This is a genomic window from Psychroflexus tropicus DSM 15496 (assembly GCF_000378765.1).
Taxonomy (GTDB): domain Bacteria; phylum Bacteroidota; class Bacteroidia; order Flavobacteriales; family Flavobacteriaceae; genus Psychroflexus; species Psychroflexus tropicus.
In genome coordinates this window covers 1-57,671 of the sequence record NZ_KB905342.1, presented here as the reverse complement: position 1 = coordinate 57,671, position 57,671 = coordinate 1, and the positions used below count along the sequence as shown (strand labels likewise).

Genomic DNA, 57,671 nt, shown 5'->3' with positions numbered 1-57,671 from the left:
TTTTCTTTTTGATGATCAATGGGCTCCGGCTAAAAATTGAGTTTTGATTTACAGATGTAAATATACTTTTAAGCATAGAAACTTCGCCAATAGACAACAAAGGGACCAATAGGCTACCGGTAGATGTCCCTAAAAACAAATCATATTTATTTTGGCACTCTTCTATGAGGTATTCTGCAATACCACCAGCAAAAGCACCCTTACTTCCTCCACCAGATATGACTAAGGCTCTCATCAATTTTTAATTTGAAATAATTTACAACAAATATGAATATGAAAAAAGCTTGTAATCAATCGACTACAAGCTTTTCACCTTATAACAAAAAACTAAAAATTTTACATTTGGTCACTAAAAAAGACTGAATTCAAAAATAATTTGAATGTCCCTAACCAAAAGGCTCTAAAGTTAGTATTGTCTGTAAAGATCATAACATTACCTCTTCCGTAGCCGTTGTGTTTAAAAGGAACTGTTCCTTTGATCAGCTTCAGGTTATCCTCATTGATATATCCACTTAATAATGGAGATTGGGTGTATTGGATTGGATTGTTGAAGCTTAACTCATCCGCTTTCATCATCATATTAGAGTTTCTAAAAACAGCTAATTCAGTATCATTATAACCGTATAATAGGGGGTGAGAAAGATCTACTTTTGTATTGAAAATGGTTCCTCCAATTCGCTTGGCTCCATAAAAAGCACTTCGCTCACCAAAACTTACATCCTCTGCGACAACAGTATCCTTAACGGTTTCAAAATCGATCATTTTCTCTGCTTTTAGCCAGTTAGCAGTGCCTTTATAAGCAATAATATTACCACCTTTTCTAACCCAGTCTTTCAACTTACTTTTTCCAGATGAATTTATCGCATTACTGCTCGAACTTGGAATGACAAGATGCGTATATTTCTCTAAGCTCACTCGATTGAAATCCTTGGTATCCAGCTTGGTTACAGGAATTTCAAATCTGTAATCCAGCATATGCCAGATCTCTCCAGCATCATAAGACCGAACGCCTTCACCAACGAGCATCGCTATTTTTGGCAGTTCCAAATGGCTCATGTTCGGGCTTCCCAAATTGATGCCTTGAGTCAATCCTGTTGCTAACGAAGAAATCTTCACGTGATTGTCTTTCTGTAATGTATTGAGTAATTCATAGATCTCATCACCAGATTTGTTTTGATTCTGAACAGGAATCATAATTGTTCCATAATCAAATTCTTCAGTAGCAGACTGGAAAGGTTTTTCAGCGACCTTTACTCTTATACCTGCCTCCATGATTTCATGTAATACCTTAGGAGAATAAAAATCACTCCATCTTAGCGCATAAGCATAGTTAGACTTTTCAAGATTTTCTTCAGAAGAAAGTTCAGGCTGATTAACCTTATCTCCTCTTTTTATAGATTTAACTTCTGCAAAGTCAACGTCAAATGCATGTTTAAAACTCCAGGCAGACACATCGTAGAAGATACTGTCCTTGAATGTAGTTCTCTCTTCAAACATGGCTTCAACGAGCCTGTGCTGTAATTGATTTTTAGGTATGATGTAAGAAGAGTTTTTGTCAAACTCCTTACCATCAACGCGTTCATCCTGATTTAGTCTGTAAAGTTCAACCTGATGCTGCTTTAAAACTTTTGCAAGTTCATTAGCAAGTACAGGATCTCCCTTTCTTCCAAACACATAAGCTCCTTTATCTGCATTTTTTTCTGCATTTCTATAGAATTGATATTGAAGATTTAGAATTTCTTCTTTCATCTCCAAAGAGGCTTTCAAGGTAGACAGAGCTGTGGTAAATTGATTTTTGATCGTAAATGCAAAGGTTAACAGCCCATTGTCTGTCATCTGTCCAGAACCTCTTGAGCTTGCTTGCTCAAATAGAATTCCGATAGATCCATTGATGTCTGGGAAAGTTGAACCTTTTCCGTAATAAAAATCATCAAAGCTTTCCTGAGAATAATAAAGTGAACCAATGCTATCTAGAGCTTCTGCATGATAAGTTCCAATTTTTTCGGTTAGATCTTGGTTGAGTTGTGGCGTCAACGGGTTTGTACGTTCGGGTATACCTGGCTGGAAAAAGAATGAGGAATTTGAGCCCATTTCATGATGGTCTGTAAGAACATTAGGTCTCCAATCATAAAACGTCTCGATGCGAGCCTGGCTTTCTAAGAGTTGAACAGGTAGCCAGTCTCTATTAAGGTCAAACCAATAATGGTTAGTTCTGCCTCCGGGCCAGATTTCAGAAAATTCTCTATCCTGAGGATCAGGGTTGAGATTCGTGCTTCTGTTTGTATTGGTCCAATACGCAAAACGCTGTAGGCCATCAGGATTAAAACTTGGATCCAGGAGTATAATAGTATTTTTAAGTAAGTTATCGATCGCAGGACCTTCTGCAGCAGCTAGATAATAGGCTAAAACCAATGCAGCATTTGCTCCACTAGGCTCGTTACCATGAACTGAAAAGCCTTGATTTACCACAACAGGCATAGTGCTAAGCTCTGATTTGTTTACTTTTCCGCTTACGATGTTTAGATGATTTTCCTTAATATTTGCAAGGTTTTCATGATTTTCTGGGGAGGTCACTGTGAGAAGAATTAAAGGCCTTTTTTCATAAGTAAAGCCTCTATTTTCCATCTTGATTCTATCTGAAGCCAGATCGAGAGCCGTCATGTATTGGACTAATTTATCATGACTAACATGCCATTCGCCTGGAACATAACCTAAGACTTCGCTGGGTTTAGGTATGTTTTGATTGTAAGTTACATCGGTTGGTAAATAATCTTCTAAACTAAGATTTTGAGCATTTGAAAAACTAAATAAGCTTAGAATAAAAACTACAATTACTTGTCTCATATAATTTGATTTTAAAGGGTCAGATTTTTGAAATTAGACTCTTTTTTTTAAAAAAAGTTAAATATAAAGAGAATAAATTAGGTAGGTGATTATTCTTAAAACTCGAGTCTGAAAAGAAAATTTGGGGTAAAATTTAATCCTTCTTGTGTTATAGTCTGGATGTCTTGATTTTGATCTAGCTGATAGAACTGATTGAAAACATTTGAATTCCCGAGAAGATTCCAGAAGGATAGACCTGCCAGGGCTTTTAATTTTTTTCCTATAGGAAAAGTATAGGTAGACGAAAAATCTAGTCTAAAATAGTCTGGGAGTCTGGCTGCATTTGGTTCTTGATAATTGATTTGCTGAGAAACTAGAGGTTGTTCTTCTGCTAAAAGGGTTGTAGGCGCTCCAGAATGCCAATTGAAGCCAGTGGATAATTTGAATCCTTTTTTCTCAAAACTTAAGCCTGTCGAAATTACATGTCTTATATCTTGATTGTTATGGAACTGAGAGGGTTGTAATTCGTCAAACTGATAATTATTTTCTGAAAGACTGTAGCTTATCCAACCAGAAAAAGACTTAAAACTTTTATTGATCAAAAAATCTATGCCTTTTATATCATAACTTCCATGCGTCCTTACAAACCTAAACTGATTTTGAAATCCCTGCCCTTGAGATGTAATGCCCTCTACTTTTTTATTGTATAAATCGAGATTGATAAACCAGTTGGGTTTGATGTAATTGAGACCAGAAGACCATTGCCAACTTTCTATAATTGGACTATTGTCTGGATTGGATACTATCCATCTCCGATTTTCAACTCCCAAAAAATCCGTTTGTAAATCTATGACTTGAGAAGTCACCTGGCTTTTTCGCTCCGCCAGGACTTCCAAGAATAAATCATCAATCAATTGATAACTTAAATTAAGTCTAGGCTCTACTAAAACTTTATTGAATTTGGAATAATGGTTTAACCTTCCGCCAAGACTGAGATTAAGACGACTACTCTTAGATTGATAATTAAATTGTGAATAAATACTGTTGGTTAAGATTGAATTTCGAAGTTCCCTAAAGAATCCAGGATTATCAATTTCTTCAGAATTTAAAACACCGGTTTCATTGAATTGATAACCACTTTCTAAAACTAAATTAGAAAAAAGTTGAGTTTGTACATTTATTTTAAACCCTGTTTCTCTTACTTCATTGATCTGTTCCAGGCTTTGTGCATCCAAAAAATTAGTATTGACCGAGGACTGGTTGTATTTTGAAGTATAAAATTGAACTTGAGTTTGGGTTTGGGACGACCAGTTTCGTTCATAATATAATCCCCCTGCTAGGTTGGACTGTTCCAAATCACTAGATCTTGTATTGATTTGATTACCTTCAATTTCAAATCTATTCAATGAAAAGCGGTCTTTAGCGTAAAATAAGTTGGCTTTTAGGTAATCTTTTCCAGAGAGTTTATGCTTATAATTAAGGGTAGCATCATAAAATGAAAAATCATCATTTTGTTGAGATGTTGAGGATTCAAAATCAGTCACTGCTGTGTTTTGAAAAACTTTGTCAAAATAGCGGTCGTAAGTTGGGCTTTCCCAAATTGAGTTTATTGACCTCCGAAAAGAAACTTCCATGGAGGAATCACTGTTTAGCGGTGTCCTTAAAATAGCATCGGCATTTATAAGATTGAGCCCTGCTTCTGCTTCAACGTGACTAGCAATAGAGTCGCTTGTTTTCATGTTGATTAAACTAGAGACTCCATCTCCAAATTTGGAGGAGGTTCCGTTTTTTATTAAGGTGACCTTTTGGGTCATGTAGGGGTTGAAGGCGGAGATCATACCAAAATAATGTGAAGTATGATACATTTTAATTCCATCCCAAAGAAATAAATTTTGATCGTGGGTACCGCCTCTTACATTTAAATAGGAAACACTTTCTTTTCTGCTTGTAATGCCAGGTAAAGCCTGAAGACTCTGTAAAACGTCTGGCTCTACCAATCCGGGTAAAAGTCCAAAGTCTTTGTAATTAATTTCTAACCCTCCCGAGGCGAACTTTTGTATTCCGCTGGTTAATAGATTGGTTAAAAAAACCTCATCCAACATTTCAAAAAAGGGGGTGAGTTTGAAACTATAGCAATCTATATCATTATCAGCACGAATTTTTAGAGCTTTTTCTGCAAAACCTTTTGCACTGATAACCACGTGAAGCTCTTGCTTAACCACTGGAATTCTATACTCTCCATTTAAATCGGATTTGAAAATAATGGCATCCAGCCTTAAAAATGAATTGTTTATTCTTTCACCAGTAAGTTCGTTTGTAACAGATATACATATGGTCTTTTTTGAAGGTAAGGGAACAATTAAAATTCTCGTTTGGTTTTGTCTTATGTACCTAAAGGGCGTCTTGTTTTTTAAAAAATGAAGATGCTGCTTTAGATCTATCAAATCCTTAGATCTACTTATTTTTAAATTTTCAATTTCTTCATCTGCGTATGAAAAAGTGATATCGAATTCTTCCTCTAAAAATTCTAAATAGCTAGCTAAATCTTCAGAATGAGGATTAATTTGAGCATTTAGCGGGGTTGAGCAGCTAAATCCTAATACTACAACTAAATATAATTTTAAAATCTTCACTTATTGCTTAAAATGACCGTTTTATCATTCATCTGATAGGTCAACTCTAGTGGCAAAGTAATGGATTTTAAAGCAATTTCTAAATTGTTATGAGGGAAACTTCCTGTGTAAAGTCTCGAAGTATTAATGCCTTTTACATCAAAATCGACATCGTAATAGTAGCTGAATTCTTCAAGCACCTGCTCCAGTGTTCTGCTTTTTAAAGTAGTGTACTTGTTTTTCCAATCTGGAGATTTTTTTTCAATTTTCTTTTTTTGGATGGAAGAGGAATCGTAAAGCAATTGATCGTTTTGCTTTAAGACAAATTCCTTATCGTTAAGAGCAACAGCAACAGAACCTTCATAACAAGTCACTTCGAATCCATATGTTCTGGACTTTACATTAAATTTTGTACCAAGCACCTCAACAGTCCCATAAGTTGTATTGACAGTAAATTTACTGCCAGATGTCACTTCGAAGTAGGCTTCGCCGTCAAGCTCAAGTGTTCTTTTGGTGTCCCATTGATTGCTTACATAATTGAGTGTTGAACTAGCGTTTAAATCTACTTCAGACTGATCTGGTAAAATGATATGTTCTGTATCTGCTATCTTGGTTTCAAAAGAAGTCAAACCTGAGACAGATTCAATAGTGTTAAAAATAAAGAAACCTAAAACAAGAATGGCAGCAATACCAGCATAATAATAGTACATTTTCTTTCTTTTGGAAGCCCCTTGTTGTTTAAATTCGATTTGAGATTTCAAACTTTTTATGGAAGACTGCTCATCAAATTGTGGAGCCTTAAAGTGTCTGGCTTGCTCTGAAAGTTTAATGTAAGTAGGGTAGGCGTCTAATTCTTTGAACGCCTCAAGCTCCTCTTTAGATAGCTCGTTTTTGAGCCATTTTTTGATAACTTTTTCCTCTTTCATACCTATTCTTCAGTTATAAGACAATTTAGCCCTTTAAATTCCTACTTTAAAATTATCATATCTCTTGAATTTCTTTTCTTAATTGCTCCAAGGCCGTGTATATCCGTTTTTCTACAGCTTTCCTGGAGATTCCTAGCAATTCTGCGATTTCTTTGTGAGTTTTGCCTTCAGCACGGTTCATTAAAAAGGTTACTCTTTTTTCTTCCGTTAGTTTTGATAGGGCCTTTTGGTATTTGTTTAGGTACTCTTTTTCTTCTAAGATAAATTGGGGGTCTTGATGATCTGATGAGCTAGGTCTAGAGTTTGTCTCATATTTCAACACCACTTTATTGTGTTTGATTACATTGAGGGTTGTATTGTTGGCCACAGAAAACAAATAGCTTTTTGCTTTATCGGGAGCTATTTTTTCACAATTTTCCCATAGCTTCATAAAGGCCTCCTGAACTTTATCCTTTGGATTATAAGCGCTGCCAAATTTGTAATAAATAAAATCATGTAAATCTTTAGCATATTTTTGATGTAGATTTGAAAATACAGCTTGTTCACAACAATTTTTAAATAAGGTTTTAGGTGTTTTCATTAATTTTGCAACTCTAATAAATAGATTGGTAGGAAATTTCTAATTTAAGTTGTTTTATATTAAAAAGAAGGTTTATGATGAAAAATTACAATATTATCTTTCTTTCCTGCCATTTTCTTTTTTCGAGTTGCTACAGTGATGATGAACAAATAATTGAATCTATAGATACAACCCATAGATCATCAGAGCTTACTTCCATGATTAAATCCATGACTCTCCATAATGCATCTTTCGATGATCATGTTGATAGCACGTCATGCTTTAGTCTTGTTTTTCCTTATGATCTCAGCGTAAATTCTGAGCAAATACGTGTAAATTCCATCCAGAATTTGCAGATGATTGATGAAGCAGACAATATTGAAATCCTTTTTCCAGTCAATATAGTTTTTTTCAATTATAACGAACATGAGGTTCGTAACACTTCAGAATTGACCTTATTGACCAATTCCTGCGAGAATGATTTTGGTCTTGAGCCTAACTCCTGTTTAAATTTTGAATACCCTATTTCTATCAAACAATATAATCAATCCAATACCAACTTCGAGACTTTGGTTTTAGATAGTAATATAGAAGTGTTTCGTTATTTAGACACCTTACACGAAGATGATGTTTACGAAATTGAATATCCGGTAGCACTTATAGGGCCCGACTCAGAGACTAATAAAATCAATTCAAATTCTGAATTCATGAGTATTTATGAGTCTTCTATAAACTCATGCCCATAAATTGAAGTTGTCTATTTAGGTTTAAGTGATGAGTTAAAAAAGGATTAAAAATCACTGGTAAATTTGATGCAGTCTTAGTTTAAACGTTTCTTCACAAAAAATTAATTTATGAAATCCCTATCAAAATTTTTTCTTTCCTTTTTTATACTTTGTGGAATCGTGTCCTGTTCTGAGGATGACGATATCGTCCTAGAAAATCCAGACACCGAAAACACCATTGCACAAATAGTTACTGATGATCCAGAGTTGTCTAATTTATTAGCAGCCTTAGAAACTGTAAATCTAGTATCAGACTTTACAACAGATGAAGATCTTACATTGTTCGCTCCAACTAACGCAGCTTTCACACAATTTCTGGAACTTAATGGTTACGCGAGCTTAGGGGCTGTTCCCGAAGATGAATTGAGAGAATTGCTTTTAAACCATGTCATTGAAGGAGAAAATCTTGCTGCAGACCTTTCTACAGGATACAGCACAACCTTTACTAGCAGTTCGGTGGCTCAAGCTCGGCTCAGTCTTTTTATTAATGCGCAAGATGGAGTAGTACTAAACGGTATAGCGGAGGTAGATAATGCAGATAACATTGCCTCCAATGGAGTTGTCCATATTGTAAATAATGTAATATCGAAACCAACAATAGTCACTCAAGCTGATGCTAACCCTGAACTGTCTTCTTTAGTTGAAGCCCTTCAATTAGCAGAATCTGAAGATTTGAATTTTATACAACTGCTCTCCAATGTAGGTAATAATGCTCCATTTACCGTTTTTGCGCCAACAAATGCAGCTTTTGATGATCTAATAGAAACCTTAGGGGTTGAGAGTTTACAGGAAGTAGATCCTGAAATCCTGGCAACTGTATTAAAATATCATGTTATTACCGACAATAATGTAAGATTAGGTGATTTATCCACAGGTCTGACTGCCGAAACATTCCAAGGCGAGTCTCTCGAGTTCGATCTCAGCGAATCGCCTCAAGTTGAAGATGCATCTGGAACAAATGCTTCATTAATCGAGACTGATATACAAGCCGATAATGGGGTAATGCATACAATTGATAAAGTACTATTACCTGAAGAAGTTTTAAGTATTATAGACCCTACAATAACGGGCGTAGCATCAACTAACAATGATTTGTCTAGCCTTGTATCCGCTTTAGAATACACAGGCTTAGATGAAGTCTTAGCCGATAGATCTGCTAATTTTACAGTTTTTGCTCCAAATAATGAAGCCTTTGATTCTTATTTAAACGGAAGTGAAATTACTGATTTTTCAGTGGAAGTCATCACGCAATTATTATTGAATCATGTTTTGAATGAGGTGTCTTTCTCAGGTGATTTTGAAACCTCATATGCCAGTACATTAGCTACTTATGGAGCTACTGAAAATAAGTTAAGCCTTTTTGTCAACACAAGCAACGGAATTTTACTCAATGGTGTTTCTTCTGTAACTACACCAGATAATGAAGCTGATAACGGGGTTATTCATATTGTAAATGAAGTTATAGACTTACCTACTATAGTCACATTTATAAGTGCAGATCCTAATTTTTCGAGTTTACTGTCTGCTTTGACTAATCAAGATCAAGCCTCTCAAAACTATGTGGATGTGTTATCTACTCCCTTTGGTGCAACGCCTTCACCATTTACCGTATTTGCACCATCCAATCAGGCCTTTGATAATTTGCTCGATGAGCTTCAGGTGAACAGTATAGAAGATATCGATCCTGCTACGCTAACAGCGTCCTTGAATACACACGTGATCACAGGATTTAATTTGAGGTCAACAGGTCTAGAAGATGGTATTATAACTACATTAGGTTCAGACCTCACAGTGAACACCACAGAAGGAACGTTGACAGACCCACGAGGAAGAATGAGCACTATAGCATCTTTCGACATTCAGGCGTCTAATGGGGTTATTCACTCCATTGATACGGTTTTACTTCCAGAGGTAGATTAATATAAAATTTAAATCAATTGTTTATAAAGAGCTCAGTAAAGTACTGAGCTCTTTTTTAATTCTTATAGCTTCTTTAATAAATTTCATGCTTTTTTAAGAAATAGTCCTTTAAATCCATCATTCTTGTTAATTATATGCTAAACGTGAATTTTGAAGTAGTAATTTCTGGTTTCACTTTGTTTTATTTACGTAATCTAAAAACAAAAAATACTATGAAATTACTTTCAAAATTTTTGCTATTAGCTGTATTATTAACAGCTGGAGTGTCATGTTCAGATGACGATGATACCACACCTACACAAACTCCACCAAATTTAGTTGAAGCTGCTGAAGCTGCTGGTTTAACCACTTTGTTGGATGCTGTAGGTGCTGTAGACGGTTTGGATCAAACATTATTGAATGCTGATGCCATCACAGTGTTTGCTCCAACCAATGAAGCATTTGGGGATGCACTTGAAGCTTTTAATGTAAACGATTTAAATGGTTTGGTAGAAGCTATAGGCGGAGTGGATAATCTTGAACTTGTTCTTGGCTTTCATGTTGTTCCAGCAGTTGCTTTCTCAACTGATTTAGCTGAAGGAGAACAAACCTTCAACACGTTAGCTGGACAAGAAATTACAGTGACTAGAACAGGTAGTGAGGTGACCGTTACAGATGCTAATGGAACCGTAAGAAATGTGATCACTGCAGACGTAGAAATTGAAAATGGTGTAGTACATGTTATTGATGGAGTATTACTTCCAACCTTACCTGAGCCTGAGTTGCCAAATTTAGTTGAAGCAGCTACAGATGCTGGGTTAACAACTTTACTGGATGCTGTAGGTGCAGTAGATGGATTGGATCAGACTTTATTAAATGCTGATGCAATTACTGTATTTGCTCCAACAAACGATGCCTTTGCTGACGCTTTAGATGCTTTTAATGCAGCAGACTTAAATGAATTAGTGGAAGCAATAGGTGGTGTCGACAACCTAGAACTTGTTTTAGGTTTCCACGTCGTTCCTGCTGTAGCTTTCGCAGAGGATTTGAATGAAGGTGCTCAGACTTTCAATACACTAGCAGATCAAGAATTAACAGTTACCAGATCAGGATCTGATGTTACAGTTACAGACGCTGCTGGTACTACCTATAATGTTACCACAGCAGATGTAGCGATTGAAAACGGAGTAGTTCATGTTATCGATGGTGTTTTATTACCAGAATTACCAGAGGCTGTTAGTGTTGTTGAAATGACAGTTGATAATGATGGAGCTAGTGCTTATTTTGTTAGTGCTATCACTGCAGGTGCTAATGTGACTAACTTAAATGAAAATAATAGTACATGGACCTTAACCGTTGGTACCCGTTATGAGTTATCAGTAACAGGCTTTGGTCCACATCCATTTGAAATTAGAGATGCATCAGGAAATGCTCTTTTGAGTATGAGTGCTGAAGGATCCTTTGAAGGAGATGCTGGAGTTAATTTTCAAACTTCTGATGACCAATTCGACTTTACTCTTACCCAAGAATTAGCAGATGAAATTGCAGATTATATCTGTACTGTACATGGATCTATGAATGGTCAAATTATTGTACAATAATCGCCCATAATTATATTTTATTGTCTAGTCCTAAATAATTGATACAGATTATTAAAGGATTAAATTACTAATTAAAAGCTAAGCAATGAGCTCATTGCTTAGCTTTTTTGTCTTATATGTTTTTCTTTTGATTTTATTTTGTTGGTGCATTTCTACTGGTGTTAGCATGTGGTTTGACAGATGTGGTCTCAATATATTATAAATATCTATTGTTTCTTTGATCAGTTTTTTCTTTAAACTCATCTCTTTTATATTTTTGGCTATATTAAATTCTTGTTTCAATATTCCATTAATCCGCTCTGCTATGGCGTTCTCATAAGGATCATATTTCTCTGTCATACTTGCACTTATGTGGTTTTCCGATAGTAATTTTTGGTAGTCATTAGAACAATATTGAAGTCCTCGATCTGAATGATGTATTAAAGGCTTGCCCTTATAACATCTATTTTTTAAAGCCATTTCTAAAGCTAGCAACGAACCTTCTACTGCTAGACTATCACTCACATTATAACCCATAATTTTCTTAGAATAAGCATTTGTTATTAAGGCTAAATATGAAGGATTTGCTCTAGTACCTACATAGGTGATATCACTTACCCATATTTGCTCTGGTCTATTAATTTCGATATTACAAACGATGTTTTTATGTTTTCTAAATCGATGATGTGAATCGGTAGTTACATGATAGCTCCGTTCTGGTTTTATAAGCATATGATTGGCCTTTAGTATCCTAAAGAGTTTATCTCTTCCTACATTTAAAGCAGAGAGTTTATCCTTCAACATATGATACAATTTTCTTGTGCCTACTTTAGGCATTTTACTTCGTATAACTCTAACTAAATCTATGACTTGTTGTGAGATATGTTGTTTTTGAGTTCTGGATTTAATGGCTCGATAATATACCTGTCTATCTAGCCCAAGTAAGTTACAGGCAGAAACTATTGTTTCTTTTTTTTCTTCTTTGAAGCGTTCAATAACTCGGGCGTGTAATTTTTTCTGATAGCGATATCGTATTCTTTCTCTGCCATATCAACTAGCATATCAAAAATGATTACTTTCTTATCAGCTCTCTCTGCTAAGTGTTCAGCACGAGCTTTTTGTTTTTCCAAGAGTTTAATTTTGGCCTCAAGCTCAATGATTCTTTGTTCTGGTTTTTTTGCCATGGATACTGTAGATAGGTTCTCCCAGTCAAAGGTACCATATTTTCTGAGCCAGGAAGTGATAGTAGATCTGGCTTGAATACCGTATTTCAAATGTGCAGAAAGCCTGTCCAGCTGCCCTGTCTCAATTTGCTCTACTACTTGAAGCTTAAAAGAAAGCGAGTAGTCTTTTTGGGTTCTTTTTACATAAACCGTCTTTGTTGACTTCTTCATTACACTAAAGTTTAGTGTATCGCTATTTCAGGACGGGACATATGTTTATAATAAAAACCATCTCTTTTAAGAGATGGTTTTTTAAATTTGATCAACTTAGATGAAAATAATTAGTAAGTATGTTTATAATTACAAGATAGCCAAACGATAGTGGGGCACTAATTTCAATCTATTATATCAAACAAAAAGGGTTCAATACTAAAATTGAACCCTTTTTTAATTTGCGTTTTAACGTAATGACTTATAGGTGCTTAGGCTTAACCCCATGCTTTCTCGTATCTTCTTTAGTCAATATTTTGTAATCTTCAGTTTTGGTAAGAAATTCTAGAGGTTTTAAAAGATGTTCCGGAAGCGCCACCAATTCGCGTGAATGTAAGTCTAGCCATGAGCCCATCATCTCACATCTGGCACAATTTTTTCCTTTATGATTGTAAAGGTTATGTTCAAATTGGAAGAACATTCCGTCTTCACTCAGACCTTTTAATTCAAGACTAACTTTGACTTCATCTTCGGGTTTTAATTCTTTGAAGTAATAGATATGCTCGTAGAATACAATAGGTCCCAAGTTGTGTTTTACTAGTTCTTTCTGTGAAAATCCGTTTTCTACCAGAAAAGCCATTCGCGTGTGACTCATGAAATTTTGATAGGATGAGTTAGCTAAGTGTCTATTTGCATCCAGATCGCTCCAGCGTATCTCAAAAGTTTTAGTATACATAGTGTTTAAAAAAATTTGGTAATTAAAATAACAAGAGCACTCAAAAGGGTAGCCATGAGTACGCCCCTCGCTCTGTAATCTTGTTTCTTTTTGATGAAAACGAAAAATGGCAGAAAGTTTAAAATAGCTCCCAAGGCAATGATGCTTCCTAATACACCTTCTTCGGAAGCCTGGCTCAAGACGGTTTCAAATTCTTTTTGCATAATCAAGCTGATGTATAAAAACATTCCAGCCAGATTTGCCGCAATCCCGATTAAAAATCCTAATGCAATCTCTTTTTTAATCATTAATTGTCCAAGAATTTAGATCTTTAATGAAATCATGAGCTGTGAGGTCAAACTTGACAGGAACAATAGAGACATAGTTATTTTCCAGAGCTTCCACATCGGTTTCTTTTCCCTCATCCTGATTGATAAATTCTCCAGAAAGCCAGTAGTAATCTCTCCCCTGAGGACTTTGACGCTTATCAAATTGTTCTTGCCAGCGAGCATTGGCCTGTCTGCAAATTTTCACCCCCTTTAATTTTTCATCACTCACTTTTGGAATATTGACGTTTAAAACAACGCCCTTTGGTAGACCGTTTTGAATGACTTGCTCTGTAATGCGTTTTACATACTTGGTAGTATGATCAAAATTGGCTTCCATAGAGTAATCCAAAAGAGAAAAACCAATGGCAGGGATACCTTCTACGCCAGCTTCTACAGCAGCACTCATGGTCCCTGAGTAGATCACATTGATGGAAGAGTTTGATCCGTGATTGATTCCGCTCACACATAAGTCTGGTTTTCGATCCAAAATTTCCTGAGTCCCTATTTTTACACAATCTGCAGGAGTGCCAGAACAGGAAAATTCTTTGACCTGAGAATACTTATCAATTGTGACTGGGTCGCAATATAAATTGTCGCTTATAGTTATGGCATGTCCCATAGCGCTTTGTGGCCTGTCCGGTGCCACAACCACAACTTCTCCAATGGTTTTCATGATCTTTATAAGATGCCTTATTCCCGGAGCTGTAATTCCATCATCATTGGTGACCAGAATAAGCGGTTTATTTTCGTTTTGCATATTCTTATTTTTAAGTTGCTAAAATAAGCATTTCACCAAGTATTAGGGATCAAAAATACGTTTAACAAATTATTAGCTAGGATTTAAAAATGCGGTATGGTTTTTACTGTAAATTGAAAAATATTACTTTAGTTGAGATTTAATGAATTTTGAGAACATGAAAAGATATAATTTTAAAAACAATCTTGTCATTTTATTTTTAGTGACACTGCTGTCTGTAACAGCCTGTAGTTTTACAACAAAAGATTTTGATGAAGATTCCGACAGAGATCAAGTCCTTATAGAGTTAATTACTTACGTGATTGAACAGGGCCATTTTGATATGAGAGAAATTGATGACGACTTTTCCCAAGCGGTTTTTAAAGACTATGTGAAAGGCCTGGACCCCATCAAAAGACACTTTCTAAAAAGTGACTTTGAAGAGTTTGAAGCCTTTGAAACCCAGCTTGATGATCAGATCAATAACAAAAACCTGATTTTCTTCGACTTGACTGTTAATAGGTATAAAAAAAGAATGGCCGAGGCTAAGGCCTTTTATGGTGAGTTACTAGAAAAACCTTTTGATTTTACTGAGACTGAACAGATCAATACCAATTACGATGATGTTGATTATGCTGAAAATACTAAAGAACTCAAAGAACGTTGGAGACAACAATTTAAATTTTCAACGCTTTCCACTTTTCATGATTTGAAGGAAGAGCAAGAACAACAAATCGAAGATGGAGAAGATGTAGAGGTGAAAACTGATGCAGAGCTTGAAGAAGAAGCAAGAGAAATCACTAGAGAGTCGACAGAGAATTACTTTGATACTATGTCCGACCTGGAACGTAAAGATTGGTTCAGTTTATACATTAACTCCATTGTAAGTCAGTTTGACCCTCATACTAATTATTTTGCTCCGCAGGATAAAGATAGATTTGACATCTCCATGTCCGGGAAACTTGAAGGGATTGGTGCAAGACTCCAAAAACAACGAGACAATGTTAAGATTGTTGAAGTGATTTCTGGAGGACCGGCCTGGACCAACGGAGAATTGGAAGTTGGAGATTTAATTCAAAAGGTCAAGCAAGAGGACGAGGAAGAGCCTGTAGATATTAGAGGTATGCGACTAGATGATGCCGTAGACTTAATCAAAGGACCAAAAGGTACTCAAGTATCTCTCACCGTAAAAAAAGTTGATGGCAGTACCAAGGTGATTAATATCATTAGAGATGTTGTAGAGATAGAAGAGACTTATGCTAAATCTTCAACAGTAGAAAAAGACGGTGATGTTTTTGGAATAATCAATCTGCCTAAGTTTTATTTTGATATGCAAAATTATAACAATAGAAATGCTGCTTCTGATATCAAAAAAGAGTTGGAAAGGCTCAACGAAGTTGGCGCTGAAGGTTTAATCATAGATTTAAGAAACAATGGTGGAGGCTCATTATCTACCGTCGTTGATATTGCAGGATTCTTTATAGAAAAAGGACCTATTGTACAGGTAAGGGATGCCAAAAACAATACAGAAGTTTTAAGAGATAAAGATGCAGATGTTATTTGGGATAAACCCTTGGTAATTCTTGTTAATGAATTGTCTGCTTCAGCTTCAGAAATTTTAGCTGCAGCTATGCAAGATTATAAAAGAGCGGTCGTATTGGGAAGTGAGCAAACCTATGGAAAAGGGACTGTTCAGAACGTGGTGGATTTAAACCGCTGGATGAGAAACAGTTCTTTTGGAGACATGGGAGCTTTAAAAATTACGACTCAGAAATTTTATCGAATTAACGGTGGTTCTACCCAGCTGAAAGGTGTAGAAAGTGACGTTGCGGTTCCAGATCGTTATTCTTTTATAGATATAGGCGAAAGAGATTATGAAAATCCAATGCCATGGGATAAGATAGCTCCTGCAGACTATAAGGTTTGGGAGGGATATGAGAATCTAGATAAGGTGATTGCTGCCAGCAAAGAGAGGTTATCTAGTAACAAACAAATCCAGCTTATAGAAGAAAATGCAAAATGGATAAAAAGACAGAGAGACCAAGATAAGTTTAGCCTTAATTATGAGAGTTACAATGAGGAAATGGAAATGGTTGAAAATATGGCTCAAAGGTTTGAAGGGATCAACAAGTTTAAGACTAATCTAACCTACAATTCTCTGCCTTATGAACAAACTATCATGCAAAAGGATTCATCGCTCACCCAAAAGAGAAATAGATGGCATGAAAGTTTAGCTAAAGATGTATATGTAGAAGAGGCCTTAAATGTGCTGAAAGATTTAAATATTGCTAAAAATTCCAGTAAACTTGCAGCTAGGAAAGAATAGGTAAATTTCATCACATTTGAAACAAAACAGCTCTTTACAAGACTTAGCGCTCCAAAAGTTTTCGAAGAACCTTTGGGGCGTTTTGAGTTTTTGGTACATTGTTATATGTTTCCTTATTGGTGTTTTCGCTTATTTTTTAGCGCCAGACGACTCACAAAATGCCAATAACATGGCGCTGAGTATACATTCTAAACCTCCTGGTTTTTCTGTTAAAGTACTAGAGCTGCCTAACCTTACTACCGGTGAACAATCCTGGTTGGATGGAGCCTTTTTTGGAGATCAAAATCCAAACGAAATTGTTCCGATTAGCAGCTATAGATTAGAAGGGAATTCCTTGTATTTCCTAAACTATGGAGTTGAAGAAGAATCTCTAAAGAATGAAGTTAACTTAAGATTATCTCCAGATCAACCAATCTCAGATTACATATATGAAAAAACTTTTTGGCTAGGCACAGATAAATATGGAAGAGATCTGCTTAGCAGGATGTTGGTGGGCTTACGCATTTCATTTTCAGTTGGATTCATTTCTGTGTTTATCTCTTTGGTTCTTGGTATTTTTCTTGGATCTATATCAGGCTATTACGGTGGAAAGGTGGATGCAGCGGTGATGTGGCTTATTAATGTTACCTGGTCAATTCCTACTTTGTTACTCGTCATTGCTATCACATTAGCATTAGGCAAAGGATTTTGGCAGGTATTTATAGCCGTAGGGCTAACGATGTGGGTTGAAGTGGCTAGAGTAGTGAGAGGTCAGGTGATGAGTGTGAAATCCTCTCAATTTATTACTGCCGCCAGAGCCTTGGGATTTAGGAACCAGCGAATTATTGTAAAACATATTTTACCAAACGTATTAGCTCCGGTTATTGTTATATCTGCCGCAAATTTTGCAGCCGCTATTTTGATAGAAAGTGGATTAAGCTTCCTTGGCATTGGAGCTCAGCCGCCAACCCCTAGCTGGGGAGCGATGATCAAAGATCACTACAGTTACATTATCTTAGGAAAAGCCTATTTAGCCATCATTCCAGGTCTAGGTATTATGAGTTTGGTGATGGCCTTTATGCTCATGGGAAATGCCTTAAGAGATGCTTTGGATGTGAAGGCTTAAATCGTATTTTGAAAACAATAAGTTAGTTTTTCTAAAACTATTTTTAGATTCTCCAGACCTCACAGGTTTCAAAAACCTGTGAGGTCTAAAAGTATAATTTACTTCCTTAGCTTCAGTAGGAATTCTAAACCAAGTTGGATAGTTAAGGTTAGGCAATAATTTAAAGAAATGTATCTTAAAGCATAAAACTATCTAATAACAAATTCAACTTAAAACTTTCTGTTTTAGATATAAAAAGAAAATTTGTTTAATCGTTTAGCTTCAGAACTGCCATGAAAGCTTCCTGAGGAATTTCAACATTTCCAACCTGGCGCATACGTTTTTTACCCTTCTTTTGTTTTTCAAGAAGTTTACGCTTTCTGGAGATATCACCACCATAACATTTGGCAGTTACGTCCTTTCTCAGGGCTTTTACCGTTTCCCTGGCAATTATTTTAGCGCCGATAGCAGCTTGTATAGGAATATCGAATTGCTGCCGCGGAATCAATTCTTTTAATTTCTCGCAGATCTTTTTACCGATATCGTATGCATTATCGATATGGAGTAAAGCTGAAAGTGCATCTACCGTATTGCCATTGAGTAAGACATCTACTTTTACCAATTTTGATTTCTTCATTCCGATTGGGGAATAATCAAATGAAGCATAACCTTTTGAAACTGTTTTTAACCGATCGTAAAAGTCAAATACAATTTCAGCCAGTGGCATATCGAAACTTAATTCAACTCTATCTTGTGTTAAATAAGTCTGATTAGTTATCTGTCCTCTTTTTTCAATACAAAGTGACATAACCGGGCCTACAAAATCTGATTTTGTTATAATGCTTGCCTTGATGTAAGGTTCTTCAACTCGATCCAGATAAGAAGGTTCTGGTAAATCTGAAGGGTTACTGACAATAATAGCTTTATCTTTTTCTTTTAAAGTGTAGGCATTATAAGAAACGTTAGGTACCGTAGTAATCACAGTCATATCAAACTCTCGTTCAAGTCGTTCCTGTATGATTTCCAAATGTAGCATACCTAAAAACCCACATCTAAAACCAAAGCCTAATGCGGCAGAACTTTCTGGAACAAAGACCAGAGAAGCGTCGTTTAGCTGCAATTTCTCCATCGCCGTTCGTAATTCTTCGTATTCATCGGTCTCTACTGGATAAATACCAGCAAATACCATGGGCTTTACATCTTCGAACCCAGCCACAGCATGAAGCGTAGGGTTTTCGGCATCGGTAATGGTATCACCTACTTTTACTTCTTTGGCGTTTTTGATTCCTGTGATTAAATAACCTACATCACCAGCCTGTATTTCTTTTTTTGGAAACTGAACTAATTTTAGGGTGCCTACTTCATCGGCCGAGTAATTTTTATCGGTGGCCACAAATTTTATATTTTGACCTTTTTTGATGCTACCATCAAAAACTCTAAAGTAAGTTTCTATACCACGGAAGGGATTGTAGACCGAATCGAATACCAAAGCCCTTAAAGGAGCTTCAGGATCTCCCTTGGGAGCGGGTACTCGTTCTACAATAGCATTGAGAATTTCTTCAATACCAATACCATTCTTGGCACTGGCTCTTATCACATCGGATGGGTCACAACCTAGCAGATCTACAATATCATCTGTTACTTCATCTGGATTAGCACTCTGTAAATCTACTTTGTTGAGAACTGGAATTATTTCAAGATCGTTCTCTAAAGCTAAGTATAGATTCGAAATAGTTTGTGCCTGAATGCTTTGTGCCGCATCAACTATAAGTAAGGCACCTTCACAGGCAGCTATGGATCTGGAAACTTCGTAAGAAAAATCAACATGACCAGGTGTGTCAATTAAATTAAAAACATAATCCTCACCCTTATAATCGTACACCATCTGGATGGCGTGGCTTTTGATCGTGATACCACGCTCTCGCTCCAAATCCATATTATCTAAAAGCTGCTCTTTACGTTCCCGTTCAGTAACAGATTTTGTAAAATCCAATAAACGGTCGGCCAGGGTGCTTTTACCATGATCAATATGAGCGATGATGCAAAAATTTCTAATGTTCTTCATAGTCCAGTTTTCCTAATCTTCAGCTTTTATAGCTTAAGAATTTGAATCGCAAATATACAGGAATTGTTTGGCTTTTATAGAACTTAAGTTTACCTGTTAAAAGCTTTATGTGATTTGTTTAGAATTCCCTAATTTTGCAATAAAAACGTGTGGCTAAGATAGATAACATAGATTTAGGAGAGTTTCCACTTTTGCTTGCACCTATGGAAGATGTTAGTGATCCTCCATTTCGTGCCCTATGTAAAGAATATGGAGCAGATATGGTTTACACTGAATTTATATCTTCAGAAGGTCTGATTAGGGATGCTGCAAAAAGCACTCAAAAGCTTGACATTTATGAAAAAGAGCGCCCGGTAGGAATTCAAATCTTTGGAGCTAATCTGGACTCTATGCTGAAATCTGTTGAGATTGTGGAACGCACAAAACCCGATGTCATCGATATTAACTTTGGCTGCCCGGTTAAAAAAGTAGTTTCTAAAGGAGCTGGTGCAGGAATTCTTAAGGATGTGGATCTTATGGTGAAGTTGACCGAAGCTATGGTCAAGCACACTGATTTGCCTATCACGGTTAAAACACGACTGGGCTGGGATCACGATTCTATTAAGATTTACGAAGTAGCTGAGCGCCTTCAGGATGTAGGTTGTAAAGCCATCTCCATTCATGGGCGAACTCGTGCACAGATGTATAAAGGTGAAGCTGACTGGAAACCTATTGCTAAAGTTAAGAATAATCCCAGAATGCATATCCCTGTATTTGGAAACGGCGATGTGGATACTCCAGAAAAAGCTGTGTTAATGCGTGATGAATACGGTTTAGATGGGGCGATGATAGGGCGTGCCAGCATTGGCTCACCTTGGTTTTTTAAAGCAGTGAAGCATTATTTTGAAACGGGAACTCACTGTGAGCCTCCAACCTTAGTTGAGCGAGTGAACATTGCCAGGCGTCATCTTGAAATGGCCATTGACTGGAAAGGAGAGAAGCTGGGAGTATTTGAGACCAGAAGACATTATACCAATTACTTTAAAGGTATTCCTCATTTTAAAGAGTACCGCATGAAGATGGTTACCTCAGACCATGCTGAAGATGTGTTTGCAGCTTTTGATGAGGTTGAAGATAAATTTGCTGATTATCAATTCGTTTAATGAATTGTGGTTACTTTTATATGATGTTATAATTCAAATTGACCTCTTTATAAAATGAAGCTTTACACTTTAATACTTATACTATTACAGTTTGGTAATGTAGTAGTGGCTCAGAATTTTGAAGATAAAATCAATCAAACCATAAAAAACTATGTTTCTGAATTTCCAGAACAAACTCAATTTTCTGTGGCTGTGGTATCTGGGAATCAGATCGATTATTTTGGTCAAATCAAGTTAACGGATACCATAAATGAAATCGATAACAGCGCTTCGGTCTTTCAGATAGGTTCTGTAACTAAAGTCTTCACCTCCTCGCTTCTAGCCCAATTGGTGGTAGATAAAAAATTAAAATTAACAGATAGCCTTCAGAAGTTTTTCGGGCCAAAGCTTAACGATCAAACCATTACTCTGGAAAAGCTTTCCAATCATACTTCTGGGCTACCTCGCCTTCCTTCCAATTTAAATCTTTTGGCTGCGGATTTTAAAAATCCTTACAAAATGTATGCAGAAGAGGATCTTCTTTATTATTTAACTACCGAAATGAAGATTTCAGAAGGGGCTCAGTCCAGGTATCAGTACTCCAACCTTGGAGCTGCTATCCTCACTAAGGCTCTCGAAAATGCTACAGAAAAGTCGTTTTCAGAATTACTTTCTGAGTATATTTTTGACCCGCTCAAAATGGAACAATCTTCGCTTTTGAAAGAATCGTCCAACTTTCAGTTGGTACAGGGTCTGGATGCCGGTGGTTCATCAACACCCCCTTGGGATATGAACCAATTTGAAGGTGCAGGTGAGATTTTATCGACGACATCAGATTTATCCAGATTTGTTATCGCTCATTTCAATGAAGGTAAAGCGGCCTTTGCCTTAACGACCATGCCAACCTTCATGGTCAATTCCAATTTGAGAATCGGACTTGGCTGGCATATTCTAAAAGCAGAAGATGGCAATGATTTATACTGGCATAATGGTGGAACAGCGGGCTATTCTTCATCCGTTTTTATGATTCCCGATACTCAAAAAGCTGTTATTTTGTTAACTAATGTTTCTGCTTACCACCCCAAAGCATCCTCTGTAGACGAGTTAGGCTTTAAGTTGCTGGGTCTATTTTAAATCATTTTTAAATTTAATTATTAGACTTTACTATTCTAATAAATAAATAAATCAGTTATATTGCAAATTAATTATACCATTTTATTTTGATTCGGAACACCTTCATCCTAGAACAAGGTCTCAAAATCAAAAACTAATGATTCGTAATTTTTACAATGAACAATGGAAGGAAATTGTATTTGACGATCGAATTGCTGAATTCGAAAAATACAAAGTTTCTAATTATGGCAGAATCTTAAACTGCAAAGGCGAGAAAGAGGTTCTGGTGAAGGAATCTTTCATCAATGGTTATCAAACTTTACCATTGAAGCAAGAAGTTAACAAAAAATCTACAAGCCGATACGTACACAAACTAGTTGCTCAGCACTTTCTAGAACAAGGAGATGGAGTGTATGTGATTCACTTGGACTATGACAAACGTAACAATAAGGTAGAGAACCTTAAATGGGCTACAAAAAAAGAAAAAGAGAAGCATCAATTTACCAATCCCGAGTATATCAATAGACCAAGAAAACGAACCTATTCAAAATTAACAGAGGCTCAGGTTAAGATTATTAAGCGTAAAATTCATGATCCTAACCGAAAGACCCGTATGAAGATGATTGCCAAGCAATTTGGTATTTCTGAAATGCAACTTTATAGGATCAAGAGCGGTGAAAACTGGGGATCTGTTACAGATTATTAGGTCTTAGTAAAAGTCGAATTCAACCCAAACAGGGATGTGATCTGAGATCGTTCTAGCGGATTTTAAATCTGGGAAGGATTTATAAAAGGGATTCACCCCGCTGCTGATGGTTTCAAATTCGCTCGTGTCTAAAAAGAGGTTATCATATTCTGAAGCAAGGCACATATTGTTTTTGCATCTCATCTTGAGACTCGTCTTTTGATTAACTAAGGCGGGCATAAACCCCATCGATTTAAGAGGATTGAATACGGTGTGGGTTTGTGCTAAATTAAAATCTCCCAGAAATATAAAATGACGTTCTGGATATAGCTCGGGATATAGCTTTAGATGCTTTAATTCGGTTTCGGGCTGTTTAGATTTAGGTACGGCGTGAATATTAACCAGTGTAAACAACTGGGTTTTGTACTCAAAGGTGATGAAATAAGGTTCGCGTTCAAAATCCTCAACGCAATCGGTATCCAGCCAGGGTTTTTGATGTAGTTTTAGCTTACTGTCCTTCCACAAATAGGCGTAACGTTCAGAGCTGTATATTCCTCCTTGAGTTGGATCGCTTACAGCGTATTGCCATTTATTACCTGTCCTGTTGAGTTCATCAGCTAACCTAGCTACAGCTTGTGCGCCTCCATTTCCCGCCACTACCTCTTGTATGGCTACAATGTCGTAATTTTTTAAGGTCTTAGCCATAAAGCGTATTTCAGAATTTGATTTTGAATTACCTAGGTGTCTTATATTCCAGGAGCTTAATTTGACCTGGCACAAACTTATTTCACCTAATAGAAGGAAGAAGCCAAGAATAAATCTGAACTTGAATGTTTTGTGTAATGATTTAACAGGGGTCATTTAGATAAGTTCATAATGTTTCAACTTATATTCAAAAGATATCTAGGTATAATTTTACTAAAATTTTACAATTTAAGTCATTATATGCTTAAACTCATTGTAAAATCTATGGAACTGCTACGAGTGGTCTTTTAGTTTTTAGTTTTAATTTAATTTAAAAATTTAATTTTATTATGAGTTATTTTAAAATAATAGTATCGACTCTTGCCTTTTTATTGTTCACGGGTTGTGGATCAAGTATTAAGACAGTGAGGCCAAATCAAGCTGATTTGAAGACCTATAAAACGTTTTCATATTTGCCTAATGCTGCTATAGATCTATCTAATATACAAGAGGAATCAGATGAACTCAATGCGTTTTTAATCGAGACGATAAATGAACGGATGAAGCAAGCAGGTTATGTTTTGGATAGAGACAATCCAGATTTGCTTGTATTGGTTAGTACAGCTACGGATATAGAAACCGAGCGTGATACAGAACCTGTTTATGCTACTTATCCTTATGGAAACACTATTGCAACTACACCTGTAAATAGCTATTATCAACCCTTTTATTACAGAGGATGGTATAATTGGTACAATTCAGGTGGTATTGTTGGTTATACTTCAGATACATATTCCTATGAAGAAGGTGTTGTTGTTATTGATTTGGTAGACAGAGAAACTAAGCGATCCGTCTGGAAAGGCAGAACATCAGAACCTATGAGGGAGCAAACCGAAACTCAAGCAGTGATGGATGCTATCAACCAAATATTTACAGAATATCCACTTATTGAAAATAATAACTAAGCAGCTTTAGTCAATAAACTACTAAATAAAATCTACTAATGAAAAAAGCCTTTTTGCATCAAGCAGAAAGGCTTTTTAATTGTGGTCCCACTTGGACTCGAACCAAGGGCCACCTGATTATGAGTCAGGTGCTCTAACCAGCTGAGCTATGGGACCGGCACTGATTATTGAGGTTGGCAAAAATAAGTATAAGTTTGTTATCAGCCAAAGTATTTTAAAATTAAAATTGAGATCGATCCTCGCATAGTTCTATTAAAACACCGTGATTACTTTTAGGGTGGAGAAAAACAATGTTTTTTTGATCTGCACCAGGTTTTGGAGTATCGCTTAGCAGCTGAAAGCCTTCATTCTGTAAGCGTTTGATTTCAGAAGTGAGGTCATCTACATAGAAAGCAATATGATGAATGCCTTCCTTTTGTTTGCTTAGATATTTGCCTATTGGACTGTCTTCCTTGGTAGCCCCTAAGAGTTCAATCTTACTTTCTCCACACTCAAAGAATACGGTTTCCACGCCCTCGCGCTCTACGGTTTCAGTCTTATAGGGGGCTTTATTCAGTAAAGCCTGGTAGGTGTTTGTAGCTTCATTCAGGTCTTTAACGGCTATTCCTAGGTGCTCAATTTTTTTTATCATCTGGTATTTCTTTAGAAAGTTGTGATACAAAACTAGCATTTATATAATTGTTTTACCTTTGCAAAATGGAATCTAATAGACAAAAAAAAATAGCAGGAATACTTCAAAAAGACCTTGCTGAGGTAATACAACTTGAGCTCAAAGCAGCTGGAACACAGAATTTAATTATTTCCGTGACAAAGGTGAGAGTGACTCCAGATTTACTTCAGGCTAAAGCACACCTAAGTATTTTTCCTTCAGAAAAATCTGAAGCCATCGTCGAAGAGGTAAAGGCTATGAAGTCTAAGATAAAGCATGAAGTTGCCCAGCGTACTAAAAACCAGTTACGAAGAATGCCAGAGCTCTCTTTTTTTAACGATGATTCAATTGAATACATCAATAATCTAGAGCAGGCGTTCAAAGGAAAAAGCGATCCTATAAAAAATCCAGATCTCTTAGATAAGCGCAAGAAGAATTGAACGTTTCCTTTTACATCGCTAAGCGTTATCTTTTCTCAAAAAGCTCTAATACAGCTATCAATATAATTACTTGGATTGCCTCTATCGGAGTGATTGCTGGCTCCTTATCTCTGTTTGTAGTCTTGTCTGCCTTTTCTGGACTCAAGGAATTTAGTCTTTCTTTTACCAATAAGTTTGATCCCGATTTAAAGGTACTTCCTGCTTCGGGTAAATTTTTTAAAGTGGACTCTACGCAAAGGGCTCAGCTCAAAAACGAAACGGATATTATACTGTATTCAGAAGTCATCGAAGAGCGAGTATTATTGAGTTTTAAATCCAAAAATACCCCTGCTTTTATTAAGGGAGTGGATACTTCATATCAACAGGTTTCTGATATTAAAAGCGCAATATTTTTAGGTCAGTGGATAGAAAATAATGCCTATCAAGTTGTTCTAGGTAATGATTTGTCAAGAGAATTGTCTGCAGGAATAAGAGACTATTCGGGACTTTTAGGGCTTTATGTTCCTAAGCCTGGTAAGGGCCAAATTTTAGATGTTAAGGAGGCGTTTAGAGCTGCAAATGCAACAGTTGTTGGTATATATTCCATCAATGAAGAGTTGGATACAAAATTCGCATACACAGATATCGGTTTCGCCAGAAGCCTCTTAAAGCTCAATTGTGATGAAGTTTCAGCCTTGGAAGTAAAAGTTAGTGAGGAGGCGAACCTCAACTTAGTGAAGGAAAAGCTCCTTAAGATTTTCAACGGGGAAGTTTTAGTTAAAGATAGAGTTCAGTTAAATGACAGTCTTTACAAAATGCTTAATACAGAAAATCTTGCGGTCTATCTGATTTTTACTCTTGTTATTGTCATCGCTTTATTCAATGTGATTGGTTCCATCATCATAGCGATTCTAGAAAAACGCCAAAACTCAAAAACTTTATTGAACCTAGGGCTGACCAAAAAAGAAATTCAGCGTATATTTTTTTATCAAGGTGGATTGATGAGTGTGGCTGGAGGTATCATTGGTTTATTGCTGGCCGTTATTCTGATCCTCTTTCAATTGTATTTTGAGTGGATCATGATTACCCCAAGTTTAGCTTATCCGGTAAGGCTTGAATTTATTAATATCCTTATCGTTTTTGTAACCATTTCTAGTTTAGGATTTTTAGCTTCCTATATTTCTTCTCAAACCGTCAAGCGTTCCATTTAAACTAGAATGCTAATTCTTTCTGTATTTTGCTTATATAGTTGGGTTAGTCGTGTTTTTTCGAACTAATTCTACAGAGTTTACGTAGATATAGTAATAATTTTGCATAAAATTTATTACTATGAATAAAATTACATCTCTTTTCATTTTAATATTATCCTATGTATCGTCCTTTGCACAAACTGCGACCCTGATACAGTCAACAGAAGGAGTGAATTCATCCGGATCTCAAGTTTCAGTTTCATTTACAGCTACACCAACAGAAGGTAATTTATTAGTAGCTATCCCTGTCACTGAAGATGGTAATGCAGGAAATCAGTCAAACATGTTAAGTTCTGGCTGGACGAAAGTAACGGATGACTATTTTAACACTGCAGGCACTAACAGAAGAGGTTTTGGTTATTATTATAAGATAGCTGGCGCCTCAGAAGCAACATTAGTTTCAGCGGAATGGACTTCCGGTGGTGATGCAGCACTAGCTCTTCAGGAATTTTCTGTTTCTGGAAATATAATTGGAGCTTTAGACCAATTCAGTGTAAATAATTCTGGAGCTACACAAGTCAATACTATCAATTCTGGTAATACTCCTGGATTATCAAGCCCAAATAGTCTTGTTCTTGGCTTATTTTTGGCTAAAAACGATACACCAATTGGGCAGGCGGTTACATTTACAAATTTCAGCAACACAGTGAATCAAAATACCAATCCAGATGGTGATGCTATTTCATTGGAAACTGGTTTCAAGACGGTGAATTCAACAACAGCTCAAAATGCTAATATTAATTATGCCACTACAGCGTTTTTGAATGCAGGTGTGTTCGCTTTTTCATTGGTGACTGACACCGATGAAGACGGAGTTCCGGATTCTGTCGATTTAGATAGCGACAATGATGGTCTTACCAATTTCTTAGAACAAGGCGGCGGTTCTTTAAACTATGAATTTTATAATTCAGCTCCAGCAGGAAATACTGTAGATAATATTCCCACAAGTGGAGCTATAGCAACAGGTACAGTTTCAGACTTTGATGTAGATGCTTTATGGCAGGCTATCACACCTGGCGATAACAATACATTTTCAATTCGTTATACTGGAACAATCAATATTACAAGCTCTGGTACCTATACGTTTTATACCAGTTCTGATGATGGTTCTAAGCTATTCATCGAAGGTACTGAAGTCGTAAATAATGATGGGTTACATAGTAATAGAGAAAGACAAGGAAATATAACGTTAACAGCTGGAGACTATGATATTGAAGTTTTGTTTTTTGAAAATTCCGGAGGAGAAAATTTGTCTGTATCTTATGCAGGACCGTCTATCTCTAAACAACCGCTTCCATTTTTAATAGTTAGTGCAGGTGGTACAAGTTTCGACACTGATGGAGATGGAACACCAGATTATTTGGATTTAGATTCGGATAACGATGGATGTTCTGATGCTAATGAGTATTATGGATTATCTGATGCAGATGGTGGTGACGATGGTGTGTTTGGTGCAGGAGCACCAGCTGTTGATGCTGATGGTTTAGTAATCGCAGCGGGATATGATGGTATTTATTTTGAAGATGTTACTGATAATTCCATTAATCGTGCCTGCGATGATTTTGACGCAGACTCAGTACCAAATTTCGTTGATTTAGACGATGACAACGATGGAGTTTTAGATAGTAATGAGTCAGATCTCAATTTCGGAGAACTAAATTATGAGTATTACGATTTAGTTCCTAGTGGGTTCACTGTAGATAATATACCTAACACAGGAGCGACACAAACTGGAGTGGCTTCAGATTTTGATGTTGAAGCGCTCAGTATAGCTATTACTGGTAACGCGGCCACTTACTCTGTAAGATTCACAGGATTTGTAGATATTTCCACAGACGATACCTACACGTTTTTCACTAATTCTGACGATGGATCAAAACTTTTTATCGACGGAGTTGAAGTGGTAGATAATGACGGATTGCATTCAGCAACAGAAGTTTCTGGTTCGATTGCTTTAACCGAAGGATTACATTTCATAGAAATCCTTTATTTTGAAAATACAGGAGATGATCTACTTGAGGTTTCTTATGAGAGTTCTACTATAACCAAAACACAAATACCATTTTCAGTATTAGCTTCACCATCTGGTGATTTAGACACTGATGGTGATGGTTTAGTGAATCGATTTGATCTAGACTCAGATGATGATGGATGCTCAGATGCTAATGAATATTATGCTTTAGCGAATGCAGATGGGGGTGATGATGGTGTATTTGGTGCTGGCGTTCCAGTAGTAGATGCTCAAGGTAGAGTCATTTCTGCAGGTTATAATGGATTTAATTACACTGATGCTATCGATGATTCTATCAATGAAGGTTGTAGCTTCATATTTGAGACTACTGGAAACTGGAACGAAACTTCGAATTGGAACACTAATACGATACCTAATAGTTCCAATGACGTTATTGTAAGAGCTAACGCTACGGTTCCATTTCAATACGATACGAGAGCTTTAACTCTGGATTCTGGCTTTGAGATATCTATAAATTCTGGAGCAAGTCTTAATGCTAATGGTAACATCATTAACAATGGCTTAATAAACGGCGATGGCGAAGTCATTTTAGATGGCACTTCCGCCCAGATGATTTCAGGGGATGGATCTTTTGAGAACTTAAGGTTAGATAATCCTACATCTGTGTCAATAGATAATCCATTGGATACTCCAATGGATTTGAACGGCGTGTTATATGTAGACCAAGGAACATTTAATACAGATAACAATTTATATCTACGCTGCTCATTCACACCTGTTAAAACTGCACAAGTCGCTCCGGTGAATGGTGCCATAGTAGGAAATGTGACTGTAGAGCAGTGCTTTCCAGCTAGAAGGGCCTTCAGGTTTATTTCCTCATCTGTGACTGGTGGGACAATACAAAGTAACTGGCAGGAAGGAGTTAATAACACAGGACTTAATTTCCCAACAGATAATCAAAATCCTAACCCAGGTTTTGGTACGCATATTACTGGTTCAATTACAGGGGCCAATGGCTTTGATGCTACTGGTAGCGGTAATCCATCCATGTTTACCTTCAGTAATAATGTGCCGAGACAATGGGATGCCATAGCTTCGACCAATCAGGCTTTAGAAGCTGGAACTCCATATAGATTATTTATTAGAGGCGATAGAGGTATAAATGTAACAAGCAACTCAGCAATTCCAACTAATACAAGACTTAGAGCTACAGGAGCCTTATTGATTGGTAATACAACACAGAGTGTTTTATCAAATGTAGGAGGAGAGGTTAGTTTTGTAGCCAACCCCTATCAGGCTCAGGTCGATATGAATACAGTACTGTCCGCTTCAACAAACATTTCAACTGCTGAATACTACGTTTGGGATCCAACTTTAGGAGGCGCTCCAACAGTGGGGCAACAAGGAGGGCGAGGAGCTTACGTGACAGTTGATTTACCTGCAGGTACTAATTCAATCACCTCATCAGCTAATCAATATTTGCAACCTATGCAAGCGGCTTTCGTTTTAACCTCTGTAAATGGTCCAGCATCTGTAACATTTGAAGAATCAATGAAGGCCGTTGAGCAAACTCAAACAGAGGTAAAATCTTTATCAAAAGCAGAATATATCAACATTCAGTTATTTGATGCAGAATCTTATGCAGAAGGCAACACTCCATCAGATGGTTTGCGTATTAAGTTTGATAAATCTTACAATAAGACTACTGAAGATGATTCCCCTAAACTATCAAATCTAGATGAGAACTTAGCCAGGGTTGAAGATAACGTGTATTCGGCTATTGAAAGACGACCATTCCCGGAGGTTGAAGAAGAGTTGGCATTGTTCATCAATCAGTACAGAAGAGAGGCTTATGTGATGAAATTTGATTTAACAGACAACCTCAATACTCAAGTCTTCCTCAAAGATGCTTATTTAAATGAGTTGACTGAGATGACAAGTTCAGAAAACACCTATGCCTTTAGCATAGACAATTCTATTCCAGAATCTGTAGCTACAGATCGCTTTAGTCTGGTTTTTGAACCTGAAAGTTTATCCACAGTAGAAGAGAGTCTGTCTACTATGAGTCTTTATCCTAATCCTACACAGGGTAGCTTTAGCATAACAGGCAGAGACTTAGAGCAAGGTGCAGAGCTGGAGATTTATAACATGCTGGGTCAGCAGGTGTATAAACAAAGCTTAAGCGGACAATCCACGATAGAGGTAACCGACTTTAAGGCGAATACAGGCATTTATTTAGTCAAATTGAAAACCAATCAAGGTGAAAGAACCTTCAAACTTATAAAACAATAGGTATGAAACTTCAAAAGTCACACTATATACTATTAGGATTATTACTCATCCTACTATTAGTATCTACTGAAGCATCGGCACAGTTGCCTGTCTTTGATGATGATGTGGGAGATGAGCCGGTAGCCCCAATCAACGGTCTTATCGCTATGGGCTTGGCAGTTGGAGGCTATTTTGGTTATACCAAACTGAGGAACGGTAGCTAATACTCGGTCTGTAAAAATTCTTATTTAGTTGGATTAATCCAAAATAAACCTCGAATTTGATTTGCAGATTTAGAGACAAGTTTTTAGTACTTGAATTTCGAACTAATTCTACAAACAGGATCATGAGCTAAGTCTATTTTTGTTGACAAATATCTTATTATGAACAAGATTACTTATCTATTAACGATACTTTTTGTGTTTGCATTGAGTTTCACTCAAGCACAGACAGTAGATCAAATCATAACAGATTATGAAGGATACTGGGTGTCTGGCCAAGGTTCAATAAATTCAATTGAACCAGAAAACTCTCATAACTTATTAGGATTTAGATTCGGAGGAACTACCTTTTCAACAGGAGTTGACGATGCAAAGTTGACCCAGGAGGGTGTAACATTTACGCCTGCTAATTTTAGAGCCTTACCTTTTAATTCCTTACCTACATCTGGTGGTGGGGCTTATTACATTGGATTAGGTCAACTGTTTGACGGCATTGACAATGGAGTAAATTCTTCATCAACCGAACCTTTTGAAGCAAACTTAAGCGGTCAGGAATTGACACAATTTCTAACCAACGGTGAGAAAGGACTTAATTTGGGTTCTGGATTCGCTAACATACCTTCTAGTAATAGTTTCGAATTTAGACTAAGTGCCAATGGAATAGAGCCTTCGGCTATCGGAGATAATATTCCAGATATTCTCATATCTCAAATAGCTCAACCTTCAGGCTCATTTGATCTTGCCAGGTTAGTAGATGCTTCTGGGAATATGGTAGGTACCGAGGTCTCATTTAGATTGGATAATAACTCTTCAGCTCCAAGGTTAGCAAGTTGGATCATTGATTTTTATAGATTAAATAGTACAGCAGGGATTACAAATACTCGAAGAGACATACGTTTTATTGCTCTTGATGTTTCAAGCTTTGGAATTACGGCTGCAAATGTTGGTTCAGTTGTTGCTTTGGAATATACATTTAGTGGAAGTTCGGATCCAGCTTTTATTGCTTATAATGAAGAATCCTTATCTGTAGCTAGAGAAATCGAAGTTGTAAGCCAGCCAACAGTGTCCGATTGTAATGGGGAGATGGCTCAGGATTTTGTGGTGCAAGTTCAGGATTTCAATGGTGCTCCTGTTGAGCAGGCAGGTTTTGCTATAACTGCTTTTATTGAAACGGGTCCAGGAGAATTATTAGGTACTTTGACTCAAACAACTAATGCGCTAGGGCAGGCTACTTTCGATGACTTGGTATTTGAAATTGGTGATTTCCATTCTATCCGATTTGAAAATACAAGTATGGAACCCGGTATAAGTGCTGTCGTAAATCTTGTTGGGACCTGTGTTGATTCTGAATGGACAGGGGCAGTATCAAATGAATGGAATAATACTTCTAACTGGTTAAATGGTGAAATACCCAATGCCAATTTTAACGTCCTGATTCCTTCAGGTGCTCCTAGATATCCTGTTTTATTGAGCAATGCTGGCGCTAAGGATTTGACTATGGAAGATGACACCTCAATAGTCATCAATGGCAATGTATTTGCAATTTCCGGAGATGTCACAAGAGGCAATAATTCTTTAATCAATGGAAGCACACCTGGGTCTAACCTTTACTTTTCTGGAACGAGCGCTCAAACTATACCAGACAACTTTATCTCAGGAAATTTAGATATTCTTACCATAGAAAATGCTAGTGGTGTAACTAGTAATACAGACATTACTTTAACCTCATTATTGGACGTCATTAACGGAGATTTTGATACCAATGATAGATTAACTTTAGCTTGTCAATTCACGCCTGTTAGAAAAACAGCTCAAGTGGGCGAAGTAACTGGTTCCATAAGTGGTGGTGTAACTGTAGAGCAATGTTTTCCTGCCAACAGAGCCTTTAGGTTTGTAACGTCTTCTGTTAATACATCAACTTCTATTAGAGCCAACTGGCAGGACAATCCGAGTAATTACTTAGATGTACCACGTTTAAACTATGGAACCCACATTACAGGAGTAGAGCCAGGGTCTTCAAATGCAACTGTTGGTCAGGATGGTCAGAATGGATTTGATTACAATCCCTCTGGAAATCCTTCCATGTTTACTTTTGATAACCTAAATGCAAGCTGGAGCATGGCTATGAATACTACCGATAATTTGTCGGTAGGTCGGCCTTATCGCTTGATGATTCGTGGAGACCGGACAATTGATATAACGTCAAATTCCGCACCTCCTACAGATACAAAGCTGTCTGCTTTTGGGACGCTTACTACTGGTAGCTTAACCACCTCAACCCCCCTGAATTCTAATAGTGGTTCTTTTAATTTAGTAGGAAACCCCTACCATGCTCAAGTCGATATGGATCAAGTTTTGACAGCCTCTGCAAATTTGAGACCACGAGTCTTTTATGTTTGGGATCCGACCATAAGCACAAGAGGGGCGTATGTAACAGTTTCGAAAGTAGCGGGTAACTGGTCAAATAACAACAGCTCTTCGTCTGCTAATCAATACCTGCAGCCGATGCAGTCTGTATTTGTAGAAACTAGTACACTTTCGTCTACACCAGCATTAAACTTTACAGAGTCTCAGAAAGTGGTTTCCAACCCTCAGACTACAACTTTTTCAGTAGATGAAACAGAATATCTTCAGTTAAATCTTTATGCAGAAGACGAAGTGTCTTCAGATTTATTTTCTGTAGATGGGTTAAAGCTCTTCTTTGGTGATGACTTTGAAAATGAAATTAATGATGATTTTCACAAAATGGGTAACGATGATGAAAATCTTGCACGAGTAGAAAGTAATTCTTTTTTGTCGGTTGAATTAAGACAGTATCCTAAAGAAGAAGAAATTTTAGATTTGTTTATTAACAACTATAAGCATTTCAATTACACCCTAGAATTCGTCGACATAGAGAATTTAAGTAATTATAAAGTCTACCTCAAAGATGCTTATTTAAATGAGTTGACTGAGATGACAAGTTCAGAAAACACCTATGCTTTTAGCATAGACAATTCTATTCCAGAATCTGTAGCTACAGATCGCTTTAGTCTGGTATTTGAACCTGAGAGCTTATCCACAGTAGAAGAGAGTCTGTCTACTTTGAGTCTTTACCCTAATCCTACACAGGGTAGCTTTAGCATAACAGGCAGAGACTTAGAGCAAGGTGCAGAGCTGGAGATTTATAACATGCTGGGTCAGCAGGTGTATAAACAAAGCTTAAGCGGACAATCTACGATAGAGGTAACCGACTTTAAGGCGAATACAGGCATTTATTTAGTCAAATTGAAAACCAATCAAGGTGAAAGAACCTTCAAACTTATAAAACAATAGGTATGAAACTTCAAAAGTCACACTATATACTATTAGGATTATTACTCATCATGTTATTACTATCTACTGAAGCATCGGCACAGTTACCTGGTTTTGATGATGATGTGGGAGATGAGCCGGTAGCCCCTATCAACGGTCTAATCGCCATAGGCTTGGCAGTTGGAGGCTACCTTGGGATTAGGAAAGTGAAAAATAAATAAAAACTACCTAATAAAACCACTTGATAACAAGTGGTTTTGTTTTTTGTAGACTTAATTCTACAAGCGCCTCACAATAACTTTATTATTGTTAAATGAGAATAGAATTTTACATATCTGCCTGATTTCGAATTTATTCTACAAATCAAGCTTCATCTAATCGCTACTTTTGATAAACGAAAATGCGGTTTGAATAAATATTTTTTTATCTTTCTAATTCTTGCTTTATTTTTTTCTCTAAATACTAAAGCAGAATCAACTCTTCTCGACACCTCTAGATTTATTACTGAGGGTCACTGGAGCAACCCTAATAATTGGGAAAGTGGTCAGCTGCCATCTATTAATTCCAAAGTCGTTGTAGAAGCTAACGCAATCATTGATATTCAGGTAGAGATAAAAGAGCTGGAAGTTGATGATGAAGTTAGCATCAATATTCAAAAATTTTATTCACTCAAAATAAACAGACATCTTGAAAATGAAGGGTCGATAAAAGGGGAAGGGGAATTAATTTTCAATGGAAATTCTGCACAGTTTATAAGGGGTGAAGGAATATTTCACCATATAAGAGTTAATAATCCATCAACTGTTCATGTCAAAGATGAAATTCAAGTTTATGGTAATCTATATATCGAAGATGGAAATTTATTGACCTTTAATCATTTAAACTTAAAATGTGATTTTACAACCAATTCTACAGCTCAAGTCGTAAGAGTTCAAGGTAACATTACAGGTAAGGTTACTACAGAACAATGCTTTCCAGCACGGAGAGCTTATCGAATGGTTAGTCCATCGGTCAATACAAGCTCTTCAATAAGAGAAAACTGGCAGGAAGATGCAGAAGGCTTTAGTGATGACAGTGTTCCAGAAGGTTTAGGGACTCACATCACAGGTTTAAATCCAGGTCCCGGTCCTGCCCACCTAGGCCAAGATGGCGATAATGGGTTTGATTATAACCCTTCAGGAGATGCCTCAATGTTTGAATATTCTCATAGTTTAAACGAGTTTGTTCCAATCGGAAATACTGATGAAACTACACTTACTGCAGGATCTCCTTATATGGTGCTTATAAGAGGAGATAGACATATTAACATTTATTCAAACACTACTACACCTACGTCTACAAGATTGAGATCTAACGGAGAATTGATAACAGATAATTTTTCATCAAGTCAGATTTCAAATCAAAAAAATGGATTTAGCTTGATTGGTAACCCTTACCATGCGCAGATCGATATGAGTTCTGTTCTAAAAAACTCTATCAATATTAGAAATGATGTATATTATGTGTGGGATCCAACCATGGGTGGTGTTCAAGATTTAGAAGAGTCGGAGCTAGGGGGTAGAGGAGCTTTTGTCATCATAGACCTATCTACTGTGACTAATTCCTCAAATTCTGAAGCTAACCAATACTTGCAACCCATGCAGGCGGCCTTCGTCCAAACTAAAGATAACGGCTTTGCTCAAATCAATTTTTCAGAACAGGATAAGGCTCTAAGTCCTTCCCAAACCGAGATCTTATCGCAAAATGATCTAGCTTACATCGATGTTCAATTATATAATCAACTATCTTATGAACAGGGAAGTACTCCCTCAGATAGCTTCAGAGTTAAATTTGGAGACTCTTACTCAGACTCCAATGAAGATGATATATTGAAACTTCCTAATGTAGATGAAAACTTAACAAGGGTATTAGATCAAGACCTTATAGCTTTAGAAAGAAGGTCTATGCCCAATGAAGAGATATTCCTTCCGTTATACGTTGATCAATATCGACGAGAGAATTATGTTCTAAAATTTGAAACTACAGACGAGTTTCCAGCACAAATCTATTTGATAGACCATTATCTAAACACAGAAACACCTATAGGAGGTAGTGATCCTTCCTATGAATTTAATGTGGATTCATCAGTTGCGGGATCTACCTCACAGGATCGCTTTTCAATTAAGATTTCACCTGAAACTTTATCGGTTCAGGCTAATCTATTAGCCTCGGTTCGGCTACATCCGAATCCTACCAGAGACTCCTTTCAGCTCTCTGGTTTAGAGAACTTAACTGACGTTCAGGTCAACATATTTAACTTGATAGGTCAGCAGCTGTATACTCATCAAGCTGGGGTTGCAAACACTCTTATTATTGACGATTTCAGACCTGGTGAAGGAGTGTATTTGGTTAATCTTAAATCTGATAATATGACTAAAACGTTCAAACTCCTCATCAAAAACTAATAAAAAAGCCATTCAATAATTGAATGGCTTTTTAGCTTATCAAAGTTTTGGAAATTATTCGTTCATAACTTTGACATTGTTTTCTCTGTTGACATCCGCCATAAGACCAGAAGGGTCAATTTCTATCTTCTCAATGCTAAATCTTTTAGTAGGAATATTAAGTTCATAAGTAGGATAAGCCCAGGCCCAATCTTCTACGACTTTTCCAGCTTCAGGTTTCTCCCATCTCATTATTCTTAAGGGAATGTAATAGGTTTCAGAAGTTCCCCCTTCATAACTCACTTTTACCTCAAGTGGCATAGGAGTTAACCCTATTCGCTCCAGCGTAATTATGGTGTTTTGACTTTCAGTTGAAACATCTTTTACGCTATAATCTATTGTGTTGGTCGTTCTTGTCCAATCATTAAGATACCAGCTTAACTCAGCTCCACTTACTTTTTCAGCGACTCGTATGAAATCATTTGGCGTAGGGTGTTTAAACTTCCAATCGTCAAAATATCTATTTAGAGTTTTACTCAAGTTTTCTTCTCCAATTAAATATCCTAACTGAGCAAGAAATACAGCGCCCTTAGAATAGGCTGAAATTCCATAAGCCTGGTTGTATTGATAACGATCAGCATGTGTGGTCTGAGGTTGCTCATAGCCAGAATTGGCTAAGCTTACGTAGCCTCTGTAGCTTCCTGCAGTTGGATTTTCTTCATTTTGATCCATTATTTCATTCATAGCCTGACCAGATATGTATGAAGTAAAACCTTCATCCATCCACTCGTGTTGAGCTTCGTCTGTTGCAAGAATATGCTGAAACCAGGCATGAGCCATTTCATGAGCAGTAACTCCTACAAGGCTTCCAAATTTTCGCTCTCCAGTGATGAGCGTACACATAGCATATTCCATACCTCCGTCTCCGCCTTGGATAACAGAATACTGATCATAAGGATAATCGCCAATATGCTCATTGAAGTAGTCAAGAAGATCTGATGTCTTTGATTGTAATTTTTTCCAATTCTCTTTGATGTCCTCATTGTCTTTATAAAGAAAATGTAGGGTCGTGCCATCAGTCCCCGTGATCTGATCATGGATATACTCTTTATCTGCAGCCCAGGTAAAATCATGAACATTAGGGGCTACAAAATGCCAGGTTAATTTCTTTCCTCTCCTTTTAACCTTGACGCCTTCATCTTCATAGCCGTAACCCACCTCATTAGGATTTTGGATATAACCTGTACCGCCTAATATGAAGTCTTTATCGATTGTAATTTTGACATCAAAATCTCCCCAAACACCATGAAATTCTCTTCCGATGTAGGGGTCGGCGTGCCAGCCTTCAAAATCATATTCGGCCATCTTAGGATACCACTGCGTCATCGATAATTCTACTCCTTCTGCATTATTTCTTCCTGATCTTCGAATTTGAACGGGAACCTGCCCTTTAAATTCCATCATAAATGTGGTAGATTCTCCAGGGAGAATGGGTTGGTCAAGTTCTACTTCTAGTACGGTTCCTACCAGCTCATAATTTAAAGGCTTGCCATCTTGCTTCAAGGATTTCGGTCTCATAAAACCGATTTCATCTTCACTTAATTTAGAAATTCGATCTTTTACCCGTCCATCAGGATCTTTGATGGTTCTGGATCTGATGTCCATTTCACTGTTGGGCTGAAAGGCATTGAAGTACATATGATAAAATACCCGAGATAGAGTATCTGGAGAATTGTTACTGTACACCAGCTTTTGTTCCCCATCATACTGATAAGATCCTGCATCAAAATCGATTTCCATTTCGTAATCTACATGTTGTTGCCAGTAGCCAGTATTATTTTGAGCCATTGTGGCTGTAAAAACAAGTACTAATGAGATTGTTATTATTTTTCTTAGCATAATTATTTGGTTTTTGAGGCTAAAATGATTGCGTTATACATATTTACTATTTTTCCAGAAACTGACAATTCACTGAACGTTTTTGTGTTTTCAGGGTCTCCGCCTAGGATGACTTCCTCTTCTGTGGTAAGACCAGATTGCATTAATATCTGTTTCATCTGAGCGGCGCTAAGCTTGGGATATAAAGATCTTATCATAGCGGCTACTCCAGCTACATTAGGAGAAGCCATTGAAGTTCCTTGTAAAAATTCGTAGGTGTCTAAAGGCGTAGTAGAATAAATAGACGATCCTGGTGCAAATAGGTCTACACTCTGCTTTCCGTAATTAGAAAAGCCAGAAACCAGGTTTCCCCCATATTCAGAAGTAATAGATCCTACATTGATAAAATTGTCGACAAAATTCTCTGGATTCTCTGGAGTTTCATCATTAGGATATACCCTTGTATCATCAAGGTTCAGGCCTTCATTACCTGCAGCATTTACGATTAAAACATCGTTTTCCTCTGCATATTTAATAGCTTCCATCACCCATTCTGGATGGGTAGAGAAGTATTTACCAAAGGAAGTGTTGATGATACTAGCACCATTATCTACAGCGTAACGAATTCCGAGAGCTATATCTTTATCATACTCATCTCCATCAGGTACTGCTCGTATAGGCATGATCAAAACATTGTTGGCCACACCATTCATTCCTTTATCATTGTCTCTGCTAGCAGCTATGATTCCAGCTACGTGAGTTCCGTGCTTTGCATCTTCTTTTTCCTCTGTAGGACCACTTACTTGATTATTACCATAAATTTTGGTTGAAAAATCATCTTCATCATTTCCTAAGTGCTTCTCTCTAGCTTTTAGATTCAGGTTGAAGTGGTATTGTTTTCTGTTCTCAAAATATTCTATTGCTTCCGCAAGCTGATCTTGAATAACTGTCAAATCTTCATCAAAATTATTCATCAGATTAAGCAACATCATTTTTTGATTGACTGCAGTATCATCTTCTGGTTGAAAGGCTGTTACATTATCAATCGTCAGCTTATCTACCTCAAGTTCGTTCTTCAAACTTTCTTCAGCTTGCTGAATTTGATTGTTCATCATCACATATCTATTGATATTGGATTCTGTAGCTTTTAGCTCTTCATCATATTTAGCTTTTGCAGCCTTGTACAGTTTAAAGTTATCCTCTCGATCCTGATCTATATCGCTAATGGATTTACCTTCAAATTGATCTTTGTAGTCTCGAACAATTCTAGTGTATTCCAGGTTTTCCTCTACCACATCGCCTAAAAAGTTCCAGCCATGAATATCATCTACAAATCCATTGCCATCATCATCAATTCCATTATCAGGAACTTCATCTATATTTGTCCAAATCACTCCTTCCAGATCTTCGTGTTCTATATCGATACCGCTGTCGAGTACAGCTACAACTACGGTTTTGCCCTGATAATCTTTGACGAGCTCTGTGTAAGCTCTTTCTATACTCATCCCAGGTATGGTGTCCTTGCTAAGATCTTTACTTCCCCAATTTTCTAATTCCTCATCCGTGAGATCTACGACCTTTTCGTTAGTGTTTTGTAGATTGGGAATGGGTTTTGAAGTGATTTTTGGACCGCTTGCACATCCTACAAGAAGGCTTGATGCAAGAAACCCTAAGCTTCCAGCTTTAATTAAGTTATTTTTCATCTGTTATTATTGAAATTAATTTGTAAAAAGTTCTTTAAATGTGAATTTGGAGTCGAGTCGGGGCCCTTTTTCAGTAGTCTTTAAATTGATGATCTCATTATGAGCATCATGTTCTAAAAAAATATAATAGTCCTTTTCTACAGCCTCGTTCAAAAATAGTTTTTTCTCCTTCAGGGTTTCTAGTGGTCTCGTATCGTAACCCATTACAAAGGGTAAAGGAATATGCCCAGCCGTAGGGAGTAAATCTGCTGCGAACACCAGCTTTTTCCCCTTATAATCTATTATAGGTATCATTTGCTTATCCGTATGGCCATCTACAAATAATACTTCAAACCCAAATTCTTTGTAAAAATGACGATTCTCAGAGCGTTCTAGAAAATTTAGCTGACCAGATTCCTGCATTGGTAACAGGTTTTCCTTGAGGAAAGATGCCTTTTCTCTATCGTTTGGGTGAATAGCCCAATCCCAATGTTCATGATTGGTCCAGAATTTAGCATTTTTAAATGCAGGTTCGTATCCTGTTCTGTCTTTATTCCACTGTATGCTGCCTCCGCAATGATCGAAGTGCAGGTGAGTCATAAACACATCAGTAATATCGTTTCTATGAAATCCGTGTTTTTTTAAAGACTTGTCAATGCTATGATCTCCCCATCGGTGGTAATGACTAAAGAATTTTTCGCTTTGTTTATTACCAAGACCCGTATCGATAAGGGTGAGCTGCTTTCCATCTTCAATGAGTAAGCTGGTCGCTGCAATGTCTATCATATTGTTGTTGTCTGCAGGATTGGTGCGTTGCCAGAGTGATTTTGGAACCACTCCAAACATTGCTCCGCCATCAAGTTTAAAGTGACCAGTTTCTATTGGGTATAAAGTCATAGAGATTATTTTAAGGCAAAATACTAAAAGAGTCTTAACTTTGAAATTCGAGTCTTTTGGATTATGCTATTTTTAACGACTCAAATTTAACTTTTTATGATCGAATTAGCAGGAATAATTATACTTGGGATTTTGGCACAGTGGTTTGCATGGCGTTTCAAAATTCCTGCGATCTTACCTCTTATACTCATAGGACTTCTGGTAGGCCCCATAGCTTCGCTTTATACTGCCGATGGTTCCAAGCTTATAGAGCCTATTTGGAATGGAGAGTCAGGACTGTTTCCAGGGGAGAGTCTTTTTTACTTTGTTTCATTAGCCATAGGAATTATCTTATTTGAAGGAGGCCTTACGCTTAGACGCGGTGAAATATTAAATGTAGGGCCTGTCATTGTCAAACTAATCACGGTTGCTGTTATCATAACCTTTGTGGGCGCCGGGATGGCAGCTCACTGGATTCTTGGTTTAAGCTGGCAAATTTCTCTGTTGTTTTCAGGACTTATCATTGTTACTGGTCCAACCGTAATCACTCCTATTTTGAGAAATATTCCACTGAAAAAAGATGTGTCTACCATTTTGAAATGGGAAGGCATCTTAATAGATCCTATCGGTGCCTTGGTTGCGGTTTTGGTGTTTGAATTTATCTCCGCGGGTGGAGGAGAGGCTTTTACGACCACTGCTTTAATCGAATTTGGGAAGATTGTTCTATTCGGTTTCACCTTTGGATTTACCTTTGCAAAAGCATTGGCCTTTTCTATTAAATCCAAAATCATTCCTCACTATTTGCTGAATGTTTTTACACTGGCAACTGTACTCGGTGTTTTTGTACTGGCAGATCATTTTGCACATGAAAGCGGATTATTAGCTGTCGTAGTTATGGGAATAATTATGGGGAATACCAATTTACCTAACCTTAAAGAACTATTATATTTCAAAGAATCTTTAAGTGTTCTGCTCATTTCCATCCTGTTTATTTTACTAGCAGCCAACATCAATTTTGAGAACCTGCTCATGGTGATCAATTGGGAAACCCTAATTCTTTTTGCTGTGGTGGTCTTCGTGGTGCGGCCATTGGGTGTGTTTTTGAGCAGTTATAAATCTACTCTGGAAACCAGAGAAAAACTTTTCATTAGCTGGGTAGGACCGCGAGGTATTGTAGCTGCTGGGGTGGCGTCACTTTTTGGATTAAAATTAGTCGATCAAAATGTGACCAATGCAGAATTAATAACGCCCTTGGTCTTTGTAATCGTTTTAGGGACAGTCCTTCTTAATGCAACCACTGCAAGATCCTTCGCCAAATTGGTGGGTGTATTCTTAAGAGATTCTCAAGGTATACTAATTGTAGGATCGTCTTCCTTTTCGAGGATTATAGCCAAATACTTAAGAGACAATGAAAGGCATGTTGTGATTGTTGATAATAACAAAAGTAACATCGATAAGGCTAAAGAAATGGGCATCGACGCCATCAATGCTAATATTTATTCTGATGACTTAATCGATAATGTAGAACTTAGCGATGTGGGTTATCTTATGGCGTTAACCGGAAACACAGCCGTCAATAAAAAAGCGATTGAAAATTTTTCAAAGCAATTTGGTGAGCAGGGAACCTTTCGAGTGATATCTTCAGAAGAGATGGAAGATCCAGAAAACAATCCTAAAGATGGGTTGTTTTCTCAAACCGATGATTACATAAAGCTGGTTAATCTAACGCGGAAATACCCTGAAATTCATGAAATTAATTTAAACTCTAATGAACACTTCCAGGGACTCATCGAAATAAGTAAGGTAGAGTCTGAAATTATTCCTTTGTTTATAAAATCACCAGATGGTAAATTAGATATTCTGCCAAATGACACCAAATCGGTTGAAGTCGAGTCAGAATCAAAGTTGGTTTACCTTGGTAAGTCCTTCAAAAAAGAACCTTCCAAGAAGGTGGTGGAGGAGCAATCTCTCAAAAAGCAAAAAGCAAAGGAAAGAGAGAATATGGAAAACGAGTCTTAAATTTCTCATGATACAAAATCAAGAACTCCTTAACTTGTTGGTGTTGCAAAACCTTTCTGGTATTGGACAAATCAATGCCAAAAAGTTACTGGAGCATTTTGGAAGCGCAACACGCCTCTTTCAAGCTAAAGATGAAGAACTTGCTTTTGTAGAGGGTATTGGTAAAAAGCGTTTGCAGAGCTTGAAAGATACCGCTAACTTAAAAGAGGCAGAGCAAGAACTCCAATTCATAGAAGATCATCAAATCAAGGTTCATTATTATAAAGATGAAGATTATCCTTCTCGTCTAAAACAATGTATTGATGGACCAATATTACTGTTTTCCAGAGGCAATATCAATTTAAAAAATAAGCCTATTTTAAGTGTTGTAGGGACTCGCCAAATCAGTAGTCAAGGCATTGCTTTCTGTGAAAAGCTAATCAATGATCTAGCACCTATCAATCCAGTTATAGTCTCAGGATTGGCTTACGGTACCGATATTGTTGCTCACAAGGCAGCGATAGATAATAATCTTCAGACTGTTGCTTGTTTAGCCCATGGATTGGATCAAATTTATCCTAAAGTGCATCAAAAGTATGTGGAAGCTATTGAACATAATGGTGGTTTCTATACAGATTTCTGTAGTCATAATACATTTGATAGAAAAAACTTCCTAAGCAGAAATCGGATAGTGGCTGGTCTAAGTGAAGCAACCCTAGTTATTGAAAGCGCAGAGAAAGGGGGTTCCTTGGTCACTGCAGACATTGCGAATTCCTACAATCGGGAAGTTTTTGCCGTACCTGGTCGTCCTCATGATAAATTTAGCAGGGGATGCAACATGCTAATCAAACAACAAAAAGCTCAAATGATTACGAGTGCAGCAGATTTGATTTACTTTCTAAACTGGGATGTGAGTTCTGAAAAAGACAACAAACAAACTCAATTGTTTGTCGATTTATCTTCAGAAGAGCAGTTGGTTGTCGAAACCTTAAGAGAAATTGGTAAAGCAGAACTTGATACCTTATCTTTGAAGTGTAGTTTGCCTACGCATAAGTTAGCCTCCATCCTGATTAGTCTTGAGTTGTCGGGATGTGTGCGTCCTTTGCCGGGTAAGCAATTTGAAATCATTTAAAATATTATAGAATGAAGACTACAATAAAATTATTAAGCTTAGTATTTGTTATTTTTTCAATTTCATGCCAACAAGGGAAAACGGAAGAAGCTAAAGCCTTTGATAAACAAATGGAAGAAACCATCAAAATTCATGACGATGTGATGCCGAGAATGAGTAAAATCAACACTTTGATAACCGAATTAGAGACTCAAAAAGAAGAGCTTCAAAAGGCTGAAGAGGTTGATGTTGAAAAGTTAGAGCTTCACAACAATGCCATCGCTAATCTTAAGCAAGCACATGACCTTATGATGTCCTGGATGAAAAATTTTAGTGATTCGTTTTCCAGAACCGAAATCAATAGAGGGCTCGAAACTCAGGATAAAGATAGTATTATGGCTAAAATGCGACTTCTAGATGCCCAGTATAAATCTGCTGAGGAAATGCAAAAATCTATTGCAGAAGCCATAGAAAATGCTCAAATCATTTTGTCTAAATAATTGCAGAACTTTTTCAACTAATTTGAGTTGAATGGGTTTGAGAACGTGGGCTTTAGACCTCCTCTTAGATAAGGAAATCTTATAGCATACATTCTAAATAATTATGTTAAGTGATATGGTGAATAGAGGCTTAAATCCTATCTTTGTACTCAATTTAGAATTAATCTATTAATTATGATTAAAGTTAGTGAAACAGCCAAGCAAAAAATTGCTAATTTAATGGCAGAAGACGGCTTTAACGTTAAAGATCACTACGTAAGAGTCGGTGTGAAAAGCGGTGGCTGTTCGGGTTTATCATATGAGTTAAATTTTGATCAAACCAAATTAGAAGAAGATAAGGTTTTTGAAGATAATGATGTCAAAATCATTGTGAATAAAAGTAGTTTCTTATATCTTGTAGGAACGACTCTAGAATATTCTGGAGGATTGAATGGAAAAGGATTTGTATTTAATAATCCAAATGCACAAAGAACATGTGGTTGCGGTGAAAGTTTTTCACTTTAATTTAAAACAAAAATTATGGCTTATACAGAACAAGAACTTGAGAAAGAGCTTCAGAATAAAGAATACGAATATGGATTTTACACGGAGATGGATGCAGATACATTTCCTCCTGGGCTCAATGAAGATGTAGTTATAGGTATCTCTAAGAAAAAAGGAGAGCCAGAATGGATGACACAGTGGAGGCTGGATGCTTATAGACACTGGTTAACCATGGAAGAGCCTAACTGGGCTAATATTGGTTATGAAAAACCAAACTATCAGGCTATCTCTTACTATTCTGCACCAAATACAAAACCTAAATACGATAGTTTAGATGAAGTAGATCCAGAAATGCTGGAGACCTTCAAAAAACTTGGTATTTCTATAGATGAGCAGAAAAAATTAGCAGGAGTTGCCATGGATGTGGTTATGGACTCTGTTTCGGTTACTACAACATTCAAAAAAACACTAGCAGAAAAAGGGATTATCTTTTGCTCCATTTCAGAAGCGATTAAGGAGCACCCAGAATTGGTGAAAAAATATATAGGATCAGTTGTGCCGCACAAAGATAACTTTTTTGCCGCTTTAAATTCTGCTGTATTTAGTGATGGGTCATTTTGTTACATTCCAAAAGGGGTAAAATGCCCTATGGAATTGTCCACTTATTTTAGAATTAACCAAGCAGGAACCGGTCAGTTTGAAAGAACTCTGGTGATTGCAGAAGATTCTAGTTATGTAAGTTACCTAGAGGGTTGTACTGCTCCATCAAGGGATGAAAATCAACTTCATGCTGCAGTAGTTGAACTAGTAGCACTAGATAACGCAGAGATAAAATACTCTACCGTTCAAAACTGGTATCCTGGTGATAAAGAAGGTAAAGGTGGAGTATTTAACTTCGTAACTAAACGTGGACTTTGCGAAAAAAATGCAAAAATAAGCTGGACTCAGGTAGAAACGGGCTCTGCAGTAACCTGGAAGTATCCAAGTTGTATTTTGAAAGGGGATAACTCCACTGGAGAATTTTATTCTATCGCGGTCACTAATAATTTTCAGCAGGCAGATACTGGAACAAAAATGGTGCACCTAGGTAAAAATACCAAAAGTACTATTATATCTAAAGGAATCTCAGCTGGTAAATCTCAAAACAGCTATAGAGGTTTGGTTCAAATCAATAAACGTGCAGAAAATGCAAGAAACTTTTCTCAGTGCGATTCCCTCTTAATGGGTAATAAATGTGGAGCACATACCTTCCCGTATATTGAAGCTAAAAATAAATCTGCTCAGGTCGAGCATGAGGCGACAACTAGTAAAATTGGGGAAGATCAAATCTTTTATTGTAATCAACGTGGTATCGATACAGAAAAGGCTATTGCTTTAATCGTGAATGGATTCAGTAAAGAGGTGTTAAATAAACTTCCTATGGAATTTGCAGTGGAAGCACAGAAATTACTTGAAATTTCATTAGAGGGTTCTGTTGGATAATTTTACTATGAAAAAGTATCTTGTTTTTATGATTTTGTTTGTATCGGTTTTAGCCGGTTGTCAGTCAGACTCTAAGTCGGCGTCTTCAAATGAAACATCCTTACAAACATTGTCTGGCGAATTTATTTACACTGATTCTGTTGCGGTTTTTAAAAAAAAAGACGGTATCTATGGAGTGATTATGGATGCTAAAGCTAAGACGCTTATCGCCCAGGCCAAAGAGTTAAATTCAGATCCTTTTGCATCCTTCGATGTGACCTTGCAGGCTAGTGTACAGGACAATCCTGAAAAAGATGCTTGGCCAGAACTTATAAAGATTAAAAATATAATTAAAGTACAGCCATCATCGAGTGATGATAGTTTGAGATTAAATAAATAAGACACGTTATGTTAAAGATAAAAAATCTACACGCCAGCGTTGAAGGCGAAGAAATATTAAAAGGAATTAACCTGGAGATTAATCCAGGAGAGGTTCATGCTATTATGGGACCCAATGGTTCAGGAAAGAGTACTTTGGCTTCAGTTATAGCAGGAAATGAAGATTTTGAAGTGACTGAAGGTGATATTTTGTTTGAAAAAGCAAATATATCTGAACTGTCTCCAGATGAGAGAGCTCACAAAGGGATTTTTCTTTCGTTTCAATACCCAGTTGAAATCCCTGGAGTATCTGTAACGAACTTTATCAAGACCTCCATCAACCAGGTAAGAAAATCCAGAGGGCAAAAGGATATGCCTGCTAATGAGATGTTGAAGAAGATTCGTGAAAAATCTGCACTACTTGAAATGGATAGGAAATTCCTTTCCAGATCACTCAATGAAGGTTTTTCTGGTGGAGAAAAGAAACGTAATGAAATCTTTCAGATGGCAATGCTTGAGCCTAAGTTGGCTATTTTGGATGAAACCGATTCTGGTCTTGATATCGATGCGTTGAGAATCGTTTCTGATGGCGTCAACAGATTAAAGACTAAGGATAATGCTACTTTAGTAATTACACACTATCAGCGTCTTTTAGATTACGTCGTGCCAGATGTAGTTCACGTACTGATGGATGGTAAAATCGTGAAAACCGGAGGCAAAGAGCTAGCCAAAGAACTCGAAGAAAGAGGTTATGATTGGCTCAAAGAGGAACGTGCAGAAATGTCCTCATAACCCCTTCAGTTTAAACAAAAAAGATTCAAATTATGGAACTTAAAGATAAATTAATGTCTTCCTATCTGGCTTTTGAAGAACATGTAGATCTGGATAATGATATACATGAAGTCAGAAATAAAGCGATTAAATTTTTTGAAAATACAGGGTTTCCTACAAAGAAGATGGAAGCATGGAAATACACTTCATTAAATTCGATCCTGAAAGAAGATTATAGTATTTTTCCGAAGAAAGAAGATGCTATTGACTACAAAGACGTAAAGAAATATTTCATTCACGATATAGATACCTACACGATTGTATTTGTGGATGGTATTTTTTCTTCGCATTTATCGAGTACTACCCATGATAAGATTGATGCTTGTTTGATGTCTTCTGCACTGGATAAGGAAAAGTATAAACCAATTATCAATAAGTACTTCAACAAAATAGTGCCAGAGGAAAGCATGACCTCTTTGAATACTGCTTTTGCCAGTGAAGGCGCTTACATTAGAATTCCAAAAAATGTAGCGGCAGAAAAACCTATCCAGGTGCTCAATTTCTTTACTAGCAATGAAGCTGCCTTAATGGTTCAGCCAAGAAACTTAATTATTGCTGAAGATGGAGCTCAAGTGCAAATTATAGAAAGACATCAAAGCTTAACTGAGCACCCTGTACTTACCAATTCAGTTACAGAAATTTACGTGGGTAAGAACGCTGACGTGGATTATTACAAGATTCAAAACGATAAAATCACTTCCTCACTAATCGATAATACTTTTATCAAACAGGAGCGTGACAGTAATTGTTCACTTCATACGTTTTCTCTTGGAGGAAAGATCACTAGAAATAATCTCAAGTTCTATCAGCATGGAGAAAATTGTAATTCCACTTTAAAGGGAGTTACTATTTTAGAAGGTAAGCAACATGTAGATCATAACACACTAGTTCATCACACTCAACCAAACTGTGAAAGTCACCAGGATTATAAAGGAATTTTTTCAGAAAAGTCGGTTGGGGTTTTTAATGGTAATGTATTGGTGGATAAAGTAGCTCAGAAAACCAATGCTTTTCAAAGCAATAACAACATTCTGATTGATGATACGGCCTCTTGTAATTCTAAGCCACAACTGGAGATTTTTGCAGACGATGTGAAATGTAGCCATGGTTGTACAATTGGTCAGCTTGATGATGAAGCACTTTATTACTTAAGAACCCGTGGTATACCTGAAAAAGAAGCCAGAGCTCTTATGATGTTTGCCTTTGCAAACAATGTGTTAAGCAGTGTAAAAATTCCTGAAATCAAAAAAAGAATTACTAAACAAATTGCCTTGAAACTTGGCGTTGAATTAGGTTTCAACCTGTAGTCTTACGATTGAGACAACTTGCTTAGAAGTGATTAAAACGAAAAGAAACATGACGAATACTTCTGAACAACTTTTAGATATAGAAAAAATCAGAAAGGATTTTCCTATACTCCATCGAGAAATCAATGGAAAGCCTTTAGTTTATTTTGATAATGCGGCAACCTCGCAGACTCCAAAACAGGTTATCGATTGCATCGTAGATTACTACGAAACCAAAAATGCTAATATCCATAGAGGCGTACACTCTCTATCACAGATTGCAACAGATGCTTACGAAGCTGCAAGAGAGAAAGTAAGAGCGCATTTCAATGCAGAGCATTCGCATGAGATCATTTTAACCTCAGGAACAACGCACAGTATCAACTTAGTGGCAAATGGTTACGCCTCTATTTTGAAACCAGAAGATGAAATACTGGTTTCGGCCATGGAACATCATTCCAATATTGTGCCCTGGCAAATCCTTTGTCAGAAGACAGGAGCTACTTTAAAAGTGATCCCAATGTCTCACAAAGGGGAGTTGGAAATGGAAACCTACAAAGGGCTTATCAACGAGAATACCAAGCTGGTCTTTGTCAACCATGTTTCCAATGCACTGGGAACCATAAACCCTATTAAAGAAATTATAGAAATAGCTCATGATGTGGGAGCAAAGGTCTTAATAGACGGTGCACAATCTGCCCCACATATTAAAGCTGATGTACAGGCACTGGATGTAGATTATTACACTGTTTCTGCTCATAAAATCTGTGGCCCCACGGGGGTTGGGATGTTATATGGTAAAGAGGACTTACTAAATATGCTGCCTCCCTATCAAGGTGGTGGCGAGATGATTGCAGAAGTGACCTTTGAGAAAACTACCTACGCCGGTTTACCTCATAAATTTGAAGCAGGAACACCAAACATATCGGGTGGTATTGCATTTGGAGCGGCTTTAGATTATATGAACTCCATTGGTTTTGATGCGATTGCAGCCTACGAAATGGAACTGTTAAAATATGCAACTTCAGAACTTCAAAAAATTGAAGGTGTAACTATATACGGAACATCACCAGAACATAAAACAGCAGTCTTATCTTTTAACATAGAAAATCTTCATCCTTATGATATAGGAACGTTACTAGATAAAATGGGAATAGCTGTAAGAACTGGACATCATTGTGCTCAACCAATCATGGAGTTTTATAAGATTCCGGGCACGGTGAGAGCTTCTTTTGCTTTTTATAACACAAAAGAAGAAATAGACGCTTTTATAACCGCTTTGAAAAAAGCAAAATCTATGCTATTATGAAAATCAATTCAAAACTTTATCTGAGTCTCACAGTTTTATCTTTAGTTCTGTTGTTAGGTTCCTGTAAAGCACAAAAACAGGGAAAAATGATCTCAGATCAATTAATGTCGCAAGACTATATTGTGACTCATCTAGGTGATCAAGATGTATCTGAATCTGGCCTAACGCTTAAGGTAAATCCTGATAACTCTACGATATCGGGCAATTCTGGATGCAATAATTATAATTTCAGTTATAAACTCGATGGAAAGACATTAGATTTAGGTTTCGCTTCTGCCACAAAAATGTATTGTGAGGAAACGATGAAGCTGGAAAACTTATTTTTTCAAAAGGCAGCTTCAGTCACCCAGTTTGAAAATTCAAAGCAAGCGATCAACTTTTTGAACAAGGAAGGAGAAATAGTTATAAAAGCTAAAAAGCAAGAGTAAAGTGAGTAGTATTAAAGAAAGACAGGAGGAGATTATTGAAGAGTTTAGCATGTTCGACGATTGGATGCAGCGTTATGAATACATGATAGAGCTAGGTAAATCTTTGCCAATCATCGACGAAAAGTATAAGATCGAAGAAAATATCATTAAAGGCTGCCAGAGTAAAGTTTGGGTGTATGCCGAGATGGATGATGATGAGGTGAGCTACACTGCAGATTCTGATGCGATTATTACTAAAGGCATTATCGCTATTTTGATTCGGGTGTTTTCTGGACAGAAACCCGAAGATATTATTAATGCAGACACCAGTTTCATCGATGAAATAGGACTTAAAGAACACTTGTCTCCAACACGTGCTAATGGTCTGGTGAGCATGATCAAACAAATGAAAATGTATGCTATTGCTTACAATAGTCAACAAAATAAAGCTTAAGAATTATGGCTGAAGAAATCAACACAGAACAATTGGGAGAAGATATTGTAAGGGTTTTAAAGACGATTTATGACCCAGAAATCCCAGTAGATATCTACGAACTTGGTTTAATTTACGACGTGTTCGTCAACGAAGACAATGATGTAAAAATTTTAATGACCCTAACTTCGCCAAACTGTCCTGTAGCAGAATCCCTGCCTCAGGAAGTAAAAGAAAAATCTGCATCCCTGGATTGGGTAAATGAATGTGAAGTAGAGCTAACTTTCGATCCAGCCTGGTCCCAGGATTTGATGAGTGAAGAAGCAAAACTCGAACTAGGAATGTTATAATTTATGGCAGAAATCGTTAACAAAGTCGCTCAAAGTTCACTAAAGACCTTTAATCTGGAAGATTACTATCCCGAAGGTCATCGAGAAATAATCGATATTAAAGATTGGCTTTTTGAGGGTATCATCCTTAAAGAAAAAGAATTCAGAGTGAACTTAAAAAATTACGATTGGTCTAAATATCAAGACGCTTATGTGGCGCTTCACTGTTCCAGTGAAGCTATTGTGCCTGGCTGGGCTTACCTTCTCATCACTTCCTATCTGCAGCCAGTTGCTCGTAAAATAGTTTATGGAGATTTAGAGTTTCTTAATGCAACGCTTTATCAAAACATTCTCGAAGAAGTAGATTTTTCAGACTATCAAGACAAACCTGTCATTATTAAAGGCTGTTCCAATAGACCCGTTCCAGAAAACGCTTATTTAATGGCTTTACAATATCTTCAGCCATTGGCTAAATCTGTAATGTATGGAGAAGCTTGTTCTGCAGTACCTCTCTACAAAAGACCAAAATCTAAGTAAATACAGGCTTTCAACCTTAATTTGAAGGACTTAGGTTTTTATTTTCATTTTATTATTTACATTTACAATCGCACTTTTAAATTAGTCACGATGAAACTTAACCATCTATTTAGTCTATTGGCTATGCTATTTACAGGACTATTAGCTCACGCTCAGTCTGACTCCAATTCAACTACATCCAAAGATACCATTTGGACTTATGAAGGTAATTTCCAGTTCCTAATCAATCAGGCTGCTTTTAATGATGAATGGCAGGGTGGAGGTACCAGCAACTATTCGGCCAATGTGGTTATCAATTACGATATCAACTATAATAAAGGAAACTATACCTGGAATACCAAATTTTTAGGGGACTATGGGATCAATCAGACTAGGGATCAGGAGTTTTATAGAAAAACCAATGACCGTTTGGAAATCAATTCTACGGTAGGTCGTCAAATTGGCAATTCTAAGTGGTATGCTTCAGCATTCTTGAATTTTAGAACGCAATTCGACAAAGGCTACGAATTTGGAGAAGACGACCAGGGTAATGAAATAAGAACTCTGGAGACTCAATTCATGTCACCCGCTTTTACTCAACTTGGTCTTGGTGCTTTATGGAAACAAAGCGATGACATTAGAGTGAATGTCTCTCCAGTTACCGGTCGTGTTATTAGCGCCAATGACAGATTCACGACAACAGCAGGCTATGTAGACGGCGATTTTTTTGGACTAGATGAAGGCGAAACTATCAGAACAGAATTTGGAGCCTCCCTTAATGCATTTGTTAAGTTTAAATTGATGGAGAATATTACACTAGATAATGTTCTTGGCTTGTATTCCAATTACCTGGAAGATCCACAAAATGTAGATATCGACTATACGCTCAACTTGGTGATGAATGTCAATAAATACATCTCGGCAAACTTTACCTTCCAGGCCATTTATGACGATAATGCTGTGCGAGGATTCCAAATCCGTGAAGTACTGGGGGTAGGTCTCAATTACGACTTCTAAAGTTTTTTTTGGGCGCTTCGTCCTGCTATCCGCTTCAACACCGCCCACTGTTATTCTAAGTTGTAAACTTTGGTAAGGCTTTCCTTTAGTCAAGCTTACCACAGTACAACTTTTGTAAAAACACCAGGCGGGGATTTCCACTGCTATCAGGAGCGCGGTGGAATGATCCTCAAGACTGTTTTTTAAAGAGTTTTATCCTGTTCTTTCCTGGATTTCAGTTCTGTGGAAATGCGTTTGATGTTGATAAGTTGCAGAGGGAGTATGGCCAGGCAGGATATCCCCACGACCATAAGAGCAATAAAAGCAGAAATGTTTTCCTTGGTGAGCATCCCATATACACAAATACCAATTAAAGCAAGTGAAGATATGGATATGAGTAGGCTCATCACTTTTAGCAAGGTGAGATTGGTTTTTAGTTGTTTGGTGGGCTGAGAGTTTAAGGTGTTGGATTTCATGGTTTGGGTTTATAGTATTAAAAAGATGCGGTTAGCCAGCATGAGGAGGTTTAGCACAAAAACTAATGTACCTATTTTTCTTTTATATCGAAAAACTAGGAGAATGCTCAATAGCGATAGTAATGGAAGCACAAGGCCAGATACTAATCTTAAGGAATAGTAAGATTTTTGTTGAGAAGCTGCTAATCTATACCAATTCACTTCTTCAAGCAAAAAAGAAACTGAATACTCTATTGGTTTGCCTGGTAGCTCTAACTCAGCAAAGTCTTCGGTGACATAATATTCATGTTCATCAGTGATGACTTTATAGGAATAATGAAAATTTCTAGCGGCATTATAATAGTTTTGTCGCTGTTTTTGGACTTCATTGATGTTATCATTAATATGTTTTTCAGGCCATAAAAAATCAGCCATCACCACTAAGGCGATAAAGCTAAAGAGGGCGAAGAGTGACAAACGGAGTCGATATTGAAATTGATTTTGTACCTGCTAATGGTCTCAAATTTGTAATATAAATGTTGAATATAAGCTGTTTTACTTATATTTTTTAAGATAATCTACATTAATAGCACTCCAGGCGATCACGAGTAAAAGACCTATAGATGGTTTTAGTTGGGAATCACAAGATAGAAACAAATAACTCAGGCTATTCATTACCAACACTAAAACTGCGGAGACGATGATGAGCGCAGTATAAAGTTTAAGCATGGCGTTTAGGTCTTTTTGAGACGTTTTGGAGTAGAGTTTATTGAGCATTAGGATTAGTTTTATAGATTAGTAAAGCCGCGAATCGCTACCTATGAGCTAGTACGGTCTAGTTGAACAAAAGTAACCAAGAGCATTTATTCTCAAGGCTCTTGAGTAGAGTAGGCAACTTTACAGTCTACGACACTTATTTTAGTTAGCCTTTAGATGTTGCAACTGATTTTTTTATTGATTTTGATAAACATTCTTTTTTTAACTCCTTTAATATATAAGAGTTGCTCACCATCTTTGAATAAAAATGTTTGTGGTGTAATATCCTGATTTTTAGTTAATTTATAATTTAATATTTCGTTAGTGTACACCCTGTAGGTTTCAATCAACTTTGGATATTCCTTTAAAATAGCTTCTTTGCTATCTTCCAAAATGATTATGATTTCTAACTGCTCACAATCATCAAAATAAGATAATTGATCAACTAAAAATTTACTGTAAGAGCATTTTATAGCGCCAAAGACCACAAATTTATAGGGTCGTTGGTGATTTAAATTTGAGATTTCTGAACCCACTAATGCATCGTCGGTTAACACCGGAAACTTTTCCTGAGATAATGAGGTTCCCGTAATGGTCATGAAAGCCAAGAGGATTAGGGCACTTTTCATAATTGAGTTATAGATCAAAGTATAGTAATAAAGGTGTGATGTACAAGTTAACTCAATTGAAGTTGACCTGTTTCATGCACTTTTCATTCTTAAATATACCAAAACTTTCGGCTTAGCGACAATAACAGTAATTCCGAGTGCCTGCCTGCCGGCAAAGGCGGGGATTCGGACAGCCTGTCCCGACGGCTGTCGGGATAGTTGAATCCGCTGAAATTATGTTTTTACATTGTTACCTGCTGGCTTTTGGCCTGCTTAATTTAGTTTCGTATTTTATCAATGAGTTCCAAATTGATGCAATTTCTGGCCAAAAATTATCGTCAAAATCTGAGTCTGTATTTACCAAAAGTATCTTGCCTGTTTCGGTTTTTGGATTAAAATACATTGCAGTCATAACTCCAGGGTCTGAACCATTGTGACCAATTACATTATCTTTAATTTTTATAAATTCTTTGCTAAATTCCATAAAAATCCCAAATTCTTCTCCAGTTGTAACATTTGGAAATTTTTGCTTTTCAAATAACTTTTCATAACTGTCTTTATTTAAAAGTCAACCTTCTCCTTTGTAACCTTTCATCAATTCTGTTAAAAACAGACCCAAATCATTATTTGAAGTTATAAAGCCACCATCAGGATAAGTAATTAAAGAATATTCTGCTATCAGCATTTCTTTGTTTGCGAATAATCGCGAATAGTTTGTGGTGTCAATATCTTTTGATGACCAACCAGAAGACGTCATTTTTAAGGGTTTTAAAATATAGTCCTTTGTAAAAGATCGGTAATCTTGTCCAGTTGCAAATTCAATAATTTGTGCACAAAGAGCAGCTCCAATATTTGAATATTCTCTTATTTCTCCTGGTTTTGTATTGGCAAAGATTTCTTTAGCATACCATTTTCCATTTTCAGTAAGGCTGTTTTCAATAAATTCGATGAGTGAAATTTTATCTTTGGGCCTACTAAACCAATCGTACACACCTTCATTGTCATTATGTTCAGATTTTTTTAAAACATAGGATTTTGAATATACTTCGTCAACATCAATTATTGAGTATGTATGATAAGCAAGATGTTTAATTAAAATTGGTTTATCAGGGTAATTAGGATTTATGATTTTGAAAGGCAGGTACTTATTAATTGGGTCGTTTAATTCTATTTTCCCCAATTCTTGTGCTTTTAAGAGCGAAATTCCAATTAATGTTTTGGAAATTGAAGCAATATTTTGTGTTGTATTTGGCGTATACCTTTTTTTCAATTCAATGTCTGTATATCAAAAACCATTTTCGTAAATCAAGCCGTTATCGTCAACAACAGACACAGAAAATCCAACAATAGCACCTTTCTCAAAAGCTGATTTTAAACTTTTAGTTAATGTGTCGTTTAATGCAGTATTATCTTTTTCAAGTGTTTCTTTAGTTTCGTTATTTTCTTTACATGAAAATAATATTGTCAAAAATATTATGATTGTTACTATATTTTTCATTTAGTGTTGTTCGTTAAATTTCGTCTAAGTTTTTCAGCTTCAAGGTATCATTTTTATGAGTATGTGTCGTAGAAAGGCAAAATAATACCTAGTCATCGAAAAGTTTACCAGCGAATCGTAAACAAGGGAAAGAGCAAAAAGTTAGCACTGATTGCAGTGGCCAACAAGCTACCTAAACAATGCTTTGCTATAGCCAAATCAGGGCTACCGTATGATGAAGCATATGTCTCTATACTGCCAAAGTAAATAGCACACAATGAAAGGAACAAAAAAGCTTAAAGAATCCATTAATGGAATCTGTGAGCCTAGAATAATAATGTCTAAAATTAATGAAGAAAAGAGTTGTTTTTTACCTCAGTTCTTTGTTGGGTGTAGTTTTTTATTCGGTTATTATTTTCTTCAAATCCATTCGCTCGTGTAAAATTCTTATGACTTCAATTCTATCTTCGGAAAGTGATTGATAAAATATAATATGTTTCCCAGATTTTAGTCCGAGCAAGTTTTTGTTTATTCCGTCATATTCTTTTCCAACATCAGGATTTTGTCCAATTCCGTTACAGGCTAACTTTATTGTAGCATAATATTTGTCTGCTTGTTTTGCAGACCATTTGTCAAAAGTATAATCCCAAATGTCATTCAAGTCATCAATGGCTTTTTGTCTTAAAATTACTTTAGCCATTTTTTCTTTTTTCCGCTTTTAATCTTTTTAGATTTTCGTCAAAGTCAAAGTCTTCTACTAATGGACTGTTTAGTCCTTCTTGAATTGCATTTCGTAGAGCAATTACTTTACTCTCTTCATTTTCCAAAAGCCTAAGTCCAGCTCTGATTACTTCACTGACGTTTTTGTATCGTCCAGCAGAAACTTGAGTTTGTACAAATTGGTCAAAATAATTTCCAAGCGATATTGATGTGTTTTTCATTACTTTTAATTTTATTCAAATATACCAAAATTTGGTAAAAAATCAAATTGGTAAAATTTCGCTCAAATTACACCCAACGGT

55 protein-coding genes, 1 tRNA gene and 1 pseudogene (1 of these 57 running past the window's edge) are annotated in these 57,671 nt (G+C 36.7%); 31 read left to right on the top strand and 26 right to left on the bottom strand.

All coding sequences use genetic code 11. The annotated features are described in order from the left end of the window. The 5 genes from F598_RS0100265 to F598_RS0100245 all read right to left on the bottom strand — a co-directional run. Positions 1-235: the start of a patatin-like phospholipase family protein gene (locus F598_RS0100265; RefSeq protein ID WP_019036999.1), read on the bottom strand. The gene continues 677 nt to the left of window position 1, outside the view; 235 of the gene's 912 nt are visible here — the first part of the coding sequence; it begins with the start codon at positions 233-235; its stop codon lies off the left edge, out of view. A 101-nt stretch (positions 236-336) separates the two neighbouring features. Further along, positions 337-2,844 (bottom strand): M14 family metallopeptidase, encoded by a 2,508-nt coding sequence (locus tag F598_RS0100260; protein ID WP_019036998.1) that lies wholly within the window; start codon positions 2,842-2,844, stop codon positions 337-339. A 95-nt stretch (positions 2,845-2,939) separates the two neighbouring features. Continuing rightward, positions 2,940-5,456: a TonB-dependent receptor plug domain-containing protein gene (locus F598_RS0100255; RefSeq protein ID WP_019036997.1), complete on the bottom strand. Its 2,517-nt coding sequence runs from the start codon at positions 5,454-5,456 to the stop codon at positions 2,940-2,942. Further along, the gene (locus tag F598_RS0100250) at positions 5,453-6,361 is read right to left on the bottom strand and encodes a FecR domain-containing protein (protein WP_019036996.1); all 909 of its coding nucleotides are present in this window, start codon (positions 6,359-6,361) and stop codon (positions 5,453-5,455) included. The genes F598_RS0100255 and F598_RS0100250 overlap by 4 nt, the downstream gene beginning before the upstream one ends. Positions 6,362-6,416: 55 nt before the next feature. Beyond that, complete coding sequence (locus F598_RS0100245; RefSeq protein WP_019036995.1) at positions 6,417-6,941, bottom strand: RNA polymerase sigma factor; 525 nt, start codon at positions 6,939-6,941, stop codon at positions 6,417-6,419. A 74-nt stretch (positions 6,942-7,015) separates the two neighbouring features. On the opposite strand from F598_RS0100245, the gene F598_RS0100240 reads away from it, so the two are divergent. The 3 genes from F598_RS0100240 to F598_RS0100230 all read left to right on the top strand — a co-directional run bounded on the left by F598_RS0100240 (position 7,016) and on the right by F598_RS0100230 (position 11,205). Beyond that, positions 7,016-7,666, top strand: a complete 651-nt coding sequence (locus F598_RS0100240) for a hypothetical protein (protein WP_019036994.1) — start codon at positions 7,016-7,018, stop codon at positions 7,664-7,666. A gap of 108 nt (positions 7,667-7,774) precedes the next feature. After that, positions 7,775-9,625, top strand: coding sequence for a fasciclin domain-containing protein (locus tag F598_RS0100235; protein WP_019036993.1), 1,851 nt, complete (start codon positions 7,775-7,777; stop codon positions 9,623-9,625). 212 nt (positions 9,626-9,837) lie between these two features. Next, positions 9,838-11,205 (top strand): fasciclin domain-containing protein, encoded by a 1,368-nt coding sequence (locus F598_RS0100230; protein WP_157594923.1) that lies wholly within the window; start codon positions 9,838-9,840, stop codon positions 11,203-11,205. A 78-nt stretch (positions 11,206-11,283) separates the two neighbouring features. On the opposite strand, the gene F598_RS0100225 is transcribed toward F598_RS0100230, so the two are convergent. The 5 genes from F598_RS0100225 to surE all read right to left on the bottom strand — a co-directional run bounded on the left by F598_RS0100225 (position 11,284) and on the right by surE (position 14,358). Continuing rightward, positions 11,284-12,147: an IS3 family transposase gene (locus F598_RS0100225; protein ID WP_033408177.1), complete on the bottom strand. Its 864-nt coding sequence runs from the start codon at positions 12,145-12,147 to the stop codon at positions 11,284-11,286. Then, a complete protein-coding gene (locus F598_RS15500; protein WP_019036990.1) occupies positions 12,144-12,578 on the bottom strand; it encodes a hypothetical protein in 435 nt (144 codons plus the stop codon). The genes F598_RS0100225 and F598_RS15500 overlap by 4 nt, the downstream gene beginning before the upstream one ends. A 241-nt stretch (positions 12,579-12,819) precedes the next feature. Next, positions 12,820-13,293, bottom strand: coding sequence for an acyl-CoA thioesterase (locus F598_RS0100215; RefSeq protein ID WP_019036989.1), 474 nt, complete (start codon positions 13,291-13,293; stop codon positions 12,820-12,822). A 5-nt stretch (positions 13,294-13,298) separates the two neighbouring features. Further along, a complete protein-coding gene (locus tag F598_RS0100210) occupies positions 13,299-13,580 on the bottom strand; it encodes a hypothetical protein (RefSeq protein WP_019036988.1) in 282 nt (93 codons plus the stop codon). Next, positions 13,573-14,358 carry a 5'/3'-nucleotidase SurE gene (gene surE, locus F598_RS0100205; protein ID WP_019036987.1) on the bottom strand — a complete coding sequence of 262 codons (786 nt, stop codon included), beginning with the start codon at positions 14,356-14,358 and terminating at the stop codon, positions 13,573-13,575. The genes F598_RS0100210 and surE overlap by 8 nt, the downstream gene beginning before the upstream one ends. Positions 14,359-14,515: 157 nt before the next feature. Between surE and F598_RS0100200 the strand changes: the two genes are divergently transcribed. Both F598_RS0100200 and F598_RS0100195 read left to right on the top strand, forming a co-directional pair. Then, positions 14,516-16,663 (top strand): carboxy terminal-processing peptidase, encoded by a 2,148-nt coding sequence (locus tag F598_RS0100200; protein WP_019036986.1) that lies wholly within the window; start codon positions 14,516-14,518, stop codon positions 16,661-16,663. Between the two features lie 16 nt (positions 16,664-16,679). Beyond that, positions 16,680-17,768, top strand: a complete 1,089-nt coding sequence (locus tag F598_RS0100195; RefSeq protein WP_019036985.1) for an ABC transporter permease — start codon at positions 16,680-16,682, stop codon at positions 17,766-17,768. Positions 17,769-18,015: 247 nt separating this feature from the next. Here F598_RS0100195 and lepA read toward each other — a convergent pair whose 3' ends face one another. Continuing rightward, a complete protein-coding gene (gene lepA, locus F598_RS0100190) occupies positions 18,016-19,812 on the bottom strand; it encodes a translation elongation factor 4 (RefSeq protein WP_019036984.1) in 1,797 nt (598 codons plus the stop codon). 149 nt (positions 19,813-19,961) lie between these two features. On the opposite strand from lepA, the gene dusB reads away from it, so the two are divergent. The 3 genes from dusB to F598_RS0100175 all read left to right on the top strand — a co-directional run bounded on the left by dusB (position 19,962) and on the right by F598_RS0100175 (position 22,752). Beyond that, positions 19,962-20,954, top strand: a complete 993-nt coding sequence (gene dusB / locus F598_RS0100185; RefSeq protein WP_019036983.1) for a tRNA dihydrouridine synthase DusB — start codon at positions 19,962-19,964, stop codon at positions 20,952-20,954. A 54-nt stretch (positions 20,955-21,008) separates the two neighbouring features. Then, entirely contained in the window at positions 21,009-22,067 is a 1,059-nt protein-coding gene (locus F598_RS0100180; protein WP_019036982.1) for a serine hydrolase domain-containing protein, read from the top strand. A 136-nt stretch (positions 22,068-22,203) separates the two neighbouring features. Beyond that, positions 22,204-22,752, top strand: a complete 549-nt coding sequence (locus F598_RS0100175) for an NUMOD4 domain-containing protein (RefSeq protein ID WP_019036981.1) — start codon at positions 22,204-22,206, stop codon at positions 22,750-22,752. Positions 22,753-22,755: 3 nt separating this feature from the next. Here the strand turns inward: F598_RS0100175 and F598_RS0100170 are convergent, their stop codons facing one another. Beyond that, entirely contained in the window at positions 22,756-23,592 is an 837-nt protein-coding gene (locus F598_RS0100170) for an endonuclease/exonuclease/phosphatase family protein (protein WP_019036980.1), read from the bottom strand. Positions 23,593-23,861: 269 nt separating this feature from the next. Between F598_RS0100170 and F598_RS0100165 the strand changes: the two genes are divergently transcribed. Next, the gene (locus F598_RS0100165; RefSeq protein ID WP_169334095.1) at positions 23,862-24,380 is read left to right on the top strand and encodes a DUF4136 domain-containing protein; all 519 of its coding nucleotides are present in this window, start codon (positions 23,862-23,864) and stop codon (positions 24,378-24,380) included. 82 nt (positions 24,381-24,462) lie between these two features. On the opposite strand, the gene F598_RS0100160 is transcribed toward F598_RS0100165, so the two are convergent. Both F598_RS0100160 and mce read right to left on the bottom strand, forming a co-directional pair. Further along, a tRNA-Ile gene (locus F598_RS0100160) sits at positions 24,463-24,536 on the bottom strand. Positions 24,537-24,600: 64 nt separating this feature from the next. After that, on the bottom strand, positions 24,601-25,011 hold the full coding sequence (gene mce / locus F598_RS0100155; RefSeq protein ID WP_026302414.1) for a methylmalonyl-CoA epimerase: 411 nt from the start codon (positions 25,009-25,011) through the stop codon (positions 24,601-24,603). A 65-nt stretch (positions 25,012-25,076) separates the two neighbouring features. Here mce and rbfA point away from each other — a divergent pair, with 65 nt between their 5' ends. The 7 genes from rbfA to F598_RS0100120 all read left to right on the top strand — a co-directional run bounded on the left by rbfA (position 25,077) and on the right by F598_RS0100120 (position 36,900). Beyond that, a complete protein-coding gene (gene rbfA / locus F598_RS0100150) occupies positions 25,077-25,469 on the top strand; it encodes a 30S ribosome-binding factor RbfA (protein WP_019036977.1) in 393 nt (130 codons plus the stop codon). Then, positions 25,466-26,659, top strand: a complete 1,194-nt coding sequence (locus F598_RS0100145; RefSeq protein WP_019036976.1) for an ABC transporter permease — start codon at positions 25,466-25,468, stop codon at positions 26,657-26,659. The genes rbfA and F598_RS0100145 overlap by 4 nt, the downstream gene beginning before the upstream one ends. A 118-nt stretch (positions 26,660-26,777) precedes the next feature. Beyond that, positions 26,778-30,962 carry a PA14 domain-containing protein gene (locus F598_RS15495; protein ID WP_019036975.1) on the top strand — a complete coding sequence of 1,395 codons (4,185 nt, stop codon included), beginning with the start codon at positions 26,778-26,780 and terminating at the stop codon, positions 30,960-30,962. A 2-nt stretch (positions 30,963-30,964) separates the two neighbouring features. Further along, a complete protein-coding gene (locus tag F598_RS0100135) occupies positions 30,965-31,165 on the top strand; it encodes a hypothetical protein (protein ID WP_019036974.1) in 201 nt (66 codons plus the stop codon). Positions 31,166-31,324: 159 nt separating this feature from the next. Beyond that, complete coding sequence (locus F598_RS14830) at positions 31,325-34,477, top strand: T9SS type A sorting domain-containing protein (protein ID WP_019036973.1); 3,153 nt, start codon at positions 31,325-31,327, stop codon at positions 34,475-34,477. 2 nt (positions 34,478-34,479) lie between these two features. Continuing rightward, the gene (locus tag F598_RS0100125; protein ID WP_019036972.1) at positions 34,480-34,677 is read left to right on the top strand and encodes a hypothetical protein; all 198 of its coding nucleotides are present in this window, start codon (positions 34,480-34,482) and stop codon (positions 34,675-34,677) included. A gap of 186 nt (positions 34,678-34,863) precedes the next feature. After that, a complete protein-coding gene (locus F598_RS0100120) occupies positions 34,864-36,900 on the top strand; it encodes a T9SS type A sorting domain-containing protein (RefSeq protein ID WP_019036971.1) in 2,037 nt (678 codons plus the stop codon). Between the two features lie 54 nt (positions 36,901-36,954). Here the strand turns inward: F598_RS0100120 and F598_RS0100115 are convergent, their stop codons facing one another. The 3 genes from F598_RS0100115 to F598_RS0100105 are packed head-to-tail and all read right to left on the bottom strand — an operon-like array spanning position 36,955 to position 41,336. Continuing rightward, a complete protein-coding gene (locus tag F598_RS0100115; RefSeq protein WP_019036970.1) occupies positions 36,955-38,778 on the bottom strand; it encodes a M1 family metallopeptidase in 1,824 nt (607 codons plus the stop codon). 2 nt (positions 38,779-38,780) lie between these two features. Further along, positions 38,781-40,460 carry a S8 family peptidase gene (locus F598_RS0100110; RefSeq protein WP_019036969.1) on the bottom strand — a complete coding sequence of 560 codons (1,680 nt, stop codon included), beginning with the start codon at positions 40,458-40,460 and terminating at the stop codon, positions 38,781-38,783. Positions 40,461-40,475: 15 nt separating this feature from the next. Continuing rightward, on the bottom strand, positions 40,476-41,336 hold the full coding sequence (locus F598_RS0100105; RefSeq protein ID WP_019036968.1) for an MBL fold metallo-hydrolase: 861 nt from the start codon (positions 41,334-41,336) through the stop codon (positions 40,476-40,478). Positions 41,337-41,432: 96 nt separating this feature from the next. On the opposite strand from F598_RS0100105, the gene F598_RS0100100 reads away from it, so the two are divergent. From F598_RS0100100 to F598_RS0100035, 14 genes are all read left to right on the top strand, one after another. Continuing rightward, positions 41,433-43,334: a cation:proton antiporter gene (locus F598_RS0100100; protein ID WP_019036967.1), complete on the top strand. Its 1,902-nt coding sequence runs from the start codon at positions 41,433-41,435 to the stop codon at positions 43,332-43,334. Between the two features lie 10 nt (positions 43,335-43,344). Beyond that, positions 43,345-44,445, top strand: coding sequence for a DNA-processing protein DprA (gene dprA, locus F598_RS0100095; RefSeq protein WP_026302411.1), 1,101 nt, complete (start codon positions 43,345-43,347; stop codon positions 44,443-44,445). Positions 44,446-44,456: 11 nt separating this feature from the next. Next, positions 44,457-44,924, top strand: coding sequence for a hypothetical protein (locus F598_RS0100090; protein WP_019036965.1), 468 nt, complete (start codon positions 44,457-44,459; stop codon positions 44,922-44,924). A 174-nt stretch (positions 44,925-45,098) separates the two neighbouring features. Next, a complete protein-coding gene (locus tag F598_RS0100085) occupies positions 45,099-45,428 on the top strand; it encodes a HesB/IscA family protein (protein WP_019036964.1) in 330 nt (109 codons plus the stop codon). A gap of 15 nt (positions 45,429-45,443) precedes the next feature. Continuing rightward, positions 45,444-46,889, top strand: coding sequence for a Fe-S cluster assembly protein SufB (gene sufB, locus F598_RS0100080; protein ID WP_019036963.1), 1,446 nt, complete (start codon positions 45,444-45,446; stop codon positions 46,887-46,889). A gap of 7 nt (positions 46,890-46,896) precedes the next feature. Beyond that, on the top strand, positions 46,897-47,268 hold the full coding sequence (locus F598_RS0100075) for a hypothetical protein (protein ID WP_033408174.1): 372 nt from the start codon (positions 46,897-46,899) through the stop codon (positions 47,266-47,268). A gap of 8 nt (positions 47,269-47,276) precedes the next feature. Continuing rightward, positions 47,277-48,038: a Fe-S cluster assembly ATPase SufC gene (gene sufC / locus F598_RS0100070; protein WP_019036961.1), complete on the top strand. Its 762-nt coding sequence runs from the start codon at positions 47,277-47,279 to the stop codon at positions 48,036-48,038. A 32-nt stretch (positions 48,039-48,070) separates the two neighbouring features. Then, positions 48,071-49,384 carry a Fe-S cluster assembly protein SufD gene (gene sufD / locus F598_RS0100065; RefSeq protein WP_019036960.1) on the top strand — a complete coding sequence of 438 codons (1,314 nt, stop codon included), beginning with the start codon at positions 48,071-48,073 and terminating at the stop codon, positions 49,382-49,384. A gap of 49 nt (positions 49,385-49,433) precedes the next feature. Then, the gene (locus tag F598_RS0100060) at positions 49,434-50,672 is read left to right on the top strand and encodes an aminotransferase class V-fold PLP-dependent enzyme (RefSeq protein ID WP_019036959.1); all 1,239 of its coding nucleotides are present in this window, start codon (positions 49,434-49,436) and stop codon (positions 50,670-50,672) included. Next, the gene (locus F598_RS0100055; RefSeq protein WP_019036958.1) at positions 50,669-51,100 is read left to right on the top strand and encodes an META domain-containing protein; all 432 of its coding nucleotides are present in this window, start codon (positions 50,669-50,671) and stop codon (positions 51,098-51,100) included. Before F598_RS0100060 ends, F598_RS0100055 begins: the two co-directional genes overlap by 4 nt. A 1-nt stretch (position 51,101) precedes the next feature. Further along, positions 51,102-51,533 (top strand): SufE family protein, encoded by a 432-nt coding sequence (locus tag F598_RS0100050; RefSeq protein ID WP_026302410.1) that lies wholly within the window; start codon positions 51,102-51,104, stop codon positions 51,531-51,533. Positions 51,534-51,538: 5 nt separating this feature from the next. Then, entirely contained in the window at positions 51,539-51,862 is a 324-nt protein-coding gene (locus tag F598_RS0100045) for a DUF59 domain-containing protein (protein WP_019036956.1), read from the top strand. Positions 51,863-51,865: 3 nt separating this feature from the next. Next, on the top strand, positions 51,866-52,378 hold the full coding sequence (locus F598_RS0100040; protein ID WP_019036955.1) for a DUF2480 family protein: 513 nt from the start codon (positions 51,866-51,868) through the stop codon (positions 52,376-52,378). Between the two features lie 90 nt (positions 52,379-52,468). Next, positions 52,469-53,374, top strand: coding sequence for a DUF3078 domain-containing protein (locus tag F598_RS0100035; protein ID WP_019036954.1), 906 nt, complete (start codon positions 52,469-52,471; stop codon positions 53,372-53,374). 182 nt (positions 53,375-53,556) lie between these two features. On the opposite strand, the gene F598_RS0100030 is transcribed toward F598_RS0100035, so the two are convergent. The 7 genes from F598_RS0100030 to F598_RS15545 form a co-directional block, all read right to left on the bottom strand. Beyond that, a complete protein-coding gene (locus tag F598_RS0100030; RefSeq protein ID WP_019036953.1) occupies positions 53,557-53,829 on the bottom strand; it encodes a hypothetical protein in 273 nt (90 codons plus the stop codon). 9 nt (positions 53,830-53,838) lie between these two features. Further along, the gene (locus tag F598_RS0100025; RefSeq protein WP_033408170.1) at positions 53,839-54,285 is read right to left on the bottom strand and encodes a hypothetical protein; all 447 of its coding nucleotides are present in this window, start codon (positions 54,283-54,285) and stop codon (positions 53,839-53,841) included. A 78-nt stretch (positions 54,286-54,363) separates the two neighbouring features. After that, complete coding sequence (locus F598_RS14250; protein ID WP_033408166.1) at positions 54,364-54,585, bottom strand: hypothetical protein; 222 nt, start codon at positions 54,583-54,585, stop codon at positions 54,364-54,366. Positions 54,586-54,737: 152 nt separating this feature from the next. After that, a complete protein-coding gene (locus F598_RS0100020) occupies positions 54,738-55,193 on the bottom strand; it encodes a hypothetical protein (protein ID WP_019036951.1) in 456 nt (151 codons plus the stop codon). Positions 55,194-55,422: 229 nt separating this feature from the next. Beyond that, the gene (locus F598_RS15555; protein WP_019036950.1) at positions 55,423-55,656 is read right to left on the bottom strand and encodes a hypothetical protein; all 234 of its coding nucleotides are present in this window, start codon (positions 55,654-55,656) and stop codon (positions 55,423-55,425) included. 84 nt (positions 55,657-55,740) lie between these two features. Continuing rightward, positions 55,741-56,448, bottom strand: a complete 708-nt coding sequence (locus F598_RS15550) for a serine hydrolase domain-containing protein (protein ID WP_342661931.1) — start codon at positions 56,446-56,448, stop codon at positions 55,741-55,743. 9 nt (positions 56,449-56,457) lie between these two features. Continuing rightward, positions 56,458-56,670: a hypothetical protein gene (locus F598_RS15545; protein WP_019036948.1), complete on the bottom strand. Its 213-nt coding sequence runs from the start codon at positions 56,668-56,670 to the stop codon at positions 56,458-56,460. 96 nt (positions 56,671-56,766) lie between these two features. Here F598_RS15545 and F598_RS15540 point away from each other — a divergent pair. Further along, a pseudogene (locus F598_RS15540) lies at positions 56,767-56,916 on the top strand (IS110 family transposase); the annotation flags it as partial. 133 nt (positions 56,917-57,049) lie between these two features. On the opposite strand, the gene F598_RS0100010 reads toward F598_RS15540, so the two are convergent. After that, a complete protein-coding gene (locus tag F598_RS0100010) occupies positions 57,050-57,349 on the bottom strand; it encodes a type II toxin-antitoxin system RelE/ParE family toxin (protein ID WP_019036947.1) in 300 nt (99 codons plus the stop codon). Further along, complete coding sequence (locus tag F598_RS0100005; protein WP_019036946.1) at positions 57,342-57,590, bottom strand: type II toxin-antitoxin system ParD family antitoxin; 249 nt, start codon at positions 57,588-57,590, stop codon at positions 57,342-57,344. Before F598_RS0100005 ends, F598_RS0100010 begins: the two co-directional genes overlap by 8 nt. Between the last annotated feature and the right edge of the window lie 81 nt (positions 57,591-57,671).

Bases quoted from the DNA above. Each gene is read 5' to 3' on its own strand.
- F598_RS15555 (WP_019036950.1), bottom strand. From the start codon at position 55,656: ATGGAATTTAGCAAAGAATTTATAAAAATTAAAGATAATGTAATTGGT.
- F598_RS0100030 (WP_019036953.1), bottom strand. From the start codon at position 53,829: ATGAAATCCAACACCTTAAACTCTCAGCCCACCAAACAACTAAAAACC.
- F598_RS0100035 (WP_019036954.1), top strand. From the start codon at position 52,469: ATGAAACTTAACCATCTATTTAGTCTATTGGCTATGCTATTTACAGGA.
- F598_RS0100250 (WP_019036996.1), bottom strand. From the start codon at position 6,361: ATGAAAGAGGAAAAAGTTATCAAAAAATGGCTCAAAAACGAGCTATCT.
- F598_RS0100105 (WP_019036968.1), bottom strand. From the start codon at position 41,336: ATGACTTTATACCCAATAGAAACTGGTCACTTTAAACTTGATGGCGGA.
- sufB (WP_019036963.1), top strand. From the start codon at position 45,444: ATGGCTTATACAGAACAAGAACTTGAGAAAGAGCTTCAGAATAAAGAA.
- F598_RS15495 (WP_019036975.1), top strand. From the start codon at position 26,778: ATGAATAAAATTACATCTCTTTTCATTTTAATATTATCCTATGTATCG.
- F598_RS0100005 (WP_019036946.1), bottom strand. From the start codon at position 57,590: ATGAAAAACACATCAATATCGCTTGGAAATTATTTTGACCAATTTGTA.
- F598_RS0100010 (WP_019036947.1), bottom strand. From the start codon at position 57,349: ATGGCTAAAGTAATTTTAAGACAAAAAGCCATTGATGACTTGAATGAC.
- F598_RS0100170 (WP_019036980.1), bottom strand. From the start codon at position 23,592: ATGACCCCTGTTAAATCATTACACAAAACATTCAAGTTCAGATTTATT.
- F598_RS0100135 (WP_019036974.1), top strand. From the start codon at position 30,965: ATGAAACTTCAAAAGTCACACTATATACTATTAGGATTATTACTCATC.
- mce (WP_026302414.1), bottom strand. From the start codon at position 25,011: ATGATAAAAAAAATTGAGCACCTAGGAATAGCCGTTAAAGACCTGAAT.
- F598_RS0100175 (WP_019036981.1), top strand. From the start codon at position 22,204: ATGATTCGTAATTTTTACAATGAACAATGGAAGGAAATTGTATTTGAC.
- F598_RS14250 (WP_033408166.1), bottom strand. From the start codon at position 54,585: ATGCTCAATAAACTCTACTCCAAAACGTCTCAAAAAGACCTAAACGCC.
- F598_RS0100180 (WP_019036982.1), top strand. From the start codon at position 21,009: ATGAAGCTTTACACTTTAATACTTATACTATTACAGTTTGGTAATGTA.
- F598_RS0100020 (WP_019036951.1), bottom strand. From the start codon at position 55,193: ATGAAAAGTGCCCTAATCCTCTTGGCTTTCATGACCATTACGGGAACC.
- F598_RS0100085 (WP_019036964.1), top strand. From the start codon at position 45,099: ATGATTAAAGTTAGTGAAACAGCCAAGCAAAAAATTGCTAATTTAATG.
- F598_RS0100235 (WP_019036993.1), top strand. From the start codon at position 7,775: ATGAAATCCCTATCAAAATTTTTTCTTTCCTTTTTTATACTTTGTGGA.
- F598_RS0100115 (WP_019036970.1), bottom strand. From the start codon at position 38,778: ATGCTAAGAAAAATAATAACAATCTCATTAGTACTTGTTTTTACAGCC.
- F598_RS14830 (WP_019036973.1), top strand. From the start codon at position 31,325: ATGAACAAGATTACTTATCTATTAACGATACTTTTTGTGTTTGCATTG.
- surE (WP_019036987.1), bottom strand. From the start codon at position 14,358: ATGCAAAACGAAAATAAACCGCTTATTCTGGTCACCAATGATGATGGA.
- F598_RS0100200 (WP_019036986.1), top strand. From the start codon at position 14,516: ATGAAAAGATATAATTTTAAAAACAATCTTGTCATTTTATTTTTAGTG.
- F598_RS15500 (WP_019036990.1), bottom strand. From the start codon at position 12,578: ATGAAGAAGTCAACAAAGACGGTTTATGTAAAAAGAACCCAAAAAGAC.
- F598_RS0100100 (WP_019036967.1), top strand. From the start codon at position 41,433: ATGATCGAATTAGCAGGAATAATTATACTTGGGATTTTGGCACAGTGG.
- F598_RS0100215 (WP_019036989.1), bottom strand. From the start codon at position 13,293: ATGTATACTAAAACTTTTGAGATACGCTGGAGCGATCTGGATGCAAAT.
- lepA (WP_019036984.1), bottom strand. From the start codon at position 19,812: ATGAAGAACATTAGAAATTTTTGCATCATCGCTCATATTGATCATGGT.
- F598_RS0100045 (WP_019036956.1), top strand. From the start codon at position 51,539: ATGGCTGAAGAAATCAACACAGAACAATTGGGAGAAGATATTGTAAGG.
- F598_RS0100040 (WP_019036955.1), top strand. From the start codon at position 51,866: ATGGCAGAAATCGTTAACAAAGTCGCTCAAAGTTCACTAAAGACCTTT.
- sufD (WP_019036960.1), top strand. From the start codon at position 48,071: ATGGAACTTAAAGATAAATTAATGTCTTCCTATCTGGCTTTTGAAGAA.
- F598_RS0100230 (WP_157594923.1), top strand. From the start codon at position 9,838: ATGAAATTACTTTCAAAATTTTTGCTATTAGCTGTATTATTAACAGCT.
- F598_RS0100060 (WP_019036959.1), top strand. From the start codon at position 49,434: ATGACGAATACTTCTGAACAACTTTTAGATATAGAAAAAATCAGAAAG.
- F598_RS0100055 (WP_019036958.1), top strand. From the start codon at position 50,669: ATGAAAATCAATTCAAAACTTTATCTGAGTCTCACAGTTTTATCTTTA.
- F598_RS0100240 (WP_019036994.1), top strand. From the start codon at position 7,016: ATGATGAAAAATTACAATATTATCTTTCTTTCCTGCCATTTTCTTTTT.
- F598_RS0100210 (WP_019036988.1), bottom strand. From the start codon at position 13,580: ATGATTAAAAAAGAGATTGCATTAGGATTTTTAATCGGGATTGCGGCA.
- F598_RS0100260 (WP_019036998.1), bottom strand. From the start codon at position 2,844: ATGAGACAAGTAATTGTAGTTTTTATTCTAAGCTTATTTAGTTTTTCA.
- F598_RS0100075 (WP_033408174.1), top strand. From the start codon at position 46,897: ATGAAAAAGTATCTTGTTTTTATGATTTTGTTTGTATCGGTTTTAGCC.
- F598_RS0100125 (WP_019036972.1), top strand. From the start codon at position 34,480: ATGAAACTTCAAAAGTCACACTATATACTATTAGGATTATTACTCATC.
- sufC (WP_019036961.1), top strand. From the start codon at position 47,277: ATGTTAAAGATAAAAAATCTACACGCCAGCGTTGAAGGCGAAGAAATA.
- F598_RS0100090 (WP_019036965.1), top strand. From the start codon at position 44,457: ATGAAGACTACAATAAAATTATTAAGCTTAGTATTTGTTATTTTTTCA.
- rbfA (WP_019036977.1), top strand. From the start codon at position 25,077: ATGGAATCTAATAGACAAAAAAAAATAGCAGGAATACTTCAAAAAGAC.
- F598_RS15545 (WP_019036948.1), bottom strand. From the start codon at position 56,670: ATGAAAAATATAGTAACAATCATAATATTTTTGACAATATTATTTTCA.
- F598_RS0100110 (WP_019036969.1), bottom strand. From the start codon at position 40,460: ATGAAAAATAACTTAATTAAAGCTGGAAGCTTAGGGTTTCTTGCATCA.
- F598_RS0100245 (WP_019036995.1), bottom strand. From the start codon at position 6,941: ATGAAAACACCTAAAACCTTATTTAAAAATTGTTGTGAACAAGCTGTA.